The organism is Nitrincola sp., assembly GCF_048264025.1.
Lineage (GTDB): Bacteria > Pseudomonadota > Gammaproteobacteria > Pseudomonadales > Balneatricaceae > Nitrincola.
On sequence record NZ_JBLXDN010000010.1, the window covers coordinates 1 to 57,671 of the forward strand.

At 53.2% G+C, this 57,671-nt stretch carries 48 protein-coding genes (1 of these 48 running past the window's edge); 30 read left to right on the forward strand and 18 right to left on the reverse strand.

The features are described from left to right. Positions 1-186: 186 nt before the first annotated feature. Genes ACN0R1_RS09270 through ACN0R1_RS09295 form a run of 6 tightly spaced genes read right to left on the reverse strand, consistent with a single transcriptional unit; the run spans position 187 to position 7,608 of the window. Positions 187-1,317 carry an aminomethyltransferase family protein gene (locus ACN0R1_RS09270; protein WP_417582119.1) on the reverse strand — a complete coding sequence of 377 codons (1,131 nt, stop codon included), beginning with the start codon at positions 1,315-1,317 and terminating at the stop codon, positions 187-189. Between the two features lie 57 nt (positions 1,318-1,374). Then, on the reverse strand, positions 1,375-2,406 hold the full coding sequence (locus tag ACN0R1_RS09275; RefSeq protein ID WP_417582120.1) for a heme-dependent oxidative N-demethylase family protein: 1,032 nt from the start codon (positions 2,404-2,406) through the stop codon (positions 1,375-1,377). Positions 2,407-2,415: 9 nt separating this feature from the next. Next, positions 2,416-3,387 carry a PDR/VanB family oxidoreductase gene (locus ACN0R1_RS09280; protein ID WP_417582121.1) on the reverse strand — a complete coding sequence of 324 codons (972 nt, stop codon included), beginning with the start codon at positions 3,385-3,387 and terminating at the stop codon, positions 2,416-2,418. 1 nt (position 3,388) lies between these two features. After that, positions 3,389-3,883 carry a dimethylamine monooxygenase subunit DmmA family protein gene (locus tag ACN0R1_RS09285; RefSeq protein ID WP_417582122.1) on the reverse strand — a complete coding sequence of 165 codons (495 nt, stop codon included), beginning with the start codon at positions 3,881-3,883 and terminating at the stop codon, positions 3,389-3,391. A gap of 21 nt (positions 3,884-3,904) precedes the next feature. Beyond that, positions 3,905-6,214 carry a DUF1989 domain-containing protein gene (locus ACN0R1_RS09290; protein WP_417582123.1) on the reverse strand — a complete coding sequence of 770 codons (2,310 nt, stop codon included), beginning with the start codon at positions 6,212-6,214 and terminating at the stop codon, positions 3,905-3,907. A gap of 29 nt (positions 6,215-6,243) precedes the next feature. After that, complete coding sequence (locus ACN0R1_RS09295; protein WP_417582124.1) at positions 6,244-7,608, reverse strand: flavin-containing monooxygenase; 1,365 nt, start codon at positions 7,606-7,608, stop codon at positions 6,244-6,246. 342 nt (positions 7,609-7,950) lie between these two features. Between ACN0R1_RS09295 and ACN0R1_RS09300 the strand changes: the two genes are divergently transcribed. The 11 genes from ACN0R1_RS09300 to ACN0R1_RS09350 all read left to right on the forward strand — a co-directional run bounded on the left by ACN0R1_RS09300 (position 7,951) and on the right by ACN0R1_RS09350 (position 19,499). Next, the gene (locus ACN0R1_RS09300) at positions 7,951-9,081 is read left to right on the forward strand and encodes an ATP-binding protein (protein ID WP_417582126.1); all 1,131 of its coding nucleotides are present in this window, start codon (positions 7,951-7,953) and stop codon (positions 9,079-9,081) included. Beyond that, positions 9,078-9,749, forward strand: a complete 672-nt coding sequence (locus ACN0R1_RS09305; RefSeq protein WP_417582128.1) for a response regulator — start codon at positions 9,078-9,080, stop codon at positions 9,747-9,749. Before ACN0R1_RS09300 ends, ACN0R1_RS09305 begins: the two co-directional genes overlap by 4 nt. Next, entirely contained in the window at positions 9,746-10,546 is an 801-nt protein-coding gene (locus ACN0R1_RS09310) for a PAS domain-containing protein (RefSeq protein ID WP_417582130.1), read from the forward strand. The genes ACN0R1_RS09305 and ACN0R1_RS09310 overlap by 4 nt, the downstream gene beginning before the upstream one ends. A gap of 57 nt (positions 10,547-10,603) precedes the next feature. Then, positions 10,604-11,470, forward strand: a complete 867-nt coding sequence (purU, locus tag ACN0R1_RS09315; protein WP_417582132.1) for a formyltetrahydrofolate deformylase — start codon at positions 10,604-10,606, stop codon at positions 11,468-11,470. Beyond that, positions 11,467-12,363 carry a bifunctional methylenetetrahydrofolate dehydrogenase/methenyltetrahydrofolate cyclohydrolase FolD gene (gene folD / locus ACN0R1_RS09320; protein ID WP_417582134.1) on the forward strand — a complete coding sequence of 299 codons (897 nt, stop codon included), beginning with the start codon at positions 11,467-11,469 and terminating at the stop codon, positions 12,361-12,363. The genes purU and folD overlap by 4 nt, the downstream gene beginning before the upstream one ends. A gap of 234 nt (positions 12,364-12,597) precedes the next feature. After that, positions 12,598-13,635 (forward strand): isopenicillin N synthase family dioxygenase, encoded by a 1,038-nt coding sequence (locus ACN0R1_RS09325; protein WP_417582136.1) that lies wholly within the window; start codon positions 12,598-12,600, stop codon positions 13,633-13,635. 17 nt (positions 13,636-13,652) lie between these two features. Next, positions 13,653-14,753: a BMP family ABC transporter substrate-binding protein gene (locus ACN0R1_RS09330; protein WP_417582138.1), complete on the forward strand. Its 1,101-nt coding sequence runs from the start codon at positions 13,653-13,655 to the stop codon at positions 14,751-14,753. Continuing rightward, a complete protein-coding gene (locus ACN0R1_RS09335) occupies positions 14,753-16,267 on the forward strand; it encodes an ABC transporter ATP-binding protein (RefSeq protein WP_417582140.1) in 1,515 nt (504 codons plus the stop codon). Before ACN0R1_RS09330 ends, ACN0R1_RS09335 begins: the two co-directional genes overlap by 1 nt. Continuing rightward, positions 16,268-17,335, forward strand: a complete 1,068-nt coding sequence (locus tag ACN0R1_RS09340; protein ID WP_151058785.1) for an ABC transporter permease — start codon at positions 16,268-16,270, stop codon at positions 17,333-17,335. It abuts the gene before it with no gap. Next, a complete protein-coding gene (locus tag ACN0R1_RS09345; RefSeq protein ID WP_417582142.1) occupies positions 17,332-18,249 on the forward strand; it encodes an ABC transporter permease in 918 nt (305 codons plus the stop codon). The genes ACN0R1_RS09340 and ACN0R1_RS09345 overlap by 4 nt, the downstream gene beginning before the upstream one ends. An 11-nt stretch (positions 18,250-18,260) precedes the next feature. Continuing rightward, positions 18,261-19,499 carry a PucR family transcriptional regulator gene (locus ACN0R1_RS09350; protein WP_417582144.1) on the forward strand — a complete coding sequence of 413 codons (1,239 nt, stop codon included), beginning with the start codon at positions 18,261-18,263 and terminating at the stop codon, positions 19,497-19,499. A gap of 16 nt (positions 19,500-19,515) precedes the next feature. Here ACN0R1_RS09350 and ACN0R1_RS09355 read toward each other — a convergent pair whose 3' ends face one another. The 3 genes from ACN0R1_RS09355 to ACN0R1_RS09365 are packed head-to-tail and all read right to left on the reverse strand — an operon-like array spanning position 19,516 to position 22,619. Continuing rightward, positions 19,516-20,145, reverse strand: a complete 630-nt coding sequence (locus ACN0R1_RS09355) for a response regulator (protein ID WP_417582146.1) — start codon at positions 20,143-20,145, stop codon at positions 19,516-19,518. Positions 20,146-20,172: 27 nt separating this feature from the next. Beyond that, on the reverse strand, positions 20,173-20,886 hold the full coding sequence (locus tag ACN0R1_RS09360; RefSeq protein WP_417582148.1) for a sensor histidine kinase: 714 nt from the start codon (positions 20,884-20,886) through the stop codon (positions 20,173-20,175). Beyond that, entirely contained in the window at positions 20,883-22,619 is a 1,737-nt protein-coding gene (locus ACN0R1_RS09365; protein WP_417582150.1) for a PAS domain S-box protein, read from the reverse strand. The genes ACN0R1_RS09360 and ACN0R1_RS09365 overlap by 4 nt, the downstream gene beginning before the upstream one ends. Before the next feature lie 401 nt (positions 22,620-23,020). Between ACN0R1_RS09365 and ACN0R1_RS09370 the strand changes: the two genes are divergently transcribed. The 10 genes from ACN0R1_RS09370 (at position 23,021) to ACN0R1_RS09415 (ending at position 34,509) form a co-directional block, all read left to right on the forward strand. Beyond that, the gene (locus tag ACN0R1_RS09370; RefSeq protein ID WP_417582343.1) at positions 23,021-24,124 is read left to right on the forward strand and encodes a methyl-accepting chemotaxis protein; all 1,104 of its coding nucleotides are present in this window, start codon (positions 23,021-23,023) and stop codon (positions 24,122-24,124) included. Positions 24,125-24,139: 15 nt separating this feature from the next. Continuing rightward, positions 24,140-24,508, forward strand: coding sequence for a response regulator (locus ACN0R1_RS09375; RefSeq protein WP_417582152.1), 369 nt, complete (start codon positions 24,140-24,142; stop codon positions 24,506-24,508). Between the two features lie 9 nt (positions 24,509-24,517). Further along, positions 24,518-24,844 carry an STAS domain-containing protein gene (locus tag ACN0R1_RS09380; protein ID WP_417582154.1) on the forward strand — a complete coding sequence of 109 codons (327 nt, stop codon included), beginning with the start codon at positions 24,518-24,520 and terminating at the stop codon, positions 24,842-24,844. A 15-nt stretch (positions 24,845-24,859) separates the two neighbouring features. Continuing rightward, on the forward strand, positions 24,860-27,067 hold the full coding sequence (locus tag ACN0R1_RS09385; RefSeq protein WP_417582156.1) for a chemotaxis protein CheW: 2,208 nt from the start codon (positions 24,860-24,862) through the stop codon (positions 27,065-27,067). Between the two features lie 103 nt (positions 27,068-27,170). Continuing rightward, entirely contained in the window at positions 27,171-28,790 is a 1,620-nt protein-coding gene (locus ACN0R1_RS09390; protein WP_417582158.1) for a methyl-accepting chemotaxis protein, read from the forward strand. Positions 28,791-28,799: 9 nt separating this feature from the next. Continuing rightward, positions 28,800-29,309, forward strand: a complete 510-nt coding sequence (locus tag ACN0R1_RS09395) for a chemotaxis protein CheW (protein WP_417582160.1) — start codon at positions 28,800-28,802, stop codon at positions 29,307-29,309. Between the two features lie 49 nt (positions 29,310-29,358). After that, positions 29,359-30,159, forward strand: a complete 801-nt coding sequence (locus tag ACN0R1_RS09400; RefSeq protein ID WP_417582162.1) for a CheR family methyltransferase — start codon at positions 29,359-29,361, stop codon at positions 30,157-30,159. Beyond that, complete coding sequence (locus ACN0R1_RS09405; protein ID WP_417582164.1) at positions 30,159-30,767, forward strand: chemotaxis protein CheD; 609 nt, start codon at positions 30,159-30,161, stop codon at positions 30,765-30,767. The genes ACN0R1_RS09400 and ACN0R1_RS09405 overlap by 1 nt, the downstream gene beginning before the upstream one ends. Then, positions 30,764-33,373, forward strand: a complete 2,610-nt coding sequence (locus ACN0R1_RS09410; RefSeq protein ID WP_417582166.1) for an EAL domain-containing protein — start codon at positions 30,764-30,766, stop codon at positions 33,371-33,373. The genes ACN0R1_RS09405 and ACN0R1_RS09410 overlap by 4 nt, the downstream gene beginning before the upstream one ends. Positions 33,374-33,414: 41 nt before the next feature. Continuing rightward, the gene (locus tag ACN0R1_RS09415; RefSeq protein ID WP_417582168.1) at positions 33,415-34,509 is read left to right on the forward strand and encodes a protein-glutamate methylesterase/protein-glutamine glutaminase; all 1,095 of its coding nucleotides are present in this window, start codon (positions 33,415-33,417) and stop codon (positions 34,507-34,509) included. Between the two features lie 4 nt (positions 34,510-34,513). On the opposite strand, the gene ACN0R1_RS09420 is transcribed toward ACN0R1_RS09415, so the two are convergent. Continuing rightward, entirely contained in the window at positions 34,514-35,227 is a 714-nt protein-coding gene (locus ACN0R1_RS09420) for a haloacid dehalogenase type II (RefSeq protein ID WP_417582170.1), read from the reverse strand. A 158-nt stretch (positions 35,228-35,385) separates the two neighbouring features. Here ACN0R1_RS09420 and ACN0R1_RS09425 point away from each other — a divergent pair, with 158 nt between their 5' ends. From ACN0R1_RS09425 to ACN0R1_RS09435, 3 genes are all read left to right on the forward strand, one after another. Next, entirely contained in the window at positions 35,386-35,982 is a 597-nt protein-coding gene (locus ACN0R1_RS09425; RefSeq protein ID WP_417582172.1) for a TetR/AcrR family transcriptional regulator, read from the forward strand. Between the two features lie 232 nt (positions 35,983-36,214). After that, positions 36,215-36,892, forward strand: coding sequence for a type 1 glutamine amidotransferase domain-containing protein (locus tag ACN0R1_RS09430; RefSeq protein ID WP_417582174.1), 678 nt, complete (start codon positions 36,215-36,217; stop codon positions 36,890-36,892). A gap of 37 nt (positions 36,893-36,929) precedes the next feature. Next, positions 36,930-37,907 carry a zinc-binding dehydrogenase gene (locus ACN0R1_RS09435; protein WP_417582176.1) on the forward strand — a complete coding sequence of 326 codons (978 nt, stop codon included), beginning with the start codon at positions 36,930-36,932 and terminating at the stop codon, positions 37,905-37,907. 84 nt (positions 37,908-37,991) lie between these two features. On the opposite strand, the gene ACN0R1_RS09440 is transcribed toward ACN0R1_RS09435, so the two are convergent. Beyond that, positions 37,992-41,102 (reverse strand): multidrug efflux RND transporter permease subunit, encoded by a 3,111-nt coding sequence (locus ACN0R1_RS09440; RefSeq protein WP_417582178.1) that lies wholly within the window; start codon positions 41,100-41,102, stop codon positions 37,992-37,994. Positions 41,103-41,118: 16 nt separating this feature from the next. Further along, complete coding sequence (locus ACN0R1_RS09445) at positions 41,119-42,276, reverse strand: efflux RND transporter periplasmic adaptor subunit (protein WP_417582180.1); 1,158 nt, start codon at positions 42,274-42,276, stop codon at positions 41,119-41,121. Between the two features lie 165 nt (positions 42,277-42,441). Here ACN0R1_RS09445 and ACN0R1_RS09450 point away from each other — a divergent pair, with 165 nt between their 5' ends. Further along, positions 42,442-43,170: a response regulator gene (locus ACN0R1_RS09450; protein WP_417582182.1), complete on the forward strand. Its 729-nt coding sequence runs from the start codon at positions 42,442-42,444 to the stop codon at positions 43,168-43,170. Further along, positions 43,167-44,234 (forward strand): ATP-binding protein, encoded by a 1,068-nt coding sequence (locus tag ACN0R1_RS09455; RefSeq protein WP_417582184.1) that lies wholly within the window; start codon positions 43,167-43,169, stop codon positions 44,232-44,234. The genes ACN0R1_RS09450 and ACN0R1_RS09455 overlap by 4 nt, the downstream gene beginning before the upstream one ends. An 82-nt stretch (positions 44,235-44,316) precedes the next feature. Here the strand turns inward: ACN0R1_RS09455 and mnmE are convergent, their stop codons facing one another. From mnmE to rpmH, 4 genes are all read right to left on the reverse strand, one after another. Beyond that, positions 44,317-45,684, reverse strand: a complete 1,368-nt coding sequence (gene mnmE, locus ACN0R1_RS09460) for a tRNA uridine-5-carboxymethylaminomethyl(34) synthesis GTPase MnmE (RefSeq protein ID WP_417582186.1) — start codon at positions 45,682-45,684, stop codon at positions 44,317-44,319. 191 nt (positions 45,685-45,875) lie between these two features. Next, the gene (yidC, locus tag ACN0R1_RS09465) at positions 45,876-47,552 is read right to left on the reverse strand and encodes a membrane protein insertase YidC (RefSeq protein WP_417582188.1); all 1,677 of its coding nucleotides are present in this window, start codon (positions 47,550-47,552) and stop codon (positions 45,876-45,878) included. A gap of 12 nt (positions 47,553-47,564) precedes the next feature. Beyond that, positions 47,565-47,939 (reverse strand): ribonuclease P protein component, encoded by a 375-nt coding sequence (gene rnpA, locus ACN0R1_RS09470; RefSeq protein ID WP_417582190.1) that lies wholly within the window; start codon positions 47,937-47,939, stop codon positions 47,565-47,567. Between the two features lie 24 nt (positions 47,940-47,963). Beyond that, complete coding sequence (gene rpmH, locus ACN0R1_RS09475; RefSeq protein WP_036521017.1) at positions 47,964-48,098, reverse strand: 50S ribosomal protein L34; 135 nt, start codon at positions 48,096-48,098, stop codon at positions 47,964-47,966. Positions 48,099-48,336: 238 nt separating this feature from the next. Between rpmH and dnaA the strand changes: the two genes are divergently transcribed. Genes dnaA through gyrB form a run of 4 tightly spaced genes read left to right on the forward strand, consistent with a single transcriptional unit; the run spans position 48,337 to position 54,603 of the window. After that, a complete protein-coding gene (dnaA, locus tag ACN0R1_RS09480; RefSeq protein WP_417582192.1) occupies positions 48,337-49,908 on the forward strand; it encodes a chromosomal replication initiator protein DnaA in 1,572 nt (523 codons plus the stop codon). Positions 49,909-49,937: 29 nt separating this feature from the next. Further along, a complete protein-coding gene (gene dnaN, locus ACN0R1_RS09485) occupies positions 49,938-51,041 on the forward strand; it encodes a DNA polymerase III subunit beta (RefSeq protein ID WP_417582194.1) in 1,104 nt (367 codons plus the stop codon). Positions 51,042-51,081: 40 nt separating this feature from the next. Further along, a complete protein-coding gene (gene recF / locus ACN0R1_RS09490; protein ID WP_417582196.1) occupies positions 51,082-52,164 on the forward strand; it encodes a DNA replication/repair protein RecF in 1,083 nt (360 codons plus the stop codon). A 15-nt stretch (positions 52,165-52,179) separates the two neighbouring features. After that, positions 52,180-54,603, forward strand: a complete 2,424-nt coding sequence (gene gyrB, locus ACN0R1_RS09495) for a DNA topoisomerase (ATP-hydrolyzing) subunit B (protein WP_417582198.1) — start codon at positions 52,180-52,182, stop codon at positions 54,601-54,603. Between the two features lie 399 nt (positions 54,604-55,002). Here gyrB and glyS read toward each other — a convergent pair whose 3' ends face one another. Further along, positions 55,003-57,051: a glycine--tRNA ligase subunit beta gene (glyS, locus tag ACN0R1_RS09500; RefSeq protein ID WP_417582200.1), complete on the reverse strand. Its 2,049-nt coding sequence runs from the start codon at positions 57,049-57,051 to the stop codon at positions 55,003-55,005. Then, positions 57,051-57,671, reverse strand: partial view of a glycine--tRNA ligase subunit alpha gene (gene glyQ / locus ACN0R1_RS09505; protein ID WP_417582202.1) — the 3' portion only. 384 nt of this gene lie beyond the right edge of the window; the window shows 621 of its 1,005 coding nt (coding positions 385-1,005); its start codon lies beyond the right edge, outside the window; its stop codon occupies positions 57,051-57,053. The genes glyS and glyQ overlap by 1 nt, the downstream gene beginning before the upstream one ends.

Sequence of the window (57,671 nt, forward strand, 5' to 3'; positions counted from 1 at the left end):
GGGGAGTATCTGTTAGAGTTTTTCATAGCCTTATTCTCTCAAAGAAATAGGCCTCCACGAAAGCCGGTGTGATTCAAATTGTTTTTGGGATTATAGCAGGCAAATTTGAGGATTGGGTATCTCTGCGGTTGACCTGGGCCTCCCTTACTCAATTTCTGAATGTCGGGAGGCTTGGCCTGTCCAGGTTTAACCCTTAGCTGTACGTTTGGTCTTTTCCGGATCATCAAACGGCAGGGTGTGGGCGATGGCGGTGGTGTTGAGCTGGCCTTTCACCTCTAGTGGGGCGCCTTGTTTGGCATAAGCGGGTTCCAGGCGGGCGATGGCCATGGATTTGCCGGTAAGGCGTGAGTACATGGCGCAGGTGATGACACCAACCTGGCGGCCATCGGCCCAGAGGCTGTCGCCCTCGCCTGCGGATTCCGTGGCGTCGACAAATACGCCGAAGATGCGGAAGCGCTCTTTGCCTTGCAGGCGGGCATGTTCCAGATCGCCGCGGAACTCGCCCTTGGTGGGTGATACGGTGAAGTCGAGGCCCAGTTCCCACAGGGTGTCGCCTGCCGCTTCGTTGTCGAAGGGATACTTTTCTGAATTGTCATAGGGGAAGAACAACAGGTAGCTTTCCACTCGGAGCCAGTCGAGGGTGGTGAAGGCACAGGGCACGATGCCCAGTTCCGCGCCCTGCTCCAGGATGCTGTCCCAGATCAGCGGTGCATCGGCGGCTTTGCAGAAGATTTCGTAACCGCGCTCGCCAGTGTAGCCGGTGCGGGAGATCATCACCGGGCAGCCGAAGAGCTTGGTCTGCAGGTGATGGAAGTAGGCCAGTTCGCGGATGCCTGGCACATGCTTTTCCAGAAAATCCACCGCTTTCGGGCCTTGCAGTGACAGGTCGTGCAGGTCGTCATCGAAGAGGACGGCGACCTGGCGACCCTGGGCCGAACGTACCAGCATTTCATAGCCGTTACCGGCGCCGTGTACCACCATGAAGGCGTTGGGTCCGGTACGGTAAATGACGCAATCGTCGACAAACTTGCCAGCTTCATTCAGAAACGTGGCATACACCGACTTGCCCGGGTAGACCTTGGAGATGTCCCGAGAGGTGGCGTAGTCGAGCAGGGATTCGGCATGCGGGCCGACATAGTGGACTTTTTTCAGTCCGGACACATCCATGAGTCCGGCGCGGGTGCGAATCGCTTCGTGGGCATCGGCCAGATCGGTGGCATAGGTCCAGGCGGTGCCCATGCCGTTCCAGTCTTCCAGATGTGAGCCCAGGGCCCGGTGACGTTCTGCCAGTGCGGTCTGGCGCCAAGAGTTTGCCATAGTCTATTCTCCTGTGGCTCCATTTGGAGCCTGTTGTGCGGGTGATAAGTGAGGATTTTATGCCGTACAGGCGGTCACTTGCGGGTCAAACTGGCGCAGCCATTCCACCACCAGCGGTCGGTATTGACTCAGGCCCTTGTAGTCGGCCAGCTCATCCGGCAGATCGCGCAGTACCCGGTGCAGGCGACAGGCCCATTCGGGTTGGGTCACCAGCTCTTCCAGACTGATCAGGTAGGTGCGAATGCTGAACATCAGTGCATTGCTGCGGGGCAGACGAGACAGAAACTGCAACTCGACGCGCAGATGGACCTGACGGGCCAGGTTTTCGGCGGTAACGCTGCTGCGTTCGTGTCCCCAGAGGTGGAAGGTTTCTGACGAGGTATCCAGTCTGGGGTTAACGGTCAGGGTCCAGTTGAGCCGTCGTACCGGACGGTCGACCTGGATGTTCATCAGGTATTTGAGTGCCCGGTCAAACACCCCCATCTGGTGCGCCATGGGAACTGGCGCATGCCATTCGGTAAAGCTCATCCCGGCATCAAATTTTATCGACCAGTCAGCCGGTCCGGTCACCATCCCGGCATCCATCCAGAGGTTATTTTCACGTTGATCCAGCAGGGCAAAGTCTCCCTGCACCTGGCGGGTGATATATTCCAGCGGTTCGTAGGGCAAACTACTGGCATCGCCGAAGGTGAAGGCTTGCTGCAGCTCCAGCACTCGGTTTATCCACAGCCATTGGTCACCGTTGCGTTGCAGGGTAAACCACTCTGGGTAGTCCTGTGACAACTGGGTCATCAGCATCTCCAGGGTATCCCAGGCGGCTTGCTGCATGTGGGGCATCACCAGGCAGCGATCCGGATCTTGTGCCAATACCTGGGCCCGCTCGGCGACTTCCGAACGGTAGTGCTCATCAATATCGAACCAGTGTTCATAGACAGACCCTGGCGACCCTTTGCTGGCCGGTTCGATATTGACCGAGTACATATACTGGTCTTCCGGGAAGGGAAAGGGAAAGCGCTTGATCGCTTCCGGGCTGTTGCGAAAACTGAAGTCGTTGCGGTAGCTTTCCACGGGTTTGAGTGTTGTCGGCATGGGTTTCTCCTAGAGGTCCAGCACCAGGGTGCTGTCACAGGCACCCCGCGATACGCAGGGCATCAGCAGGTGGGATTGATCGGATGGCGGCAGGTAGCTGTCACGGTGTTCAACCTGTCCGGACAGATAAGGGGCGGCACATTGTCCACAGACACCCCCGCGACACAGGTTGGGGTGTTCGATTCGGGCCGCTTCCAGTGCTTCCAGCAGACTTTCATCGGCACTCACGGCCAGGGTTTTATCCTGTTTGGCGAGATAGACATGAAATGGCTGTCCGGGTTCTGGTGCTGCGAAGGCCTCCCAGTGCACCCGCCCTTCACTCCACCCCAGAGCATGGGCTGTTTGTTGTACGGCCTGGAGCAGGCGTTCGGGACCACAGATATACACCTGGGCCCCCAGGGGTTGTCCGCTCAGGATTTGTTCAATATCCAGACGCTCACCGCGGGTACTGTCGTAGGTGCTGACCAGTCCGCTTGCAACCTGTAGCAGTGGTTCTACATAGGCGTGGGTCAGGCCACCGGTGTAGGCATAGTGCAGTTCGTGGGAGATTCCCTGGCGCTGCATTTCAGCACGGTATGCCATAAAGGGGGTAATCCCGATGCCGCCGGCGATAAGAATATGGTGCTGTGCCATCGAACTGGGCGCAAACAGGTTGGCTGGCGGTGTGATATGTAAGGTATCACCTTCTTTGACCGCCTCATGCAGATAGCGTGAACCGCCCCGTGAGCCTTCCTGTAAGCGCACTGCAATTCGGTAGCACGACAGGTCGGCGGGATCGCTCAACAGCGAGTAGGCGTTTTTCAGTGTCCGGGTTGGCGTTGGCAGTTCGATCTGAATATGACTACCGGGCGAGAAGCCGGGTAAGGTTGTGCCGGTTGGTGTTCCAGTGGTCAATCCTATTGGCGTCAGGGTAAATTCCTTGATCACCGGGGTCAGTGACGCTATCCGGCTGACGGTGACCTGAATGGCAGATGATTTCATCTCAGCGCGCTCCATAGGGTTGGTCGGCATCCAGACAGACGCCCATATAAGCGCCCAGGCGTTTTGAGAAATGCTCACGTATGGTGAGATGGACACCACAGTGCTGGCAGGTCACTTCATCGTCGTTGGATACCGGTTGCAATTGACTGCAATGCACGCAGTAGACCTGGCGTCCTTCAGCTGTTTTCAGCAGGGTCATCTCGGCATCCAGTAGTCCGGCGGCTCTGGCCTGATTACGGCAATGCCAGATAAAGGTTTCATCACCACTAATGCACAGATGGGTACCGGGATGGCAGGCCTGCAACAGGCTGTTCAAGGCACTGAAATCCGGGCTGTCAGCGGTTGGCTGCCACAGCTGTGTTGCGGATGGCAACGCCTGTAGCAACGCAGTGCTGGCTGTTTCATGGCCAGGCTGTAGCGCCAGCAAATAGTGCCTAGCCTGGGGAATCTCTGTGGATGTTGTGTAGCGCGGTGCGCTGGGTATTGGATCACTCATCATGACGTCTCCTGATTCAATTCAAGCCCGCACACGGGTCTTTTGCGGATCGTAAAAAATCGGTGCACAGACTTCGGCATCGATGCGTTTTTGCTGGCCATCCAGTTTGCCGACCTGCACTGTCTGACCTGGGTCGGCATAACGGACATCCAGGCGGCACAGGGCAATACAGCGTCCCAACAGCGGTGATCGGGTGGCACTGGTGATCACCCCGACCTGCGCCCTGCCCTGATAGACCGGATCGCCATGCTGTGCTGACTCGTTACCCTGCAGCTGTAGCCCTACCAGCTTCTGCTGGGGATGGGCGCTGCGTTCAAGCAGGGCTTCGCGGCCGATAAAGTCACCCGGCTTGGTGTTTAGCGGGACGCAAAAGCCGATACCGGCGGTGAAAGGGTCGGTCTGATCACAGAACTCGTAGCCGGCAAAAATCAGCCCGGCTTCAATACGTAGCGTATCCAGCGCATCCAGACCCAGCGGCGTCAGTCCCATCGGCTGACCGATTTCCCACAGGCGTTTCCAGAGCTTCGCGGCGTCATCTGGATGGCACCAGATCTCATAGCCCAGCTCACCGGTATAGCCGGTGCGGGACACCATCAGCGGGCAGCCCTGGTAATCATCCAGTCGGCCCTGGGTAAAGCGAAACCAGCCGAGTGTTTCCAGGCTGGGCTGATCCGCTGGTGTCCAGATGAGTTGCTTGAGCAGTTCGCGACTCAAGGGGCCCTGTACCGCCAGATTGTGGATCTGCTCGGAGGCGGATTTGATCCACACCTTCATGCCCAGGCGCTCGGCTTGTTCGCGTAGCCAGATACCGGCGTAGTCTTCACCCCCTATCCAGCGGAAGTTGTCCGGCCCCAGGCGTAACAGCGTGCCATCATCGAGCATGCCGCCGTGCGGATAGCAGAGCGCACTGTAGACCACCTGCCCTACGGCCAGCTTGCGAATATCGCGCGTCAGGCAGTAGTCCAACAGCGCTTCGGCATCCGGGCCTATCACCTCGAACTTGCGCAGTGCGCTCAGGTCCATCACCGCGACTTTTTCACGGCAGGCCAGGTATTCCTGGGTGTATCCCGTCTGATTAAATTGTGTCGGCAGCCACCAACCGCGATAGTCGGTGAACTGCTGTGTCATTTGAGAAAAGATCGGATAAAAGCCGCTCTGGCGGGTCAGCACAGCTTCGGCATCGGCAGTGATTCGTGTGGTCATGGCGTGACTGAAATGCTCCTTGGCTGAGTAGAGGCGGATATGAATGTCGGTGGGCTGCCAGCCATTGGCCGGGTCGATATCATCCGGACAGGAGGTGCTGACACAGACCAGATCTTGCAGGGCACGCAGCAACACATAGTCCCCAGGGCGTGACCAGGGCTCTTCAACCTGCAGGTGCTGGTGGGCATCGATGACGGTATTGAAGAAGAAATTGATCGCTGGCCAGCCTGGGCGTGCGGCGACCCCATAGGGTTGCAGTGCCCGGCTGATGTTGTCGCTGCAATTGTCGTGGCCGAAATAGCCCTGGCTTTCGTAGTAACGTGCGGTACAGGCCAGCGCAAAGGTGTCATGCCGCCCGACTGTGTCTTGCACTACTTCCAGCATCGGCTGCATCTGCTGATCATAAAATTTGCTGAACAGCCCGGGGCCTGGATAGGCGAGACTGTTAAGTGTGCGGGTAACCGTCGGGTCCAGTTCGATAGACTGCCCCTGAGCCAGCGCTGGTTGGCTGAAAGCGACAAAGTCCGAACACTGGCGGCCCTGCACATCGATTACCTGAATGTATTCACCCGCCTTGACTCTATAGGCCTTGGCCGTCCCCGGGTGCAGGGTGAATTCCTCCTGCACTTCGGCCAGTGGCTTGGGCAGTTGGGGCATTTGCACTGCCTTGGCAGGTGTATGCCAGACACAGAGTTCGCTGGCGCGCTGCTGTTGATCTACTGGGGTGTGACCGCCGGGTGCCGCGAGTAACAGGGTGATCGGCTGTTGGCAGCTCAGACGGCGGCTATGGCCTGCCGGGGTGGCGCCACTCCAAAGCCGTGCGGCGTTGGGGAAATCACTCGGATAGTGCAACTGATGGCCAATGAACACCCCTTCTGGATCACTTTGCAACTGCAGGGCCGCCAGCGCAGGCTTGCCCTCAGCATCCAGCGCCATGAGTTCGGCAGGCTGACAGCCTTCGGTATCGATCACCTGCAACTCATCCCCTGCCGCCAGTTGCAGTGTCAGTATCCTCCCCGGAGCGACCCGGTAGCGCTGGCGCGTCTGGTCACGTGCATACAGCGCCGGTTCCGCGGGTGCCGAGGCTCTTGGCATCATAGGTGCTATCTCTGTCGGCATCCTGGTCATGAGCAAACTCCTGAAGCTTCGCGGTTAAGTCACACAGCCGACTTGAGCTGCGGCATTTCCTGAAGATAGGCTTCCAGAGAGTCATCCAGCGCCTCCAGCCAGGGGGTATGGTGTGGTGTGGCCAGTGTGCCGGTCATCAGGGAGCGGTAGCATTTATTGCGGTAGCCCATAATGTCTTCATACTTGTCATGCTTCCAGGCCAGGAAGGTTTCGTTGACGGACTGGATATTGAAGCTGGGATAATCCGTGGCATCGATCAGGTGCTGGATATAACTGCCCTGAAACTCAAACATCTGCTGCGCGGTTTGCAGGGTTTCCTCCTGATCGCGCCAGGCCTGATTGTCGGCCTGCATGCTGGCCTTGTCCGGCAGAGGGATACGCCTCAGTATCACATCTCGGGCATACCAGGCCTGGGCATCGAACATGTTGAAGGAGTACCACTGATCCTGCATGCCCAGATAAATAAATTTGGGATTGTCTTCCCAGAAAATGCCCTTGTAGAGTTGCAGTGGCCAGAGGCGGTTGCCCGTGATCAGGCGCAGTTCGTCAGGCAAGAAGGGAAAGTGATGCTGGTAGCCGGTGCAGAGAATAATGGCATCGATGCGCTTCTGGCTGCCGTCAGCAAACCAGGCGGTATCGCCTTCAACCCGTTGCAACAGTGGCTTCTCTTCCCAGTTATCCGGCCATTGGTAGCCCATCGGCGCCGAGCGGTAACAACTGGTGATGGAGCGGGCGCCGTATTTGTAGCATTGTGAGCCAATATCCTCAGCGGAATAGCTGCTGCCGACCACCAGAATATCCTTGTCTTTGAATTCCAGGGCATCGCGGAAGTCGTGGGCATGCAATACCCGGCCGCCAAAACGCTCAAACCCGTCAAAGTAAGGGATGTTGGGCGTGGAGAAGTGGCCGCAGGCATTGACGACATAGTCAAAGGTTTCGGAATACACCCGATCGTCACTATGGTCATGCACCGTCACAGTAAACAGGCCGGTGCTGTCATCGAAGCTGACCTGACGTACCGCGGTGTTGAAGCGGATATAGTCACGCACTCCGGCTTTCTCGACTCGGCCTTTAATGTAGTCCCACAGCACTTCGCGGGGTGGGTAAGAACCAATTGGGCGGCCGAAGTGCTCATCAAAGGTGTAGTCGGCAAACTCCAGACACTCTTTGGGTCCATTGGACCAGAGGTAACGGTACATGCTGCCGTGTACTGGTTCGCCATGCGCATCCATGCCAGTGCGCCAGGTGTAGTTCCACATGCCGCCCCAGTCATCCTGTTTTTCAAAGCAGACCAGTTCTGGAATCTTGGCACCCTTGGCCGCCGCTGACTGGAAGGCTCGCAGTTGCGCCAGGCCACAGGGCCCCGCCCCAATGATTGCTACACGTGTATTCATGTGCCTCTCCCCTATTCGTGTATCCATCGGACAATTCAGTGATGACCCGATGCTAGCGCAGTGATCCCTGGCTGAAACTCTCCTGTTGTGGGTACCCCATTGGAGATATACCTGGATGGATTAGGGCTGTGGCACTATCAAGCAGCAGTCAGACACCAGGGTGCATTCAAATGGTGCAGTTGGTTGAAAGCCTGGCGCTGCCCTGATTGTAATTTACTGTAGGGAAATATATATTCTTAAAGGTTTTGTTGTTGTTAGTATGACCTTGCAGAGAATAACAGCGGAAAAGGCACAGAAATTGCTGAGTTGAGTCTATTGATCGACTAACAGGATGAGGTTCGAATGCCATTTCAGATGCTTGCAAAAGGGGGCCTTCAGCTCTGGCGATGGGTGGGTTGGTCCCGCCCTGCTGAAGAACCAGCGCAACAGCAATGGCTGGTTGAACTGCCGTTGGTGCTGCTGAGGCAGTCCAATCTGGAGGATGCCTTGAGCGACTGGCTGAGACGCCTGGAGGAGCAACTCTTCTCCAGTGGTGCGACCTTGATTCTGCATACCCCAAAGGGATTGCACAAGGTGGGTCGTGAAGGGCTGTGTTCCCGGCATGAAAGCTGTCCCTGGGTTGCCTGCGCGGAGCGTTGCCCGGCACTGGGTAGTTTGAACACCTGTATTCAGTGTTTGAGAGTGGGTCGGCATCGGGTGGTGTGTGGTGTGGATGATGGACATGGCAGCGTGGGCATCTTGATGCTGGAGTTCGCCCGACCGCCCCGCCCACACCAGAAGCAACAACTGATTGAAGTGGCCAAGGTATTAAGTGAAACCCTGGCGCTGGTGCTGGATGAGCGCCAGCGTCGGCAACGGGACCTGGCGGCGGAGCGCGCGGTGTTGTCGCGCGAACTGCATGATTCAGTTGCCCAGGAGCTGAGTTATCTGCAAATACGTGTCAGCCGCATGGCGATGGTCCTGGATAACCCGGAGCACCCGGGAGAAGCCGCGCTGATGCTGCAGGATTTGAAAACTAATGTGCAACGTGCCCATCGTCAGGTGCGTGAGCTGATCTCCTTGTCACGTCTGACCATGGAGGGACGCAGCCTGAATGCAGCGATCAGGGCGTCTGTGGATGAGTTCTCACGGCGCAGCAGTTGTGTATTTGAGCTGGATAACCGTGTGCCTGAGCCCTGTATGGGTGCCGAAACCGAGTTGCAGGTGTTGCACATTGTCCGTGAAGCGCTGGCTAATGTGGTCCGTCACTCACATGCGCAGCAGGTACTGGTGTGTGTACGGGCGCTTCCAGACCAGGGGGTAGAAGTCAGTGTCGAGGATGATGGTATCGGGCTTCCCCAGCAGGTGGACCCGAGCGGTCACTACGGTTTGCAGATGATGCAGGAACGGGCCCGGAGTATTTCCGCCAGTTTGACAGTGGCAGCGCGTCGTCCCAGAGGGACTCGGGTGAGTCTGGTTTGGAGAGACACGTGAAGAGCCCATTGAAGCTGCTGCTGGTCGATGACCATGCATTGCTGCGTCAGGGATTGGCGGAGCTGCTCGGTGCGGTGCCTGAATTCCATATTCTGGGGACAGCGGCAAGCGCGGATGAAGGCTTACAGCTGGCCCTGGCCGATCCACCGGATATCGTGTTGCTGGACTGGCACCTGCCCGGTATTCAGGGGAGTGAAGCCTTGCAGCGTTACAAGCACGCTTTGCCGCAGAGTTTGGTGATCATCCTCACTGCTTCGGATGATCAGGCCGATCTGCGCCAGGCGCTGGCATCAGGGGCCGATGGGTATGTGCTCAAGTATACCGAGCCGGAACAGTTGATAACCCAGTTGCGTGGCTGTCACAAGGGTAGCCTGACGCTGGACCCGCTGATGCTACAAGGTCTGCACCAGGCCCCAGTGGCTGAGGCACCTGATTCGAACCAGGTTGCACTGACAGATCGGGAGCAACAAACCCTGTTGCTGATCGCCGAGGGCCTAAGCAACAAACTGATTGCTCGTGAGTTGGGTATCAGTGATGGAACAGTCAAGATCCATGTGAAGCACCTGCTGACAAAGTTGCAGCTGCATTCGCGGCTGGAGCTGGCAGCCTGGGCGCACCTGGGTGGTTTTTTGCACAGGATGCAGCAGGCATCCAGGAGACAGGAATGAAGTCATTGTTGACACCTCAGAAAACTTTGAGTAGCTGGTGGTACGGCCTGTTGGCAGGTCTTCGTCGCGAGCAGGGCCAGGAGTTTGAAAGCCTGCCATTGGCTCTGGCACGCCTGGATCATCAGGGTGCTATCCAGCAACTGAACAAAGGTTGGGAGGAACTGACCGGCTACTCGGCCCAGGAGTGTCTTTATCGTGCGCAGGCCAGCTTTGTGCATCCTGAGGACCAACCGCTGTGGAAGCAGACGCTGGTGCGATTGGCCAAGGCACCACTGGGTGCCTGGGAGCAGATGCAGTTGCGTTTTCTGACGCCTGGCGGCGAACGGCGCTGGGTTGAAGTACGGATCAGGCATTACAGTCGAGGCTTTATCGTCAGCCTCGGTGATACCACTTTGCAGGTGCAGGAACAACAGGCGCTGGCAGCCAGCCATCGCAGCCTGTGTAATTTGCTCGATAGCCTGCCCGCGATGGTATACCGCTGTCGTAATAACCGCCACTGGACCATGGAGTATGTCAGCCAAGGCTGCGTTGATCTGACCGGTTATCGGCCGGATCAGTTGATTAATAGCCAGGTTGTCACCTTCAACAGCCTGATCCATCCAGAGGATCGGGACAGAGTCTGGACCGAGGTGCAGCAGAGCTTGCAGGCTAGTCGCCCGGTCTATCTGGACTACCGACTGATTACGGCTCAGGGCACTATTCGCACTGTCCATGAACGCGCCAGCGGTATCTTCTCGGACAATGGCGATGTGCTTGGGGTTGAGGGCATTATATTTGTTTCACCTGCGCCGCGCTGATGGCTACTTATAGCTACCAACAGTAAAACTCCAATAACAAACTACAGAGGACTTAACATGCAACACGATACTCACCACTTTATTCTTAAAGTCAGCTGCCCGGCTACCTCGGGCATCGTCGCCACGGTGGCGTCTTATCTGTCTGATAACAGCTGTTACATCAGCGAAATGTCTCAGTTCGATGATGAGTTCAGTGGTCGGTTTTTCATGCGCGCGGTGTTTCGTTTCAATGCTGGCCATGTAGGTGATATCAAGGCGATCCAGGCTGGGTTTGTTGAAGTGGCTGGCCGTTTCGACATGACCTGGGAGCTGCACAGCAGTGATGGTCCGATGCGGGTGCTGCTTATGGTGAGCAAGTTTGACCACTGTCTGACCGATCTGTTGTATCGTTACCACAAGGGCGAAATGGATATGCAGATTACTGCTATCGTCTCCAACCATCTGGATCTGCGCCCAATGGCTGAACGTGAGGGTATCCGCTTTGTGTATTTGCCAGTGACCAAAGAAAATAAGCTTCAGCAAGAACAGCAGCTGATGCAGCTCGTCGAGGAAACGGGCACCGAACTGGTAGTGCTGGCGCGTTATATGCAAATACTGTCTGATGACTTATGTAAGCAGTTGGCCGGTCGGGCGATCAATATCCACCACTCCTTCCTGCCCGGCTTTAAAGGTGCAAAACCTTACCACCAGGCGTTTGACCGAGGGGTAAAACTGATCGGTGCCACGGCACATTATGTGACCTCTGATCTTGATGAAGGTCCGATCATTGAGCAGGAAGTGCAGCGGGTGGATCATGGCTACAAACCCGAAGATCTGGTCAATATAGGTCGTGATACCGAAACAGTGGCACTGTCGAAAGCGGTAAAATACCATCTTGAGCATCGCGTATTTCTCAATCAGGACAAAACGGTGATTTTCCGATGAATATACAGCTAGCATTGCAGGATGCTCCCTTTAAGCGTATCGATGGTAAACGCGCCTCAGCTCGGGTGCTATCCGAAGTGGCTGAGCAGGTAAAGCAACTGCAACAACAGGGTGTCCAGCCAGGTCTGGCGGTGGTGCTGATTGGCGAAGATCCGGCCAGCCAGGTGTATGTGCGCAATAAAGTGCTGCGTGCCGCCGAGGTGGGTATTTACTCCCTGGAGCACAAGCTTGCCGACGATACCACGCAAGCCGACTTGTTGGCGCTGATCGAATCGCTGAATAACGACCCACAAATTCATGGCATTCTGGTACAGCTGCCCTTGCCTGAAGGCATGGATGAAACCCGAGTGTTGGAATCAATCAACCCATTGAAAGATGTGGATGGTTTTCACAGTAGCAATGTCGGTGGGCTGAGCCAGGGGCGTAAGGTACTGACTCCCTGTACACCAGCAGGCTGCATGCGCTTGCTGCATGACACCTGCGGTGACCTGTCTGGCATGCATGCGGTGGTGGTAGGACGCTCCAATATTGTCGGCAAACCCATGGCCGCCCTGCTGCTACAAGCCAACTGCAGCGTGACCCTGGTGCATTCGCGCTCGCGGGATATAGAACGCCTGTGCCGTGACGCCGATATTCTGGTTGCGGCGGTTGGTCGTCCGAAGATGATCAAGCGCGACTGGCTCAAGTCCGGTGCGGTAGTGATCGATGTCGGTATTAATCGCATTGCATCAGACAGTGGCACCCGGCTGGTGGGTGATGTCGACTACGAGGATGTCTACGATCAAGTAGCCGCGATTACGCCGGTTCCCGGTGGTGTTGGCCCGATGACCATTGCCATGCTGATGCAGAATACCCTGGACGCGGCGCGGATGCAGTTGAGCAACGGCGAGTAGCAAATTCCCGGTTATGTTTTCTGCCCTCACATAGGGCGCGCAGCGCCCTATGTGAGGGCAGTTTTACTTAGCGCCCCTTCCTAACTGTGCATGATGCACAATTTATGCTTCGCAATCAGACCTGTTTTTTGTAGAAAGCCTTCCTTCATGCCATGGCACACCTCTTGCTTTAACAACTAATACAGAAAGTTGCTATGTGCCCAGTGCACAGTCTTTTCAACGGGAGATGCTTGCATGAACACGGTTATTACAGGGTTGGGGCCTCGCGCGGTTACCGCCTCTGGCCTGGACGCCAGAAGTCTCGATTTTTCAGAAATACCCCAAATTGATATTTCACCCTTGTATGGCTCTGACCAACAGGCCCGCTTGCGCGTGGGCGAAGAAGTTCGTACGGCGTGTACGCAGGTAGGATTTTTTTATGTCACCGGCCATCAGGTACCTCAAGGTGTTATTGATGCGACTTTCTCGGCGGCCAAAAGCTTCTTTGCCCTCCCCCTGAGTGACAAAATCAAACTGGACATTAATCGCTCAATGAATATGCGGGGCTATACCCCGTTATTGCATGAAAATACCAATGTTGAAGGTAAAGGAGATCTGCACGAAGGGTTTGATATCGCTTTGGATGTGCCGCTGGATGATGCGGATGTCCGTGCCGGTGTGTTTGGCTATGGACCGAATCAGTGGCCGGAGAATCTGCCAAGCTTTCGTGAAGCGCTGCAGGCTTACCATCAGGCGATGCTGGATTTGGGCAGCATGATCTTTCGCGCCTTTGCGCTGGCGTTGGAGTTAGATGAGCAGTATTTCCTGCCTTATATTACCAAGCCGATGGCGCATATGCGGGTACTTTCGTATCCCTCCCAGGAGGGACAGGTCGATGAGCAGCAGATTGGCATAGGCCCTCATTCCGATTATGAATGTTTCACCATTTTGCGTACTGATGAAGTGCCGGCGCTGCAGGTTCTGAATAGTCAGGGGGACTGGATACAAGCACCACCGATTCCGGGGGCTTTTGTAGTCAATGTCGGCGATCTGATGGCGCGTTGGACCAATAATTATTTTGCCTCCACCCTGCATCGCGTCATTAATGCCTCAGGACGTGAAAGATTTTCTATTCCGTTTTTCTTTGGGCCTAACTCTCAAAGCCTTATCGAGGTACTGCCGACCTGCCAGAATCCAGATTGGCCGGCGCAATACCCGCCAATCATATCCGGGGACTATATCCGTTCCCGGTTTGATCAAACCTACCAGCTTCGTCAACCCACAACTCTCTAAATTGAATGAGGTGACTTATGCACCGCTTATCTGTTCCTGCTGTATCACGTTTTGCTGCTGGCTTACTGTTGTTTTCCGCGGCGTGTTTCAGCCAGGCTGAGCCTTTTACTTTGGAAGGTGAACCTGTTGTTGCCTTTATTTATGCCTCGCCTGCCAAGGATGGGGGCTGGAATGAGGCTATTGATAACGCCCGCCAGAAAGTTGCAGATCAACTGGATGTGAAGGTAATGGTGGCTGAAAGCATTCCTGAAGAAGCTTCCGCACTGGTGAATGCAATCGACCTGTTTGTTCGTCGTGGTGCCAATATTATCGTTGCCACCACCTATGGTTATTCTGAAGGGGTTAAGCAGGCGGCGGAAAAGTATCCGCATGTCGCCTTTCTTTCAGCATCCGGCATTTACAACTCAGAGAATCTGGAGAGCTTCTACGCCAGAACCTACGAGGCCTGGTACCTGGCTGGCATGGCAGCGGCGTCAGTTAGTGAAACCAATAAACTGGGCATGCTCGGTGGTTTCCCGGTGTCGGTAGTTAACTGGGATATTAATGGCTTTGCATTGGGGGTTCAGTCCAGCCATCCGCAAACAACCGTTAATGCCATCTATACCAATTCCTGGTGGGACCCGGTTCGTGAAGGACAAGCCGCACAGTCGCTGATTGAAATGGGTGCCGATGTCATTGCCAACAACCTCTCCTCTTCAGCTCCCTTTTCGGCCGCTGAACGCAATGGCCATTACAGCGTTGGTTTTCAATTGGATATGAGCGGTGCGGCCCCTAATGGCCACCTGACATCGGTGGTATTCAACTGGGACAAACACCTGATACCGACCATCCAGAAAATCATTGATGGTAGCTGGGAGCCTAATCCCTATGGCGCTTTTCCTGGATTGGCTGAGGGCGTAGTGGATATCACCCCGCTGCATGCTGATGTACCTGCTGAAGCGCTGGCTCAAATTGAAGCTGCCAAAGCCGAAATGATAAGCGGTCAATTCTCACCCTTCACCGGGCCGCTGTTCAAACAGGATGGCACTGAAGTGCTGGCCGAAGGCGCTGAACTTGATGCGGGAGACGTATGGGGTATGGATTACCTGGTTAAGGGTGTGATCGGGTCAACGCGCTGATGAGCCAGGCCAACTTTCAGACACTGCATCTTCGCGGTTTGTGCAAACGCTTTGGTGAACGCACTGTGTTGGAGAATGCTGGCTTTGAACTCAACTCAGGTGAGGTGCATGCACTGCTGGGTGAAAACGGTGCCGGTAAATCGACACTGATGAATCTGCTCACCGGCGTGTATGTGCCAGATCAAGGCGAGATAGTCCTGGATGGACAGCCCTGCTCGATCCGCAAGCCTGCCGATGCTACCGCATATGGAATCGGTATGGTGCATCAGCATTATCGGCTGGTGGAGCGCTTCAGTGTTGCCGAGAACCTGATTCTGGCGGCTGATCGCGCCCCTGAACTGCAACGCTTATCGGTCGCGGCCAAAACCTTGCAGACAACGGCGGAGCAGCTAGGGCTAACCCTTGATCCTTATGCACGCGTTGCTGATCTTTCTGTGGCTGAGCGGCAGCGTGCGGAAATCTGCAAGGTGCTGGCTTTGGGGGCACGCATTCTGATTCTGGATGAGCCTACCGCTGTACTCACCGATGCTGAATCAGCAAGCCTGCTGGCGGCTATTCAGCGGATGGCTAATGCCGGTAAAGGGGTCATTCTGATTACCCATAAGCTCAGGGAAGTGGTGGGTCACAGTGACCGGGTGACCATCTTGCGCCAGGGGCGTACGGTAGCTTCCAACTTATCCACAGGGTCTCTCACCCAGGCACAAATTGCCCATCTGATGATGGGAGATGTGGCTGCGCCGCAGCGGCAACCCTCCAATCTGCAACCCCATGGCGCTGACTTATTGGTTGCGGTTGGCTTGAATGCTTCACGCAATGATGGCTCCACGGCTGTTTCTGATGTGGCTATCAGGTTACGTCGAGGGGAGATTGTCGGTGTGGCGGGTGTTGGTGGACATGGTCAGGCACAGCTCTGCGAGGCATTAATGGGGCTCCTGCCAGTCGATAGCGGATCATTACAGCTGGATGGCTTTTCCATCTCGAACAGTTCAGTTTCGCAGCGCCGCGCCTACGGATTGCGTTATATACCCGCCGACCGTGCCGCTAATGCGCTGGCTCTGGAGTTGCCGGTCAGCGATAACCTGGCGTTGACGAAAGTGGCCTCAGGGCGCACAGGACGACTTTGGATTTCACCTAAAGGCCTGTCTCAGGATGCGCAAAAAGCCATTACAGAGCATCGGATTACCGGTGCAAGCCCTCAGGGCGTGACTCGGCTGCTCTCAGGAGGCAATGCACAAAAACTGGTGCTGGCCCGAGAGCTGGATCAGGATTGTGTTGTAGCCATTGCCCACTCACCCACCCGTGGGCTGGATGTGAAGTCCTGCGGCACGGTACATGCCGCCTTACGTGAACTGACTTCCCGAGGCGGTGCTGTCTTGCTGATTAGTGAAGACCTGGAGGAAATCATGACCTTATCTGACCGTATTCTGGTGATGAATGCTGGACGCATCACCGGAGAGTTGCCTGGTACGGCCAGTGCCAACGAAATCGGTGCGCTGATGATAGGAGGCCACTGAATGGCGGTGCAGTTTGCTCTCCAGCGTCGGCTAGACATATCCTTTTTAAGAAGCTCCCTGACCTTTGCCGCTGGGCTGTTGTTGGGTGGGGTGCTCTGTGTAGCGCTACTCGTTCAGGCAGGTGTGCCTGCCGACATGCTGTTTGAAGATTTGGTCTGGCAGGTGTTCTTTCAAACGGATGGACTGGCTCAGACCTTAACCCTGTCGATACCCCTGATTCTGGCTGGTTTGTCTGCGGCCTTGGCACTGCGCGTAAAGTTCTGGAATATCGGTATTGAAGGGCAGCTTTGGTTAGGTGCGATTGCCGCCATGGCGGTATCGATCAACGGGATTGGCGGTGAGAGCTATCGCTGGGTACTGATGCTACTGGCGGCGATGGCGGGCGGTGCGGTATGGATCGCTATCCCCTTGTGGTTGAAAGAGCGTTTTCACGCCAGTGAACTGGTTGTGACCTTGCTGTTAACCAACGTGGCCTATCAGTTGTTGCAGCATCTGCTGTTTGGAGTCTGGCGAGATCCTACGCAAAGCTTTCCAATTTCACCCGCTATTACCGCATCAGAACGCTTAACTAAGCTTGGCTTTGGCAATTTGCACACCGGGTTATTTGTCTCTATCGGCATGGTGTTGCTGGTTATGTGGATCATGGAGCGCAGTCGTTTTGGCTTCCAGTCGCGTGTTTTGGGTGCTAACAGACGGGTTGCCGAAGCCAGTGGTATCGCTGTGGGAACGACCCTGGTGGTGATGGTCTTGCTGTCAGGCGCTATGGCTGGTTTGGCCGGAGGTCTGCTGGTGGCGGGTACCGAATACCGTTTGACGCAGCATCTGGGTTGGAACATGACCTTTTCTGGAATCGTGATTGCCTTTATTGCCCGCTTCCGACCGTTTTGGGTGTTACCTGTGGCGGTGGTTTTGGCGGGTGTCTATAACGCTGGAGCCTCGCTCAAGGTGTTTTACGGTTTGACCGAAGCCACGGTGTTGCTGATGCAAGGCATCGTGCTGCTTTCGCTATTGTGGTGTCAGTTTATGGCGGCATTTCGCATCGACCGACGCAAAGAGGTGACTGTATGAGTTTTGTCGCATTCTGGTTGGCCAGTATCCCCGTCTCTGCCTTACCGCTGTTGCTCGCTTGCCTGGGGCTGATTTTGTCTGAACGGACTGGCGTGGTGAACCTGGGGGCTGAAGGTTATATGGCCGTCGGGGCCATGACCGGTGCGGTGGTGACCCTGCTATCCGGATCGCCCTGGTTGGGCGCAGGCGCAGGGTTGCTGGCCGGTGGCGGTCTTGGATTGCTGTTCGCGCTTTCAGTGGCGGTGCTTAAAGCCGATCAGATACTCAGTGGCTTGGCGGTGATGGCCATCGGGCTGGGCCTCTCTGGCTTTGTTGGCCGCCATTGGGTGCATCAGCCGTTTAATGGCATGAATGCGCCCGATCTGCCTGGACTACAGCAGCTTCCTGTGTTGGGTGGATTGCTGTTTAAGCAGCCGTTGCTGGCCTGGGTGTCTATTTTGCTGGTGATACTGATCGCCTGGGTGCTGCATAAAACACGCTTTGGCCTGCGCTTCACTGCTGTTGGCGAAGATCCTGCCGCGGCAGATAATGCCGGTGTCTCTGTCCCCGGCATGCAGGTGTTGGCAGGTATGCTATGTGGTGCTTTGTGTGGACTGGGTGGTGCCTATCTCTCGGTAGCCAGTGCCCATGTCTGGGTTGACAATATGGTAGCTGGACGAGGCTGGATAGCCCTGGCACTGGTGGTATTTGCCCGTTGGCGGCCTGGTCGAGCATTGATAGGTGCGTTGCTGTTTGGCGCTGTCGACATGTTATTGCCGAGGTTGCAGGCACAAGGGCTACCGGTACCGGTGTATTTGATGGGCATGCTCCCTTATCTGCTGACCATAGTGGTGTTGGTGCTGGCGGCACGTTCACGTTATCGCGATGAACCGGCGGCACTGGGCGTAACCTATTTACGCCAGGACCGTCATTAGGGGTTGCCGTTATGGCTCTGACTATTGCCGATGTATTTGATTTACCCGGGCTGGATTCCATGGTGCTGCGCGCAGGCGTTGCCGGGGTTCACTCTCAGGTGCGCTGGCCCTATGTAGCCGAGAATGAGTCTATCGCTGAATGGGTGATGGGCGGTGAGCTAGTCTTTGTCACCGGGATCAACCATGTGCGTGATGAAGCCAATTTACTGCAACTGGTGGAGCAAGGGCATCAGCGTCATATTGCTGGCTTAGTGATTCTGACCGGACAGGAATACATTCGCGCTATTCCAGACAGGGTGATTCGCCGTGCCGACCAATTAGGCTTACCTCTGATTGAACAACCCTATCAGTTAAAAATGGTGGTGGTGACCCAGGCTGTTGGGGTTGCACTGGTGGAAGCACAGATGCGTGGACGCTCACGCTTGCAGGTGCTGGAACAGTTGCTCGAAGGTGATCCAGTAGCCATGGATACCCTGTGCCTGAGAGCGCAGCGCCTGGGTATACCGATAGACTCCCCACGCCAAGTGTTGGTCGCTCGTCTGGATGGCAGCGATGCTCTGATCGAGCGTTATGGCAGTGCCGACGCCGAGCGGCAGTTGCAGTCCAGCCAGGCACAAGTGACCCGGGCACTGGCCGCCTGGCAAGCCAGCCTTGATCCAGTGCTGCCGGTATTACAGCAAGGTGATCAGTGGATCCTGTTACTGCCAGAGGCGCAGGAAAATCCAGAATTACGTCGCGAGCACTTGGCGCAGTGGTTAGCGGAACATAATCAGACCTTGGCCCCATTACGCCTATGCCTGGGCTTGGGGAGTCCGGGTAAAGATGTATCCGAATGGGCGCTCGGGCTTTACCAGGCCCGTCAGGCATTGGTTGCCGCACAGGCCTTTCCTGATCGTCTGGGGCTGTGTAGCTTTGACGAGATGGGCACGCTGGCGCTACTGGCGGGTATTCGTGATCGCAGCATTCTGGATCGCTTTGTCAGCGAAAACCTGGGCGCCGTATTGAATGCTGATAAAGGCCCTGAACCGGTATTGATTCCCACCCTTGAAGCCTGGTTTCAGGTTAACGGCAACCTGGTGTTGGCTGCTGCCCGGTTAGGGGTGCATCGCAATACCATGACTGCTCGCCTGCAGCGTATAGAGTCTATGCTGGGTGGCAGTCTTGATGATCCCAATCATCGCTTGAGCCTGGCAATGGCACTGCAAATCTGGCGGCTGTCTCCCACCCGAAGGATACGCTCAACGCGCTGATTGTTGTGGTGGCACACTACGCCAGACCGTTGGTTATGGCGTAACGGACCAGGTCGGTGTTGTTAGTAAAGCCCATCTTATCCATCATCCGTGCTTTGTGAGTACTCACTGTTTTGTTGCTGATATGAAGTTCATCAGCGATAGCATTGATACTTTTTCCTTTTGCCAATAGGCGTAACACTTGTAACTCACGGTCTGACAGAATTTCATGATGAGGAGTGATGTCGACGCCAGCGGCTTCAAAAGCCATTTTTTCGGCTATTACCGGCTCTAGATAGCGCCCTCCTGCAGCCACCTTGCGGATTGCTTCTAGCAGGGCGTCGGAAGAACTGTCTTTGCATGCAAAACCGTTCGCACCTGCTTTAATCGCACGTTTAGCTACTTGAGGTTCATTGTGCATGCTGAGGACCAGAATGCGCAGTTGCGGGTAATGGATTCTGATACGTTTGATAAGGGCTTCGCCACTCATACCGGGCATACTTAGGTCGAGCAGGACCAGGTCTATGCCGCCTTTGCGAAGGCATTCCAAAGCCTGAGCTCCGTTGGTGGCATCAGCCACCACATAGATGCCCTCAACCAGTGCAAATAATTGCTTTAACCCCTCGCGCATTAAGGTGTGGTCATCGACGATTAGTAACCGAATCATAGCGCATACATCTCCATGTCACCCATATCAGGGATACGCATGCAGATGCAGATTCAGTTCTGGGATACACATGCGGATGCAGGTGCCAGCACCTGGCGTGCTGTCTATCACCAGTGTGCCGCCAAGGCTGTTGATGCGCTCACGCATGCCGATCAAACCGAAATGATGGGTCGTTGCCGTTGTCGGGTCAAACCCCTTGCCATTATCACGTATAGTGAGCGAGTAGGTACCATCAGCTTGCTTGTTAAGATCTATCTCGACTCGGCTGGCTTCAGCATGACGGGTAGCGTTCGTCAGTGCTTCTTGTACGGTGCGAAATAGCGTCATGGCACGCAATTCATCGATTTCATACAAGGAATCTGGCAGTTTTAGCTGGCAAGCCACTCCGCTATGCTGCTGAAACTCATCTACCAACCACTGCAGGGCTGGAATGGTACCCATGTCGAGCGCTGCTGGACGCAGGCTGGTGGATACTGTACGTACTGAGCGGATGGCTTGGTTGGTGAGTTCGAGCAGGCTATCCACTTTGGTCTCAAGTGCTGGATGGTCAGCGCCAAACTGCATATTCAGTGTCGATATGCCGAGTTTAAGTGCCGTCAGTAGTTGGCCTAGTTCGTCGTGCATTTCGCGGGCTATGCGGCGTCGCTCGTGATCCAGGTCAGCTTCACGTCGAGCCAGTAATTCACGCAAGCTGGCGTGAGATTTTTCCAGCCGACGCTCAGTCATAACCTGTTTTGTCACGTCACGTCACGGCCAATGGCCAAGGCCCCAAGTATAAGGCCGTCCAGGCCCCGTTCAGCGACCAGAATAACCTGATGAGTTTGTTTCTCGCCATCGAGGCTGAGTACCTCGATCTCAACCTGCTCGGGTTGTCCGCTCGCGATCACCTGTTGCATCGTTGCCTGGTAGGTCTTGGTCTCGTCGATATCTGGAAAAATCTCCGTGGGCGTCTTTCCCAATACGTCTTCGACGGGTCGGCAAAGTACGCGTAGGCTATTGGGGTTGCAATACACTATTTGGCAAGCCGCGTTGTAACGGATGACATTGTCGGGCAGATTCTCGACCAGTGAGCGGTATTCGAGCTCACTGATACGCAGCTCATTGTTTGCCACCTCGAGTTGCGCGGTGCGACTGCGCACCCGCTGATCCAGCTCAATGTTCATTCGGCAGATCTCTTCTTCTGCTCGGATGCGCTCACTGATATCACGCGATAACACTAAAAAGTGGGGTTTATCAGTTACACCACCAGGGCATCTGGATACGGAGAGTTCGAACCAGCTTGGTCCAGTGGGCAGATCAATCAAGATCCTCTTGCCGAAAGAGATGGCGCTTGTGCTCGCCTCGGCTAGTGCTTCCATAACTGTTGTTGTCGCTTCAGGTGACAGGACTTCAGCTACAGTCTTTCCTAACATATCCTCCCTAAGGGAAACTAGAAGTTCCGGGAAGCAGGTCCAGACATTCAGGTGTCGTCCCTCTTTATCTAGCTCAAACAACAGATCAGGGATAGCGTTAATCACCCCTTCTGTAAACTCCAGTGCCCGGTTAAGGGCTACTGTACGTTTGGACACTAATTGTTCCAGGTGCTCCCGGTATTGGCGTAGTTCAGCCTCGGTGCGTTTACGCTCGGTTATATCGCGCGCTAAGCCCAGCAGGTAAGCGTTATCGCCGTATTCAAAGTAGTTGGCAGTGACCTCTACCGGAAACACTTCCCCTGAGCGGGTAAGGTGCTGGGTCTCGAAAGTCATCCCGCCCTCCTTTCGCATCTCAGCCCAGTGTTTCTCCCAGTCATTTGCTTGAAATCCCTTCATCCAGCTTGGGTCGATAACTCTCAGGTTAAGGCCGAGTAACTCCTCTTGCGTATAGCCGAGCCGGTTACAGACGGCTTGATTGACGTAGTGAAGTTGTCCGGTTTCATCAATCAGGAACGCGGCCTCATGAATCCGAGCCAGCGCGAATCGCTTCAATGCAAGCAGTGCCTTAGCATCGCTGAGCAGACCCACTTGGCTGTGTAATTGCCGCTTGTCGGTGTTGAATGCTAGTCCGTGGTTTTGCGGTTGGCTGTTTCGAGTTCTCAGTTCGCGTCGGGCAGTGGCTAGTTCTAGATGGGTGGTTACACGAAAGGAAACTTCTTCAAGATACAAGGGATTGGCAATGTAATCAATGCAACCCGCAGCGAAACACTTAGCTTTGTATTCGATGGTCGCTTCAGGAACCATGCATATGATCGGGATATCACAGGTTTGCGTATTCGCCTTGAAGCATCGACAGATCTCGAAACCGTCTTCACCGGAAAGGATGGCATTGAGCAGTATCAGGTCTGGGTGTATTTGATTCGCGTAAGCTAATGCCTCTTTGCCACTCTGCGCAATGAATACTCGGTAACCACACGCTTTAATAGCCTCAACAGCCAACTCAAGACGGGTTGGGGTGTTGTCGACGATTAAAAGCATTGCGTTGTAAGATTTTGAATTCATTTGCATATAACTCTACAAGGGCGTCCATCACCTGGCACTTGTACTCTCGAACAATGTTAGATGCAAACGCTTTGGCCCGGCAAGTTACGTTTCGATCCCTCTACTTAATCACCATGTCAGGATAGGACTACGGTGGCTTCATTTATCCCTAAATTCAAATCAGATTGTTCCGATTCACAGCATCTGTGCTGATCATTGATCCTAGTTATACGAAATGAGCAGTGATCCTGTTAACTGCCTCATATGGCTGATGCAGTGGAAGTGTGAAGGAACATGTGGCTGAGATGATTGATGAGCAGGCTTTGAAAACAACGGGTAGTACAAAGACCCAAGCGCAGATCATCCGGTGGATAGTCGTTGCAACCCTGTCAATAACAACCTTGGGTGCTGTAGCTGTACTGATGGCGGGTGGTTTAGGTCTGTTACAGGTGGTGTATGCAGCGGTTGTACTGGGAATTGGTGGGGGAATAACGGCCTGGTCACGGCATCAGTGCACTCAGGTATTTAATAATTATCGGTGCGAAATATACCGTCTGATTGATCAGGAGCGTGAGCAGACCCAGTTAGATTGTGAAAATGGTCTGAGCCAGTTGTGCATTGGCGTACTGCCCGTCTGGTCGGGTCAGGTTGAACTTGCGCGCGCCCATACCGAAGAATCGGTTACGGATCTTACCCATCGCTTTGTCGAACTGTCGCAACGGATCGAAGAAACCACATCGGCATCGCAGGCTTCCGATAGGACTGGGCTGGTTGCACTACTCAATGATAGTCAGGTTGAGCTTAATTCAATAATCCGCTCACTGCGTGCAACACTGGATGAAAAAGAAACGCTCCTGGCCGAGATAGCTGAGTTAGCCAGCAAAACGGATGAACTGAAGAAAATGGCTGACAGCGTTGCTGTCATCGCTGGACAAACCAATCTGCTTGCCCTCAACGCCGCTATCGAGGCTGCACGCGCTGGTGAGGCGGGTCGCGGTTTCGCGGTGGTGGCAGATGAGGTACGTACGCTGTCCGTGTTATCGGGAAATACGGGCAAGAGCATCGGCAACACGGTTGCCGCCGTCAATACCGCCATTGCCAACACGCTAAAAATGTCTCAGCAGTCCGCTGAACGCGATAGTGCCATGTTGGCCGAATCCGAAGACCTGATCGGCTCCATTCTGGAGCGTTTCCATAGGGTCACCGATGAACTGGCTGATTCGACTGAAGTGCTCTACTCCGAGAGCAAAGCGGTTGGTTCACAGATAAGCCATGTGCTTGTCTCCCTGCAATTCCAGGACCGTGTCAGTCAGATCATGAACCATGTCAGCCAGGATATGGGCAAGCTTCAGCTCGAACTCAGTGCACGTAGAGAGCAAATGAGCACTGGTGAACGTCCGGAGCCCATGAATGTTGATAACTGGTTGATCGAGCTCGGCCGCACCTACACCACCCCAGAGCAACATGCGTTGCATGATGACACCCATCAGAGTCGCTCCGACGATGCTGAAATTACCTTCTTTTGATAACAGGAATGACTCATGGCAAAAACCATATTAATCGTTGATGACTCCGCCTCTATCCGTCAGGTCGTGGCCATTACCCTCAAAGGCGCAGGCTACGATGTGGTGGAAGCCTGCGATGGTAAGGACGCACTGTCCAAGCTGGATGGCCGCAAGATTCATCTGATTATCAGCGACGTGAATATGCCCAACATGGACGGTATCACCTTCGTTAAGCAGATGAAGACCCTGCCTGCCTACAAGTTCACGCCGGTGATTATGCTTACCACAGAAGCGGGTGATGCCAAGAAAGCTGAAGGTCAATCCGCTGGAGCTAAAGCTTGGGTAGTCAAGCCCTTCCAACCAGCCCAGATGCTCACGGCGGTTTCAAAGCTGATACTGCCCTAAGGAGAGCCGATGGATATCCAAAGTCAAACCGATGATAAGGGGAGCTGCCAGGCGTTTTTGAGCGGCGAACTCAATATTTACCATGCTGCTGACATGAAACCACAATTACTTGAGACGCTCGGTCACTGCACCGAGATGGAACTGCACCTGGCTGATGTGAGCGAGATCGATACGTCGGGTCTGCAGCTTCTGCTGATGATGGCGCAAGAAGCACGGCGTACCGGCAAACGCCTGCGCCTGACTGAGCATAGCCCAGCGGTAGTAGATATTATGCAGCTGTTTGATCTCGCTGGCTATTTTGGTGATCCAGTGCTGCTCCAATCCAAGACCTCCTGACCCAAGGAAATCGCCATGAATATGGATGAAGTGCTGCAGACTTTCATTGCAGAAAGCCGTGAACTACTGCAACAGATGGAAGATGCGTTGCTGCAGTTGGAACAGTGTGATGACGACCCGGAAATCATCAATGCGATCTTCCGTGCGGCACACACGATTAAAGGTTCTGCTGGCCTGTTTGGGCTGGATCATCTGGTTGCTTTCACCCATGTAGCGGAGAGCGTACTTGACCGAGTGCGTGATGGCGAACTCTCTATTCATGATGACTTATCAGCGCTGATGTTGCAGGTTTGTGATCATGTCGGCGTGCTGATCGAACTGATTGCCGCTGATGAATCCATGGATGATGCTACTGAGAAAAATGGCACGCGCCTAGTCGAGCAGTTGCAAGGTTATCTTGGTTCAGCGACAGCACAGGACACTGAAGAGACTGACAAGCGGCACATCTCACTGCACGCAAGTAGGGGTGATGATGCGGATGCTCTGATGCGTTTTGTTGATGACACCGCTGAAACGGATAACTGGCATATCTCGTTGCGCTTTGGTGCGGATGTGCTCCGTAATGGCATGGACCCCGCCTCCTTCATTCGCTACCTCGGCACCTTTGGTCGCATAGTCCGCATAGTCACGTTGCTTGATCGCTTACCGGATGCGGATGAGATGGACCCAGAGTCCAATTATCTCGGATTCGAAATTGCCTTTAACAGCGATACTGACAAGGCCGAAATTGAGGGCGTATTCGATTTCGTCCGCGATGATTGTGAGATACGTATCCTGCCACCACATAGCAAAATTATTGAATACCAGGGCCTTATTCGCGACCTGCCCGAAGAAGAGATGCGGCTGGGTGAAATTTTGATTCGCTGTGGCACCCTCACCCAAGTTGAACTGGATAGCGTACTTGCAACACAGTCGAAGCTCGAAGGCCCAGCGACGCGGCCTATCGGCGAAGTACTGGTCGAGGAGCATCTGGTTCGTCCGGCGGTGATCGAAGCAGCACTGGAAAAGCAAAAGCAGGTGAAGGAAAGCCGTGGTGGTGATGCCGGATTGATCCGTGTCGATGCGGCCAAGCTAGACCAGCTTATCAACCTGATTGGTGAGCTCATTATTGCTGGCGCCGGAGCCAGTCTGATTGCTGAAAAGGCCGGTATGGCTGAACTGAACGAAGCCAACGAGACCATGACGCGCCTGGTTGAAGAGGTACGTGATTCTGCGCTCACACTACGGATGGTACAGATCGGTGGCACTTTCAACCGCTTTCAGCGCGTGGTGCGCGACGTATCCAAGGAACTGGGCAAGGATATATACCTGGAAATCAGCGGTGGTGAGACTGAGTTGGACAAGACCGTGGTGGAACGCATTGGTGATCCGCTGACCCATTTGGTGCGCAACTCTATGGATCACGGCATTGAATCCGCTGAGGTTCGACAGGCGAATGGCAAGTCGCCGCAGGGAAAGGTGCGTCTTAATGCCTATCATGATGCTGGCAGCATCGTTATAGAGGTATCCGATGATGGTGCCGGTCTTGATCGTGACCGTATTTATACCAAGGCGGTTGATAAGGGCCTGATTGCAGCCGATGCCGTGCTCTCTGACAAGGAAATCTACAACCTCATTTTCGAGCCGGGTTTCTCTACGGCTGACCAGGTCAGCAACTTGTCTGGTCGTGGTGTTGGCATGGATGTGGTACGTCGCAACATTCAGGCGTTGCGCGGTACCGTCGACCTGGATAGTGAACCAGGTAAAGGCTCGATGGTCCGCATCCGCCTGCCCCTCACCCTGGCTATTATCGATGGTTTTCTGATCGGAGTCGGCGACGCCTCCTATGTCGTGCCACTGGACATGGTGGTTGAGTGTATCGAACTCGATCAGGCGCAGCAGGACACCCGTTCTGGTCATTATATCAACCTGCGTGGTGAGGTGTTGCCCTACGTCCGTCTGCGCGATCAGTTCGACATTCAAGGCGAACCCAGTCGGCGCGAGAACATTGTTGTTGTTAACTATGCGGGGCATAAGGCGGGTTTGGTGGTCGATCGCTTGATGGGCGAGTTTCAGACCGTGATCAAACCTCTCGGCAAGGTGTTTTCCGTGGTGCGTGGCATTGGTGGATTCACAATTCTGGGCAGTGGTGAAGTGGCGCTGATTCTTGATGTTGCTGGGCTGATCCGGCAGGTGACGAGTGGTGAAGAGCGCGGCGCAGGGCAATTGGCGACAATGGAATGACGGCATTCCGACGAAATGATTGCTTAGTTTAGGTTTTAACTGGTAGTGGCGTTAGCCGCATTAATTCAAAGCTGATGTGAATTCTCTCAAGGGGAAAGTTGAAATGTTCAAGAATATGAAAATCGGTACGCGCCTGGGCCTGGGGTTCGGCCTGGTACTGCTGTTGCTGTCGATCATTGCCTTTATTGGAATCACCCGGTTGTCGGCGGTACAACACAACTTTGACGTGGTTGTTAATGAAAACAACGTCAAGATTGATGCGGTTAACGATATGCGCGGCAGTGTGAACATCGTCGCGCGAGCAGTTCGCAACATGATCATATACAACAATGCGGAGGATATGAAAGTGCAGCATGAGCGTGTCGTTGTGGCACGTAATAACTATAACAATTCCAGAGAAACACTTTCTAGTCTACTTTCCACGGATAATTCCAGAGCGGTCATGGCAAACATTGACGCTGGAATGACAAATACCCGTATTCTAATGAATAGAGTCGTTGAACTTGCTCAGGCTGGTCAAGAGGATGAAGCTAGAATAGTCCTGCATGACGAGGTTCAAGGCGAACAGGATAAAGTGTTTGCGGCGATCGATAGCATGGTTGAGCTTCTGGAAGTACAGAATGCGGATCTCGTTAGGTCGGCAAAACAGGACTACGAGACTGCATTTACTCTAATGCTGACGTTGGCTATCGCAGCAGCGCTGCTCTCTATCGGCGTTGCTTTCTGGGTCACTCGCAGCATTACAAGACCGATTGGTTCTGCAGTTAGCGTAGCCGAAAAACTAGCTGAGGGTGACCTGACGGTAGCAATTGACGTGGACTCTAAGGACGAGACAGGGCAATTGCTGGCTGCAATGCAGCGGATGGTGGGTAAGTTGTCGCAGATTATCGGCGAAGTCCGTAGCTCAGGCGATGCTTTGTCATCTGCCTCAGAAGAAGTCAGCGCAACGGCGCAGAGTATGTCACAGGCATCCAGCGAACAGGCCGCTTCGGTGGAAGAAACCTCTGCTTCGGTGGAGCAGATGGGCGCTTCGATTAACCAGAATACAGATAGTGCCAAGGTCACTGAAGGTATTGCGTCTAAAGCCGCACAGGAAGCGAATGAGGGTGGTGAGGCAGTTAAAGAAACCGTGACGGCGATGAAGACCATTGCTGACAAGATCAGCATTATCGATGACATCGCTTACCAAACCAACCTGTTGGCCCTGAACGCGGCCATCGAAGCGGCGCGTGCCGGTGAGCATGGTAAAGGCTTTGCGGTGGTTGCGGCGGAAGTGCGGAAGTTGGCTGAGCGCAGCCAGGTAGCCGCGCAGGAAATCGGCGAAGTAGCGAAGAGCTCAGTGGGGCTGGCTGAAAAGGCCGGTAAACTGCTGGAAGAGATCGTACCGGGAATTAACCGTACCTCTGACCTGGTGCAGGAAATTACCGCGGCATCGCAGGAGCAGTCCGTCGGTGTGAATCAGATTAATACCGCGATGGACCAGTTGAACCAGATCACCCAGCAGAATGCCAGCTCATCGGAAGAACTGGCAGCGACAGCGGAAGAAATGAGCGGCCAGGCCGAGCAGTTGCAGCAGTTGATGGCGTTTTTCAAGGTCAATGAAGGCGGTGCTGAAAAATCTCATACCGCTGTGCGCAAACCTAAGAATGCCATGGGGTATTCGGCTGTTAAGTCTTCATCCAAGTTCACTGGCAAGTCCGAAGACGAATTTGTCAGTTTCTAGGAGCAATATATGAATACTTTGACTAGAGCCGAAGAAGCCGTCTCTCAAATTGATACAAGTGAAATGCAGCAATACCTCACCTTTATGTTGACGGGTGAAACCTATGCCATAGGTATTCTCGGTATTAAGGAGATTATTGAGTACGGTCAGTTGACCGAAGTACCGAATATGCCGTCGTTCATTCGCGGGGTGATTAATCTGCGCGGAGCGGTGGTACCGGTGGTGGACCTGGCGGCGCGCTTCAATAAGGGAACGACGGCACTGACTCGGCGTACCTGCATTGTCATCATCGAAGTGATCAGCGCCAATGAACAGCAAGTAATCGGTGTCATGGTCGATGCGGTGAACGAGGTGCTGGAAATATCACCCAGTGAAATCGAACCCCCGCCAAGCTTCGGTGCGAAAATACGCGCCGACTTTATAGCGGGTATGGGTAAGGTGAATGGCCGTTTCATTATTATGCTCGATGTTGACAAGGTGCTGTCTGTTGATGAACTCGCACAGTTGCCGTCCTCGTGATGTCTCAGCCGTTAGTCATAATCAGCTTTCTGTTGAGTGAGTAAGGCGAATGAACCACGCCGTACTTACTGATCATGAATTTAAGCAGTTCAGGGAACTGATCTACAACATCGCCGGTATTAACCTGTCGGATGCCAAGAAACCATTGGTGACGGGTCGGCTGTCTAAACGCGTACGACAGCATGGGCATAAGAATTTCAGTGGCTATTTTGAATCCCTGATGCAGGATAAGGATGAATTGCAGATCGCGGTCAATTTGTTGACCACCAATGAAACCTATTTTTTTCGTGAACCGAAACACATGGACTTTCTAGCCGAGAAACTGCTGCAGGCACGTCCACTCGGTCGTCCTTTTCGAATCTGGAGCGCGGCCAGTTCGTCGGGTGAGGAAGCCTATTCATTGGCGATGATACTGGCTGACAAACTCGGCGATGGACCTTGGGAGATCGTTGGTTCGGATATCAGTACGAATATGCTGGAGAAGGCTCGCGGAGGGCACTACTCACTGGAGCGGACTAACGGTATTCCGCGTTCTTATCTGAAGCGATTTTGTCTGAAGGGCATCGGCTCGCAGACAGGGACGTTCAAGGTTAGCTCTGAGTTGCGAGATAGGGTCAGCTTTCATCAGGTGAACCTGGTCGAGCCTTTACCGCAATTGGGTGATTTCGATGCAATTTTCCTGCGTAACGTGATGATTTATTTCGATGTGGATACCAAGCGTCAGGTGGTGAACCGCCTGTTACCGCGGCTGCGGTCTGGTGGTTATTTTTTTGTCAGTCATTCGGAGAGTCTGAATGGGGTCAGTGATGCGCTCAAGTTGGTGTCGCCTTCGATCTACAGGAAACCCTGATGCTCGAACCCGAACACTTTATAGAGATTTTCCTGCAACCGGGCGATCTATATTTTGGCGGACAGGACACGCGTATCCGGACTCTTCTGGGTTCTTGTGTATCTCTGGTGATTTGGCATCCTCACCTGCGTGTCGGTGGTATGTGTCATTTTATGCTGCCTGGCCGGGTGCGTTCACCGCAGACTGTGCTGGATGGCCGTTATGCTGACGAGGCGATGGAGTTGCTGCTGCGGGATATCGGCAAGATGGGAGCTCGGCCAAGCGAGTATCAACTGAAAATATTCGGTGGCGGTAATATGTTTCCCGGCATCATGCGCACCGATGCCAGTCACATTGGCTTCAAAAACGTGCAAACAGCCCGTGAACTGAGTGCGCGTTACGGCTTTACCTGCGTATCCGAGCACGTGCAGGGTTGCGGTCACCGTTACCTGATTTTTGATATATGGAGTGGTTTTGTATCACTACGGCACACGGCGCTGAAAGCGAGTTGGGAGCCTGTTCAACTGAACACGGCATTGCTTACGCCATTGGATTATATGGGGCTTGAGCCTGCCAACGAATTGCCGAAGCGGGATCCTGTGACCCAGTCGACTAGGAGGAAGCGATGAGTCTATCTCGGTATTCTCGACCTACGGACGCGAATTTGTGCCGTGCTGTGGTCGACTCGGTGGTTGATGTGGTGATCATGGTCCATGATATGGCCAACGAGGCGCGTGTGATATATGCCAACGAGGCCGCGTGCCAGCACTTCGGCGTAGATTTGGAGACCTTGTTGACTTGGACACCGGCGCGCTGGGACCCCTGTCATGACCCCGATTTGGCTATTTCCATGGCCTTAGCTGATGGTCGGCCACGTAGTTATGAGACTGAGCATCTGGTCGCCTTGGGCGATAAAATCCCTGTCGAAGTCACCTTGAATCGACTCGATCTGCCTGGGTGTAATTACCTACTCAGTAGTATCCGAGACTTACGACCACGTCAATTAAGGGAACCTTGTGCTGATTGGTTGGAGAGGCGGGCACTGGAAATGTGCCTGGAACGCAGTGATAAAACCATCTATGACAATCTGCTGGACAGCCTGTTTCTATTCGATGTCGACGCGGATGGCGAGCTCATTGTGGCCGGTTATAATCGTCGAGCGGAGGGACTGATCGGCCTGCGCGAGGCGGAAAGTATCGGACGACGCAAACAGGATGTTCTTCCATCTGTAACCTTGATGGGGGCGGAGTCACCCGAGCGTGCTTGTGTGGCAAATGCAGCCCCTGTGTGCTTTCGTGACACGCTGGGGTTACCTGATGGCCGTCGTCAGGTCGAAAACACCTTGATTCCACTGTTCGATGCAGAGGACCGCGTACAACGGGTGATATATATCGTTCACGACATCACCCAACGCCTAAGGCGGGAGTCTCAGGAAGTTGTGCGTACCGAAGTATTTGATCTGCTCTCGGCTGGAGCGGACTTACGTGAGGTGTTGGCCAGAGTCGTGGTGTTTGCCGAGATTTCGCGCCCAGACCTGTTGAGCGCCATCCTGTTGCCTGATGCTGAGCGCATCTGCTTAGAGTCGTGTATTGCGCCCAGTCTGCCGGAAGTGTTTGTGCAAGCCGTTGAGGGTGGCGCTATTTCTGAATCCGCCGATGTGTTCGGAAGATCAGCTTATTTGAAGATGCCAGAAACGGTGGCTAATCTTCTTGATCACTACCTGGATTCGGCCTGTCATGTGTTAGCGCTGGCCTCTGGATTGGTCAGCTGTTGGGTGACCCCTATTCTTGATAGTAGTGATGAACTGCTGGGTATCTTTGCCTTTTTTCGGGATCGTGCAGGCCAACCAGACGCGCAGGATCAAGCTACAATGGATCAGGCATGCCAGATGGCTCGACTGGTGATGGAACGTCGTCGTACTGAGGCGCACATCCGCTACCAGGCAAACTACGATGCCTTGACCGGTCTACCAAATCGTACACTGTTGAATGTACGTCTGGCCGATAGGCTGCGTAAGAGTAAGCAGTTGGCACTCTTGTACATAGATATCGACAATTTTAAAGAGATAAACGATACCCTGGGACACCATCAAGGTGACCAAATGCTGGAGCTGGTGGCACGCCGTCTACGCTTTTTGGTATCCGAAGAGGATCTGGTCGCTCGCATGAGCGGCGATGAATTTATTGCCGTACTGTCGAATGTAACGCATGCCGAGTCCACAGCAGAAGCTCTGCGTACGGCACTGGCCGGCGACTATGAGATAGGTCATAGCAACGTGTGGGCATCGGTTAGTATAGGTATTGCGCTCTATCCAGAGCAGGCACGGGATATGGATGAGCTGCTTAGTTATGCGGATCAGGCGTTGTTCGCTGCCAAGGCCGCGGGGCGTAATTGCCTGCGTATCTTTGACGAGGCGATGCGCGAAAAGATTCAGTTACGGGTGCGCCTCGCCAGTGATTTGCGAACTGCGCTGAAAGCCGAACAGTTATCTGTGCACTATCAGCCGATCATCGACATGGTCAGTGGTCGAGTGATCAAGGCTGAGGCGTTGTTACGCTGGGAACACCCCGAACTCGGGCAGGTGTCACCTGAGGTTTTTATTCCTATCGCTGAAGAAACCGGTGCTATTCACGAAATCGGTAATTGGGTTTTTCGGGAGGCTGCACGGGTGGCGATGCAATGGAACCACCAGGCATGGACGGGAGACTGTGTGTTGCGCCGTATCAGTGTCAACCGTTCGCCGCGGCAGTTCTTTACCCGTGAGGGTTGCGATGATTGGCTCGCTCATCTACACAACCAAGGGATTCCGGGGGAAGCGCTGGGTGTTGAGATTACCGAAGGGCTGCTATTGGATGATCGCCCCGACGTGATGCGACAGTTGACGGCCTTCCGTAGCGCGGGTATAGCCATATCGCTAGACGATTTTGGTACCGGCTATTCGGCACTGTCGTACCTAAAAAAATTCGACATAGACTACCTGAAAATTGATCGTTCGTTCGTACAGGATATAGTTTCCATGGAGGGCAGTCGTGCAATTGTTGAATCTATTGCCAGCATGGCGGTTCGACTTGGCATGCAGGTGATTGCCGAGGGTGTAGAGGAACCAGCACAGGCGGAAGTTCTGGCTGCTATAGGTTGCAGGTTGGCACAAGGGTATCTTTACGCCCGGCCTATGCCAGAGCAGGCATTTATGGCGTTTGCCGCCGCTGAAATCGAAACCCCAACTCTGCGTTGACCGTGGGGCTACTTAAAAATCTGCATAGGAGTGGACCTTTCTTGTCTGCCATTAAAGTATTTATCGTCGATGATTCTGCTGTGGTGCGTCAGGTGCTTTCCGCTACGCTGTCGGAAGATCCTGGTATTGAGGTAATCGGTGCGGCGTCTGATCCCCTCTTTGCCATTGAGCGGATGGCGAAAGCCTGGCCGGATGTGATTGTGCTTGACGTGGAGATGCCGCGCATGGACGGCATCACCTTTTTGCGTAAAATCATGGCGGAACATCCAACGCCGGTGGTGATCTGCTCGACCCTAACCGAGAAAGGTGCTGAAACCACTATGCTGGCGTTATCGGCGGGTGCCGTGGGCATTGTCACTAAACCCAAGATTGGCTTGAAGCAATATTTACAGGATGCATCCTGTGACCTTATTGGAGCGGTGAAAGCCGCGGCGCGTGCCAATCCGCGGCGATTGGCTGGAACTACTACCTTGTCGAAAGTTCAACCTAAGTTGTCTGCTGATGCCATTATTCAAGCTGGAACTGGCACTCTGTCTCAGACCACTGATACAGTAGTTGCCATAGGCACCTCGACCGGGGGTACCCAGGCGTTGGAGGTGGTTTTGACCGCCCTGCCCCGTGTTTGCCCCGGCATTATCGTGGTCCAACATATGCCAGAAAAATTTACTGAAGCCTTTGCCCGGCGTCTTGATGGCCTGTGTCAGATGGAAGTACGCGAGGCCGTCAGTGGTGATCGCGTCAGGCCTGGGCGGGTACTGATAGCACCTGGCGGACGACACATGTTACTTAAGCGCAGTGGTGCGCAGTACCACGTCGATATCGTTGATGGCCCACCGGTAAGCCGTCACCGGCCCTCTGTAGATGTTTTGTTCCGCTCAGTGGCAAAATTTGCAGGTCGCAACGCGCTCGGGATCATCATGACCGGGATGGGTGATGATGGCGCTCGAGGCCTCAAGGAGATGCGCGATGCCGGTGCCTGGACCTTGGCTCAGGATGAGGAGACTTGTGTCGTCTATGGTATGCCCAAGGAAGCCGTTAAGCTCGATGCAGTGGATCGATCCCTGCCGCTCGATGAGATTCCAGCAGCGATCATGCACATCCCGACTAGTGCTGAGCAACGTCGACGTAAATCATAGATAATCATAGCTTTTCTTTAGTAAGCAGGGAGTCAGCCAAAGCATTGAAATCCTCGCAAATAAGATCAGGAGCTGGCATTAATGGCGACAGGCTCTGACCTTTGCGGGCGATAAAGGCTGTGTGCATACCTGCACGCTTTGCTCCGCCAACATCCCAGCTGTGGGCTGCAATCATCAGGCTGTTTTCACGTGAAACATGCATTTGCTCAGCGGCCCAGCAATATACTTTTAAATCAGGCTTATAGGTCTTGATGCTCTCGACGCTCAGTACCCTATCAAAAAAGTGAATAATGCCGGCGTGATTCAACTGCTTGTCAGCCAACGCTTGCGATGAATTAGTCAATGCAACCAGCTTGAAGCCCTTCTGCTGGAGTACCGAAAGCGCTGCAATAACATCGGCATGAGGTGGTAACTGCGACAGCGCTTCAGCAAGCGATGGCGCATCATCACTAAGCTGGATATTATGCTGCGCTGCCAGCATAGTGAGTACGGCGTTGCCGATTTCGGCAAAGGAATGCCAACCCCCACTGGCGGTATCAATCAGTGAATGGTGCAGTAGTGAAATAAACCACAGATCCGCAAGCTCCTTTCGATTGTCTAACGTCTTGCTAATCACGTCTTTCAGCGGCTGTATGTCTAACAGCGTTTCGTTAACATCAAAAAACAGTGTGGTAATATTGCTTAGGTTGGATGATTTTTTGTCGGCAGCATCAGTCATTTAATTTATCCTTCGGGTGCGTAATGGTGTTCATGAAAGATCATCATCTAGCTCGAAAAGTCTAGCACATAGGTTGTATGTCCGAGTTAACAGTATTTAGCTAGGTTTCCTGATTAAGTTTCTAGACAACTGGTCTAATGAAAATATAATATAGGCCCATGAAATCAGCTACTACTACCGACGTTCGCAAACACATCCTGGACACGGCTAAGCCTATCATTAGTGGTAAGGGCTTTGTTGCTGTTGGCCTCAACGAAATTCTTCTCGCAGCCAGCGTACCTAAAGGCTCCTTCTATCACTATTTCAAATCGAAAGAAGGCTTTGGTGAAGCCTTGTTGGAAACCTATTTTGCTGAATACTCCGTTCAGCTTGAAGCTGTATTGACTCAACCTGGTCAATCCGCTGCGCAGCGGTTGATGCGGTATTGGCAATACTGGGTCGATATTGAGGCCGATAGTGACCCTAAGGGCAAATGCCTGGCGGTCAAACTGGCCGCTGAGGTTAGCGACTTGTCTGAAGGTATGCGCAAGGTGCTTGAACAGGGAACGGATCGCATCATTGCGCGTATTGCACATACCCTGGAGGAAGGTATTACCGATGGCTCTTTGCAGCCCTGGACTGAAAGCCGCGAAGCGGCAGTCATTCTGTATCAGTTGTGGATGGGAGCAAGCTTACGCGCCAAAATCACCCGCGATCGTAAACCTCTTGAGTCTGCCTTGGTCGCTACTAAGCGCATGCTGGGTTTGATTGATTAATTCTTAACTCTTCCAAGACATCCAGCCGCGTTGGTTAAAAACAGATATCTAACTGCAAGCCTTTTCGGGGTAAGCTCAGAGCGCCTAAGCTGGGGTTAAGCGCAGCGTGTGATTTAATAAATTTCCCATTTTGCTAGACGACCGGTCTAATTTTTACTAGACTGCTTTGCAAGGTTGCTTCTACACGGCGACTTCATTTCAACTCAGAAAAGAAAATGCAAAGGAGTAATCCATGAATATACTGATGGTTTTGACCTCACACGACCGCCTTGGCGATACGGGCCAAAAAACCGGTTTTTGGCTGGAAGAATTCGCGGCACCTTACTACGTATTTAAAGAGGCCGGTGCGAAGATCACCCTGGCTTCACCCGCTGGCGGTCAACCGCCGCTCGATCCAAAGAGTGATGAACCTACAGCACAAACTCCAGCCACTGAACGCTTTTACCAAGATAATGAAGCTAAGCAACAGCTGGCTGCCACCCTGCCGCTGACGCAGGTTGACGCTGCTGATTTCGATGCGGTGTTCTACCCAGGAGGCCATGGCCCCTTGTGGGATCTTGCCAATGACGTGACGTCCATTGCACTGATCGAGGCTTTCGCACGTGCCGATAAGCCGGTTGGGCTGGTCTGTCATGCGCCTGGTGCACTTATCAAAGCGCGCAATGACGCCGGTCAACCACTAATATCTGGACGCAAAGTTACCGGCTTCTCTAATAGCGAAGAAGAGGCTGTAGGCCTTACTGAAGTGGTGCCATTCCTGATCGAAGATGAATTCAAGCGTTTGGGTGGGTTGTATGAAAAAGGAGCCGATTGGCAGCCGCTGACTGTGACTGATGGTCACCTGGTGACTGGCCAGAATCCTGCCAGCTCTGAGGTCACAGCTGAGGCGTTACTCAAGCTGCTGTCGTGAATCGACTAGCTTAATTCATTTATTCAAGGAGCTTATTATGCGCAGTGCTATTCATGCCAGTTTCGGCGAACCTGCTGATGTGCTTACTCTGGGCGACAGCCCGATCCCGCAACCGGGTCCCGGCAAGGTGCGAGTTAAGACTATCCTGGCTGCTATCCACCACCATGACCTCTGGACCATACGTGGCCAATACGGCTATAAACCTCAATTGCCTGCCATAGGCGGCAGTGAAGCCGTCGGCATTGTCGATGCGCTTGGCGAAGGCGTAACGGGTTTCTCTATCGGTCAGCGCGTTGCCGTTGCCAGTGCGCACGGCACTTGGGCCGAATTTTTCACCTCCCCGGCTGGCATGACCATTCCGGTACCTGAGGCAATCAGCGATGAAACGGCAGCGCAGTTAATTGCCATGCCTCTGAGTGCGTTGATGCTGCTGGAGTTTCTGCAAGTAGAGTCTGGGCAATGGGTTTTGCAAAACACCGCCAATGGCACGGTTGGCAAGACACTGGCCATGCTCGCAGCGGCCCGTGGCGTGCATACGATCAATCTGGTGCGCCGTGATGAAGGTGTGGACGAACTGGCTGCGTTAGGTATTCGCAATGCGGTTTCCACTGCCCAGGCGGATTGGCAGGACCAGGTTCGTGCTATTGTCGGTGATACACCGATCAGTGCGGCGGTTGACTCTGTGGGTGGCAAGGCCAGCGGTGAACTCATGACGCTTCTGGGCGAAGGAGGCACCCTGGTATCCTTCGGCTCCATGACGGGCGAGCCGATGAACATAGGTTCCGGCGACGTGATTTTTAAGCAGGCTACGGTTAAGGGGTTTTGGGGTAGCAAGGTCAGTCAGGAGATGAGCCAGGAAGACAAGCAGCGGCTGGTCGGCGAGCTCTTCCAGCGCATTGGCGGTGGAGAACTGCAGCTGCCTGTCGATGCGATTTATGACCTGGCTGAAGCGGCTGAGGCCGTGCGTGCCACGCTCCAGCCGGGTCGCAAAGGAAAGGTTTTACTTAAGCCCTGATCACTTTCCGATACAGAAACAAAAATGTAAAACCACTCAGCGCGTTAGAAGGCTGTCGGTGCACATGTAGAGTGCAGCCCTTCGTCAGGTTTTGTCATGGACGTTTCTATTCAAGCGCTCCTGTGTGCCAATGACAAAAACGAAAAAGGCTGGAACGAAGAATATCGCCAGCAAGGTGCCGCTGAGCATGCCACCGAATACGCCAGTACCTATGGCATGTTGAGTTTCCGCGCTGGCACCGCTGGCGAGCATCAGCGGCACCACGCCGAGGGTGAAGGCAAGTGATGTCATCAGGATTGGACGCAGACGCAGGCGTGCGGCGGTCACTGCTGCATCAATTAGCGTATGGCCCTCAGCGTGCAACTGACGGGCGAACTCGACAATGAGGATGGCGTTTTTTGCCGATAGACCAATGATGGTGATCATCCCCACCTTGAAGAACACGTCATTGGGCATACCACGCAGCATGACCGCCGCCACCGCGCCGAGTAGGCCTAGCGGCACCACCAACATGACCGACAGCGGAATCGACCAGCTCTCGTACAGCGCCGCGAGCACCAAGAATACCACTAGCGCGGACAGCAACATCAGCAGCGGCGCCTGTGCCGCAGACTGACGCTCCTGCAATGATGCCCCAGTCCAAGCTACCGCAAAGCCTTGCGGCAACTGCGCCACCAGGCGTTCCATCTCGGCCATCGCTGCGCCGCTGGATACGCCAGGAGCGGCACCCCCGGAAATACGCACCGCCGGAAAGCCCTGGTAGCGCATCATTTGCTGCGGCGATTCACTCCATTTCAGCGTCACCACTTCGCGTAGTGGCACCATGCCACCGCTGGCATTGCGCACGCGCAGGCCGAGCACGTCGTCTAGTTGCATGCGCGCAGACGCCTCGGCTTGCAGAATGACTTGCTGCATACGTCCGGTATTAGGGAAGTCATTGACATACAGTGAGCCCATGGCCGCCGAAAGTGTGCTGCTTATCGCCGCGAAGGACAGCCCCATAGCCTCGGCTTTTGGCCGATCGATCTCCAGGCTAATGCTCTCGCCGGGAGGCAGACCGTCCTGGTAGACATCGCTGACCACCTCGCTCTGTGCGGCCAGTGCCAGCAAATGTGTCTGTGCTGCCAATAATGCTGCTTCGCTCCGGTTGCCCCGATCCTGCAGGAATAGAGTGAAACCGGAGGAAGTGCCCAGTTCGTCAATGGCTGGCGGCATCAGGCTCATCACTGTGCCTTCAACGTTATCTGCCATAGCTTGTTGTGCGAGTGCCGCTTCTTCGGCAGTCGTGGCGCCATTGCGCTGATCCCAGTCCTTGAGCATGGTGAAGGCCATGGCGGCATTGGACCCCGAGCCAGCAAAGCTGAAGCCCAGTACTACCATGTTGGTTTCCAACGCCGGGCGCGAGGCGACGTGCGATTCGTAGGCTTTGACCACATCCAGTGTGCGCTCGCTAGTAGCACCTGTTGGTAATTGGATGGAGGTCATGAAGTAGCCTTGGTCTTCTTCGGGCAGGAAAGACGACGGTAATTGTCCGGCAGCGATGATCAGCACCGCGCAGAGCACGGCGAATGCCGCCATCATCTGCCCACTGCGCCCTGCCAGGCGTGCCACGCGTGTGCTGTAGGCCGCCGTTAGGTATTCAAAACCACGGTTGAAGGCACCGAAGAAACCGCCTTTGTGGTGATGATCTGCACTGACCGGACGCAACAGTGTGGCGCATAGGGCTGGAGTCAATGTCAGGGCCAGGAAGGCCGAGAAAAGGATCGACACCGCCATTGACAAAGTAAATTGCTGGTAAATTACCCCCACCGAGCCGCTGCCGAAGGCCATGGGGATGAACACCGCTGTCAGCACCAGGGTTATACCGATCACCGCGCCGGTAATTTCCTTCATTGCCCGTGCGGTCGCCTCCTTCGGCGATAATCCCTGGGTGGCCATTAGCCGTTCGACGTTTTCCACCACCACAATAGCGTCGTCAACAATAATGCCAATCGCCAGTACCATGCCGAACATGGTCAGCGAGTTTATCGAGAAGCCAGCCAGCAACATCACCGCGAAGGTACCGAGCAGTGCTATGGGGGCGACGATAGCCGGGATCAGTGTATAGCGCAGGTTCTGTAGGAACAGGAACATCACCATAAAAACCAGTGCCATAGCTTCAAACAGAGTATAGATCACCTTCTCGATAGACACCTTGACGAAGGGTGCGGTATCGAATGGCACCGAGTAGCTCATGCCGGTGGGCATGCTTGGCACCAGTTCGGCCAAACGCGCACGTACCGCCGAGGCGGTGCGTACAGCATTGGCACCAGGCGAGAGCTGGATAGCTGCACTGGTAGCCGCTACACCATTCTCACGGTTAGAAAAACCGTAGGACTGAGCACCCAGCTCGACCCGCGCTACGTCACTGAGTACCAATTTGGCGCCATCGGCACCAGCGCGCAGGACAACAGCTGCAAACTCCTCGGGGGTTGTCAATTGTCCCTGCACCGTCAGTGGCACGGTCAGGCGCTGACCCTGTAGTGCTGGTTCGTCGCCTATCCGTCCAGGAGCTATCTGTGTGTTCTGCTGCTCGATAGCCAGAGCAAGGTCGTTCATTGTCAGGCCGTAGGCGGTGAGTTTGTTCGGGTCGACCCAGACGCGCATGGCCTGCTCGGCGCCAAATAATTGTACACGTCCGACACCGTCGATTCGGCGCAACTCTTCGACAATATTGCGCGCCAAATAGTCGTTTAGCGCGATTTCGTCGAACTGGCCATTAGGCGAGGTCATGCTGACCATCATCAGAAAGCTTGAGGCAGCTGACTCAACCTGAAGGCCGCTCTGTCGCACGACCTGAGGCAAGCGTGGTTCGACAGCCTTAATGCGGTTTTGCACGTCGACTTGAGCCATCTCCGCATCTGTGCCCGGTTTGAAGGTAGCTATGATTTGTGCACTGCCCGAGCTGTCTACAGATGACTCGAAGTACAGTAGGTTCTTTACTCCCGATAGTTCGCGCTCGACTAGGCTTACCACAGAATCGTTGAGTGTCTGTGGAGTGGCTCCCGGATAAGAAGCGTAAATAGTTACCGACACGGGTGCCACTGAAGGGTAGCGAGAGATCGGCAATTGAGGAATGGCGATGACACCAATCAGCACGATAAATAAGGCGATCACCCAGGCAAATACTGGGCGGTTGATAAAAAACTGGGGCATGGCAACTTCTCCAAATTCAGCGCACGTCGGCACTAAGTTGCTGAGTGGGTACAGCGGGTTGCCAGGTTTGAGCGATGACTTGTGTACCTGGGCTCAGGCGCTCGATGCCTTCAATGACTACCTGCTGGCTGGCGCTTAGCCCGGACACTACGCGGTAGCGGCGTGCCACTAGCTCATCGACCTTAACTGCCACTCGTTGTGCCAGGCCTTGGGCATCCAGCACCCAGACGTTGGCCTGTCCTGCCTTGCGGGTGACAGCCTGCTGAGGCAGGCTCAGCGTGGAGGGATAGTAAGCTTGAGGGATCCGAGCCTTTACGAAAAGACCTGGTAACAGACGATGCTGCGGGTTATCGACCAGTACGCGCAGCAGCACATCGCCGGTACCTGCATCTACCTCAATCCCGGAAAATAAGATATGCCCCTGCATGCCAAGAGGCTTGCCATCACTGCTTAGGATCTCAACTGCTAACTCCGGGACTCCGGAACTTGCCTGCTGACGCATCGCCTCCAACATTGATGCTGGCAGACGTACATCGACGTACACTTGGTCGACTTGTTGGATCCTCGCCATGGGTGTGGTATCGGTCGGTGAGACCAATACACCTTCGCTCACTAAGGCCTGATCTATACGTCCTGAGATCGGAGCATCGACGCTGGCGAACTGTAGATCCAGCTGACGCCGCGCCAGCACCGCTCTGGTTTGGGCTACATCTGCGGCAGCCTGATCACGCAGGGAAATAGCATCGTCATACATTTGTAAGCTGACAGCCTTGGTTTGTATCAAAGAGGACAAACGTTCAGCCTCTTGACGAGCCCGAAACAATACCGCTTCGGCACGCTGTAAAGCTGCCGCAGCAATATCAACATCAGCTTGAAATGGCGCAGGATTTATTTGGAACAGTACTGTGCCAGATTTTATATCGGTGCCCTGTTCGAATAGACGATTTTGAACTATGCCGCTAATTTGCGCGCGGATCTCAGCGCTGCGAACAGCAGCTACGCGACCGACTAGGTCTTCAGTAACCAGTAATTCTTCGTTTTCTAGTGTCATCACCGACACATGAACCGGAGCAGATGTATCTTCATCCTGCTCCGCTGAATCACAACCTACCAATCCTAACACGGCAATTCCTAACACTAACACAAAGCTTAAGTGCCGCTGTTTGATGAACATAACCTATACTCCTCAATGTACCGTGCTGTCCCTAATGGCGTTTTATCAAGCGTTAGAGAACCAAGACTGAATTTTAACCAGTCGCTATTGCGAATTATTCGAGGCTTTATGGAGAATGTATGGAGGGAGTGATAATGTTCAACAATTTTAGCGTTGGAGCGATTCATGTCCAATTTCAATACACCCGTAAGCTCTATGACTTCGGCACTCGTATTGATTGCCGAGGATGAAGCCGAGATTGCCGAGATCCTCATTGCCTATTTGCAGCGCAGCGGGTTGCGAACCCAACATGCTACGGATGGTCTCCAAGCGTTAGCCATGCATCAAACATTTAAGCCAGATCTACTGCTACTCGATGTACAGATGCCGAATATAGATGGCTGGAATGTACTGAATGAAATTCGCTCCCGTGGTGACACGCCAGTGATAATGCTCACCGCGCTTGATCAGGATATCGATAAATTAATGGGGTTACGCCTCGGTGCAGACGACTACGTGGTTAAACCATTCAACCCGGCCGAAGTGGTGGCCAGGGTACAGGCGGTACTGCGACGCGCCCGGACTAACACGCCCACTACTACCCAAATGTTGCGCGTCAGCCAGCTCCAAATCGACTTAGACAGCCACGAGGCCAGTGTAATCTGTAATGGTCAGCAGCAGATACTAGATCTGACTCTGACTGAGTTTAAACTGCTCGCCTGCCTGATGCGTGCGCCTAAACGTGCTTTCAGTCGTGAGGAGCTGTTAATTAATTGCTTGCCTGAGGGTGATACTCAGGAACGTACCGTTGACAGTCATATCAGTAAGCTGCGTAAAAAACTTGAATCCCTTGATATTCAAGGAGTGCCTCTCAGTGTCTGGGGGGTTGGCTATCGCTTTGGTGGTGAGGTATGAGGCAAGCACCGGGTATACGCAGACAAATTGTCCAGTCCGTAGCGGTAATGGCTTTAGGTATTATTTTCTTGTCGGTGTTCGGCTCCTATGTATTCTATGCCATCGCGGTGGCCTACCTGCCAGACAGTATATCCGAAACCTGGATACCCTCACGGGTGGAGATGATCTGGATTTTTTGCACTATCATAGCCGCACTGGGGATGGCGTTATTTGTCGCCATTCGTCTGTCACGGCGAATTCTTACACCTCTGAACTCTGTGGCGTATAGCCTGCGCGAAGTGGCTCAGGGTAAGCTCAACGCTCGCGCGCGAATGGACCAGCATGCGATGGGGGAGACGGCACAACTGGTGTCTGACTTTAATGCTATGGCCGAGCGTTTAGAGTATATGACCCGCGAGCGGGAATTTTGGAACGCCGCAATCGCTCACGAACTCCGTACCCCGGTAACCATTCTGCGTGGTCGTTTGCAAGGCTTGGCTGAAGGTGTTTTTAGTCCCAGCAGTGAGCTCTTCGAGGGACTGCTACGGCAGGTCGAAGGACTCAATCGTCTGATCGAAGACTTGCGTGTGCTGAGCCTCAATGACAGTGGCCACTTAGAGTTACAGCGGGTTGAGGTCTGTTTAGCCGAGGAAATCCGTGCGGTGATTGAGACTTTCGCTACGGCTTTAAATGCGAGAGGAATCATCCTGAAACAGGAACTCGATACAACACTTCAAGTCTACTGTGATGCTATACGAATACGTCAAGCGCTGATGGCGCTGCTGGAAAATGCTCGCCAGCATGCCGATCCTGGAGCTTTGACTGTACGCCTCTACAGTTCTGGCACAAGTTGTTATCTAAGTGTGGAAGATGAAGGCCCTGGCATCCCTGCTGAAGCTGCAAACTACGTATTTGAGGCATTTCGCCGAGTAGATCCGTCTCGCTCTCGAACCAGTGGCGGCAGTGGGCTAGGTCTCGCCGTCGTTAAAGCTGTTGTTGAAGCTCACGGCGGTTATGTGGTCTGCCAACCCTCAGGCCGTGGAGGAACAATATTCGTTCTTTCTTGGCCGATTAGGCAAGTTTAGGGCGTCTCCCCCAAACTGATTCCCACCAAGTAAAATTAAATTATTTTAAAATCATAATGTTGATTTGATGCGTTTTACTATTTTACTTCCCGATACAAAAGCTCGAAAAGATCCGACCGAGCAGATTATCTGGAGTGAATTCTCCGGTGATCTCTCCCAGGCTTTGCTGAGCCATGCGCAGATCTTCCGCTAGCAGTTCACCTGCGCTATAGCCCTGAAGTTGCTCCAGTCCATTATCGAGTTGTTGATGGCAGTGCTCCAGCGCATCCAGATGGCGTCTACGTGCCATAAAGCCGCCTTCGGTGGTGTTGCTGAAGCCAATAGAGGCTTTCAGGTGGTTACGTAGTATTTCTATTCCCTGCCCTTGTTTGGCGGACAGAGAGATAAGTGAGTAATCACTTCCCTGGATAAGTTGGGGTTCTTCAGCTCGTAGATCTATCTTGTTGCGGATAACGGTGACTTTACTGGCATCGGCTAGTTGGGCGACAAATTCAGGCCAGATCTGTTCGGGAGTAGTAGCGTTGGTTTCGCTGCTGTCGACCACCATAAGGATGCGATCCGCTTTGTGTATTTCCTGCCAGGCACGGTCGATGCCGATTTTTTCAACCTGGTCTGGAGCGTCACGTAAACCGGCTGTGTCGATAATGTGCAAGGGCATGCCATCGATGTGAATATGCTCTCTGAGCACATCACGTGTCGTGCCAGCAATATCGGTGACGATGGCCGTTTCACGCCCTGCCAGTGCATTCAACAGGCTGGATTTGCCTGCATTGGGCTTTCCGGCAATCACTACATGCATGCCTTCGCGCATTAAGCTGCCCTGATGCGCTTCGCGCTGCACCGCTTCAAGGTCGGTAATGATAGCGAGTAAATCCTGCTCTACTTTGCCATCAGCAAGAAAGTCGATCTCTTCTTCCGGGAAGTCTATGGCGGCTTCTACATAGATCCGCAACTGGATGAGTCGTTCCACCAGAGCATGGATACGTGCTGAAAACGCGCCTTGCAGTGAACGCAGGGCGCAGCGTGCGGCTTGTTCCGAGGTGCTGTTGATCAGGTCAGCTATGGCTTCGGCCTGCGCCAGGTCCAGCTTGTCATTCAGAAAGGCGCGCTCGGAAAATTCTCCGGGTCGTGCCGGTCGTGCGCCCAGGCTGATCACGCGCTGCAGTATGAAATCCATTACTACCGGGCCACCATGCGCCTGGAGTTCCAGCACCTCCTCACCGGTGAAGGAATTGGGGCCGGGGAAATACAGGCCAATGCCTTGATCTATGCTCTGGCCATCGGCGGCATAAAAGTCACCGTAGTGGGCGTAGCGTGGGCTAGGCTCACGCTGCAACACTTCTCTGGCAATAGCCAGAGCCAGTGGGCCTGATACACGGATGATACCAACGCCGCCACGACCGGGAGCCGTGGCTTGTGCCGCGATAGTGTCTTGGTGTTGGCTGAGCATCGATCTTCCTCATGGTGCTGGGTGGTTTGTGCGTCACTATAACGAAAAAAGACCCCTTACGGAGCCTTTTTATGTACAGGATGTACTGGCAGAAAACCGCTCCTGCGTAGTCTGCATACGCGCCGTCCATGGCGCTATATGCCGCGGGTGCACGGTTGCGCAGGAGCGGCGAATCTATCGCCGGTTGGTTATCAGGTGCCTTCTTTTTCAATCTGGCGAGTGATGTACCACTGCTGTGCGATCGACAGAATGTTGTTGACCAGCCAGTAAAGTACCAGACCTGCCGGGAACCACAGGAAGAAGAAGGTGAAAATAATAGGTAGCATTTTCATGATCTTTGCCTGCATTGGATCGGGCGGTGTCGGGTTCAGCTTCTGCTGCAGGAACATGGTGATACCCATCAGGATCGGCAGGATGAAATAAGGATCCATCACTGACAAGTCCTGAATGTACAAGAAGAACGGTGCATGACGCAGCTCAACCGATTCCATTAGTACCCAGTACAGAGCAATGAACACTGGCATCTGTGCCACGATAGGCAAACAGCCACCCAGGGGATTGATTTTCTCTTTTTTGTAGAGCTTCATCATCTCCTGAGACATCTTCTGGCGGTCGTCACCATAGAGCTCTTTCATACGCATCATTTCAGGGCCAAACTTGCGCATTTTTGCCATGGAACGGAAGGCTTTAGCGTTAAGCTTGAACAAGGCCGCTTTGACGACAACAGTGATGCCGATAATGGCCAGCCCCCAATTGCCTACAAAACCCTGAATAGTGGTCAGCAGCCAGTAAAGTGGATAAGCAATCCACCAGAGCCAGCCGTAATCTACTGTGAGTTTCAGGTTAGGTGCCGTGGCTTCCAATTGCTCCTGATCCTTGGGACCAATATACAGATGGGCGCTGACTTCACTGCTGCTACCCGGTAGAACTTCAACCGCTGGAGACAGGAAGCCTGCGATAAAATCATTATTTACCTGGCGGGTCTGGAAGGTGTGTGTTTCATCCGGGCTTGGTACCCAGGCGCTGACGAAATAATGCTGACTGAACGCCACCCAACCAGCCTGACTGGTTTGATTGAAGTTGGCTTTGCCCATGTCTTTGAACGTCACTTTTTCGTACTTGTTTTCATCCGTAGAGAAAACAGCTCCCAGATAGGACTTCATACCAACGGAAGTTCCGCTGGTAGGGTCTGCGCTCTGATCACGCTTTAACTGTCCAAACAGGGTCGAGCGAAACGACTCTTCACTCTGGTTATCAATCAGATAATTCAGACCAATTCGGTAGCTGCCGCGATCGAAGGTGTAACGTTTGATGATGTTAACGCCAGCATCGGTGGTGTATTCCAGGTCGACCGTTAGCGATTCATCGTCATCGATTGAATAGCTGGTAGACGCTGAATTAAATACTGGCCGTCCTTCTGCACTGGCATCGGGACCATCACGCCCTACAAGTCCACTTTGGGCCACATAGGTACGGTTGGCATTTTGTTCCAGCAGAACAAAGGGATCATAGGCGGTAATTCGGTCTTTGTGATCCAGCAAAGCGGCGTAGATAATATCACCGCCACGACTGTCGATAACAAGATCCAGTACATCGGTTTGTACACGAATCTGATCGCCAGTCGTAACTGCCTCTTGAGTGCCGGTGACTGGAACACTGGCACTGTCATCAGTGGCAGCGGGGACATCGCCGGTAGTTGAGGTGCTTTGAGGAAGGTCGGCAGAGGTTGTGCTGCCGTTAATCACAGCCGGTGCTGTAACCACCTGAGGCGCAGAGGCCGGTTGGTTATAGTCCTGGTTCCACTGCAGAAAGCCCAGATAGGTAATCAGGGCCAGTGCGGAAAGTAATATGACTCGCTGTACATCCATCGGGATAAACCATCAGTTGTCTTTTTGGGCGTTAGAAGATTTTCGTTCCAGCCGTGTCCAGCTACGCTCAATCAGAGTGCGCAGTTGACTGCTGTCAAGGGTATCGAGACCCTTGCGAGCGAGAATAATAATATCAACGCTCGGCAGTTGGTGCTGACGTAAACGAAAAGATTCGCGAATGATACGTCGAATGTGACTACGTTTGACAGCCCGACGGACATTTTTTTTGGAAATAACAAAACCGAGTCGGGGATGACCAAGTTCGTTTGTTCGAGCGAGAATCAACAGAGAGGGATCTGAAACTTTAAAGCTGGCTCTGTCGAATACGCATTTGAAGTCCCCGGGCGTCAAAAGTCTTGATGCCCGGGGGTATCCGAATTCGGCCATTCAGTCGGTAGCGGCTAAGACTGCTTAAACAGCAAGTCTTTTGCGACCTTTGGCACGACGACGGTTCAGTACCTGACTACCATTTTTGGTTGCCATGCGTGCACGGAAACCGTGCGTACGAGCGCGTTTCAGTACGCTTGGTTGAAATGTTCTTTTCATTGCCCAGTCCTGCTTACGTTGTGTGGTGCGTGCGTGGCAAGTATCCACGATGTATGTAAAAATCAGACGCGAAATTATAGTTGTAGGCGCCTTGGCTTGCAAACCTTTTCTGGTCTTTTTGTTGATTTATAGCGCTTGGCCGCATTGGTAGGGTTGTGGATAACTCCCTGTGAAAAGGATAGAATGGTGCTTATTGTTAGTTATTCACCAGTAAGAACAATCGGCTCGGGGTTAGTGCATGTCAGAAGCGTTATGGGAGCGGTGTTTATCCGGTCTCAGGGAGGAGTTCCCGTCGCAGCAGTTCAACACATGGATACGTCCGCTGCGTCTGGCTGATTGTACTGTTGAGCACTTGATTTTGACCGCACCCAATCGCTTTGTTAAAGACTGGGTTACCGATAAGTACCTTAATCATATACGTCAAACATTTATTAATGTCAGTGGTAACCTCAGTGCTGATGTCAGCATTGATATTGCCGGTAAGCCAATGGCAGCCAATGGCGAAACAGGCTTTTTGTCTGCCCGAGCGACGACGCCCGCTACTCAGCCTGAGTTTGAGCCGCGCCAAGTTGAGCAGACAGTGCGCTTACAGCCGGATGTACAACCCGTTACTCCGGCGGTTGAGTCAGTAACTGGCGAGGCTAACTATCTTCCTGCGCTGGATTCTGTTCCGCCTCAGCAGGTAGGTCTGGCGTTACAGGACACCCGTAGAGAGCCTTCTTTGCCTACAGATGAACCGCCGCGCCGACGTTCTTCGCGTAAGGTGGATGTTGAAGGCGGGGTTAAGCACCAGTCGAATTTGAACCCGGCATTTACCTTCCAGGCTTTTGTCCAGGGTAAGTCTAACCAGTTAGCCCTGGCTGCGGCGCAGCAGGTGGCCGACAATCCTGGTGGTGGTTATAACCCTCTGTTTATCTATGGTGGCGTTGGCCTGGGTAAAACGCACTTGATGCATGCCGTAGGTTGCGAGATGCTCAAGCGCAATCCCAATGCACGGATTGTCTATCTGCACTCAGAACGCTTTGTGGCCGATATGGTGAAGGCGCTGCAGTTAAATGCCATTAATGACTTCAAGCGCTACTACCGTTCAGTTGATGCCTTGCTGATTGATGATATTCAGTTTTTTGCTGGCAAGGAGCGTTCTCAGGAAGAATTCTTTCATACCTTTAATGCCTTGCTTGAAGGTGGGCAGCAGCTTATCTTGACCAGTGACCGTTATCCCAAAGAAATATCCGGTGTGGAAGAGCGTCTGAAGTCGCGTTTTGGCTGGGGTTTGACGGTGCCAATTGAGCCGCCAGAACTGGAAACCCGTGTAGCTATATTGATGAAAAAAGCCGAGGAGGCGCGCATCCAGTTACCGGATGATTCCGCCTTCTTCCTGGCGCAAAAAATTCGTTCCAACGTACGTGAACTTGAAGGTGCGCTGAAGCGCGTGATAGCGAATGCTCACTTCACTGGTAGCGAGATCAATACACCTTTTATTAAAGAGTCGCTGAAAGATCTGCTTGCTCTGCAGGATAAGCAGGTTAGTATTGATAATATTCAGCGAGTTGTCGCAGATTACTATAAAATTAAGATCAATGATCTCCTTTCGAAGCGTCGTAGTCGTTCTGTCGCTCGACCACGACAAATGGCTATGTCATTATCGAAGGAGCTGACCAACCATAGCTTGCCTGAAATTGGCAGTGCGTTTGGTGGTCGAGATCATACGACGGTTCTTCATGCGTGTCGTAAAATTAAGGAGCTTCGTGAAAGCAACAACGACATTAGTGAAGATTATAAAAACCTGCTGCGTCATCTGACGGCGTAGCGCTCAGATCCTGACCAAGGAATGAAGCCATGAGATTCGTCATTTCCAGAGAAGCACTGATCAGACCCCTGCAGTTGGTGGCTGGTGTAGTTGAACGCCGTCAGACCATGCCGGTTCTCTCCAATATTCTTCTGGTTGCTGAGGAGGGTATGTTGTCCCTGACCGGTACCGATCTTGAAGTCGAACTGGTAGCGCGGATTCCGCTACAGGAGCTATCTGAGCCTGGCTCGGTAACTGTGCCAGCCCGTAAGCTGATGGACATCTGTAAATCACTGTCAGATGATGCGTTGGTCGAAATCACTGTCACTGACGAAAAAGCACGTATCAAAGCTGGCCGTAGCCGCTTTTCATTGGCAACACTGCCCGCCGCTGATTTCCCTAATGTCGAAGACAGTCCTGAGGCGATGACCATCTCCTTGCCTCAGTCCGCGTTACGTCAGCTGATCGAGAAAACCGGCTTTTCTATGGCGCAGCAGGATGTGCGCTACTACCTCAACGGTATGCTACTGGAAGTGCGCGATGCGAATCTGCGTGCTGTGTCGACGGATGGCCATCGTTTAGCCACCTGTTTGACGCCAGTTGAGGCTGAATCGGGTCTTGAGCACCAGATTATTGTGCCGCGTAAAGGTATTCTGGAGTTGGCTCGCTTGCTTCAAGGTGGGGATGCGCCGGTCACACTGGTCATAGGATCGAGTCACATTCGTGCGGTTGTAGGTGATTTCACCTTTACCTCAAAGCTGGTTGATGGCAAGTTTCCTGATTACAACCGTGTGATTCCGCGTAACGGCGACAAGGTTCTGTTGGGTGACCGGCAGGAATTACGCCAGGTGTTTACGCGTATTGCCATTCTGTCGAATGAAAAATACCGTGGTGTGCGCTTGAACCTGTCCAATGGCTTATTGAAAGTGACTGCCAATAATCCAGAACAGGAAGAAGCCGAAGAGACCTTGGCAATTGATTATGAAGGTCAGGATTTGGAGATAGGCTTTAACGTCAATTATTTGTTGGACGTGCTTTCTATCCTCAACTCCGATGTTGTGCGCCTGATCCTGTCGGATGCTAACTCCAGTGCATTAGTGCAGGGCTACGATGAAAATGACGCTGTCTATGTCGTCATGCCGATGCGTATGTAATCTGGTTGGAGGGAGCTAGGCTCTCTCCTGCTTTTAATTCATGTCTATCTCTGAGCTGCAGATTTCCAGAATTCGCAATCTTCAGACCCTGAGTTTTTCTCCGGCGTCACGGATCAATATTATCTCCGGCCAGAATGGCAGTGGTAAAACCAGCATTCTGGAAGCAATTCATTTTTTATCCACAACCCGCTCCTTCCGTACCAATGAGCTGCGTCATCTGGTTGCTCAGGGGGAGTCATCTGCCTTGGTATTTTCCAGGGTGCAATCATCTACCCACCTCCTGCCGCTCGGCGTAGAACGCACGCTTGAGGGCGATGTCAGGGTGCGTTTTGATGGCCATTCGCTGGATTCTGCTGAACTCGCCAGTCTTCTGCCCGTTCAGGTCCTCTACAGTGGGACCTTCGAATTACTGGATGGCTCCCCTTCAATTAGGCGCCAGTTTGTTGATTGGGGTGGTTTTCATGCTGACCCAGTGTTTATAACGCTGTGGCGTGGTTTTAAGCGTGCACTGAAACAAAGAAATTCTTTATTGAAATATGGTAAAATCGACAGGTTCCAGATGCAGGTCTGGGATCGTGAGTTTGTAAGCTACGGCGAACAGTTAACCCGCCATCGACAGGCTTACATCGCCACATTGCTACCGGAGTTCAAACGTATTCTTTCGGTGCTCTTGGGTGATGTTGACGTTGATCTGAAGTTTTATCCTGGCTGGGATAGTAAGCGGGAACTGATGGCTGTTTTAGCTGATCAATATGACAGGGAGGCGGCACAAGGGTTTACGCTTTCCGGGCCTCAGCGTGCCGATCTTCGCTTTCGCTGCGGAGGTGTTAATGCCGCAGATCGTCTTTCACGTGGTCAGAAGAAACTGGTCGTCAGTGCATTACGTCTGGCGCAAGGGCAGGTGTTTCGGCAAAAAGCTGAACGCCCTTGTATCTATCTGATCGATGACCTGCCCTCTGAACTTGATGAGCCGCATGCCCGGTTGTTCTGTGAATTTCTTGAGCAGAGCCAGGATCAATGCTTCATCACCTGTGTCGACCCAGACACATTAACCGAATTTTGGTCGCCGGATACGGATCTGGCGCTCTTTCATCTGGATGCCGGCCGCTTAATCAGTCGGTAACGCTAGGAGTGTAAAATGAGTGGTGAAAACCATAGTTACGATTCATCGAGTATCAAAGTTCTGAAAGGACTCGATGCCGTCAGAAAACGTCCTGGTATGTACATAGGTGACACCGACGATGGCAGTGGTCTGCATCATATGGTGTTTGAACTTGTAGATAACGGTATAGACGAAGCGCTGGCCGGCTATTGCTCGGAAGTGGCTGTTACTATTCATCCGGATGAAAGCGTCACTGTGTTTGATAACGGCCGTGGTGTTCCTACGGATATTCATGAAGAAGAAGGCGTTTCGGCGGCTGAAGTCATCATGACAGTATTGCATGCCGGTGGTAAGTTTGACGATAACACCTACAAGGTTTCCGGTGGTCTGCATGGTGTGGGTGTATCGGTTGTTAACGCCCTCTCCAGTGAGCTGACTCTGACCATTCGCCGTGATGGCAAAGTACATGAGCAGGAGTATCGTCACGGTGTTCCTGTTGCGCCTTTGCGGGTCGTGGGTGAAACCGATTCAACTGGTACCATTGTGCGCTTCAAGCCGTCTGAAGATACCTTCACCAACATTCATTTCCATTTTGACCTGCTGGCTAAGCGCTTGCGCGAACTCTCCTTCCTTAACTCCGGCGTGCGTATCCGCCTGAAGGATGAGCGTGCGGGTCGTGAAGAAGTTTTTGAGTATGAAGGTGGCTTGGCTTCATTTGTGGCTTATCTGAACCAGAGTAAAACTACGGTTAACTCGATCTTCCACTTTAATGCCATGCATGAGAATGGAGTTGGTGTTGAAGTTGCGATGCAGTGGAACGATAGCTATCAGGAAAGTATTCATTGTTTCGCCAATAATATTCCACAGCGCGACGGCGGTACCCACCTTTCAGGTTTTCGTGCCTCTCTCACCCGCTGCCTGAATAACTACATAGATAATGAGCAGCTGAACAAAAATGGTAAGGTGGCTACCACTGGTGATGATTCACGTGAAGGCCTTAACGCCATCATTTCTGTCAAGGTTCCTGATCCTAAGTTCTCCTCTCAGACCAAAGACAAGCTGGTCTCATCCGAGGTTAAAATTGCGGTTGAGCAGATGATGGCACAAAACCTGTCGGACTATCTTCTAGAGAATCCTCAGGATGCCAAAGCTATTGTCTCCAAGATGATCGATGCCGCCCGTGCACGTGAAGCGGCGCGTAAAGCACGTGAGATGACCCGTCGTAAAGGAGCATTGGATGTTGCTGGCCTCCCCGGCAAGCTTGCTGATTGCCAGGAAAAGGATCCTGCGCTATCAGAAATCTACCTGGTGGAGGGCGACTCGGCGGGTGGCTCTGCCAAGCAGGGTCGTGATCGTCGTACTCAGGCTATCTTGCCGCTTAAAGGTAAGATACTGAACGTCGAAAAAGCCCGGTTTGATAAAATGCTTACCTCCGCCGAGGTCGGCACCCTGATTACGGCATTAGGTTGTGGTATCGGTCGGGATGAATTTAATCCAGATAAGCTACGCTACCACTCCATCATCATCATGACCGATGCTGACGTGGATGGATCGCACATCCGTACACTGTTGCTGACCTTCTTCTATCGGCAAATGCCTGAGTTGATTGAGCGTGGTCATATCTATATCGCTCAGCCGCCACTGTACAAGGTACGTAAGGGTAAGCAAGAGCAGTACCTTAAAGATGAGGCTGCGCTTGAACAATACCTGTTACAAGGCGCGCTTGATGGTGCTCAGCTGTTCCCTTCAGCTGATGCACCTGCAATCTCTGGTGAAGCGCTGGAAAAACTCATTTCACGGTATCGCCATGTTGAATCCCTGATTGATCGTATCAGTCGTGTTTATCCCCGATCTGTACTCGGGCAGCTGATGTACTTGAAAAAACTAGAAGTTGAAAATCTCTACGACAAAGAGGCTGTGTCAGCTTGGGTTGAGTTGCTGTCCGGCTATCTTTCCGATCATGTGAGTTCCTCCTCTTCGTGGTACAGCTGTTCCGTAGTTGAAGATCGCGAGCATAGTCAGTTTATCCCGGTTGTTATGTTTACCCAGCATGGTAATGATGTGACCTATCGCTTTGATCAGGAGTTTTTCCGTTCGCGCGATTATCAATCCATTGCAGAACTGGGTGAAGAGTTGCAGGGACTGCTGGAGGAAGGTGCTTACCTTCAGCGTGGTGAACGAGTTTATCCGTTACGTAACCTGGGTGATGGTATTACCTGGCTGCTGGATATCTCCCGTCGCGGTAATAATGTACAGCGCTATAAAGGTCTGGGGGAAATGAACCCGGATCAGCTATGGGAAACTACTATGGACCCTGATGCTCGCCGTATGCTGCAGGTTACCATCGATGATGTGATTGGTGCCGACAAGCTCTTCTCTACCCTGATGGGTGATGATGTTGAGCCGCGCCGTGCGTTCATTGAATTGAATGCGTTGAACGTATCTAACCTTGATGTTTGATCGTTAGCAGCGCAAAACACCAGGAGGCTTCGGCCTCCTTTTTTATGTACAGGATGTACGGGCAGAAAACCGCTCCTGCGTTTTCTGCATAGGTGCCGTCCATGGCGCTATATTCCACGGGTGCATGTACAGGATGTATGGGCAGAAAACTGCTCCTGCGTTCTGCATAGGTGCCGTCCATGGCACTATATGCCGCGGGCGCATGGATAGCATGCTCTGTTAGATAATACCCCTCCCTCTGATTTTGTTTCACGTGAAACAAGTTGCCTATACTTTCTCTGACTGTATTTCGTGTGACCCAAGCTACTCATGCTTCCTTTGCTCGTCGTGTTCCACGTGAAACATCCAGGCAATAAAAAACCCTGCAAGCAGGGTTTTTATGAATCGCTGGATCGATGGCTATAGTAGCGAAATATCCGCAGTACCAAGAAACAGTTCGCGAAGCTGTGCAAGCAATGCTAAACGGTTGTGTCTGGTAGCATCATCCTCAGCCATAACCATCACCTCATCAAAGAAACGGTTTACTTGCGGATTCAATGCCGCAAGCAAAGTCATGGCTTCCGGGTACTTGCCTTGAGCAAACAAGGGTTGTGTCTGCTTGCTTAGTACTGAAACCGCTGCAGCCAAATCTTTTTCAGCATCTTCAGTGAGAAGTGTCGAGTCCACAACACTAGAAGAATCAGCAGTGATCTGCTTTGCCAGAATGTTGGCAACGCGCTTGTTGGCCGCTGCAAGTTCATTAGCTTCTGGTAGTTGCGCAAAATCGGATACAGCGATGACACGCTTATTGAAGTCAAGTGGGCGTGTGGGTCTCAGCGCGTGGACAGCCTGGTAAACAGAAACAGACACGCCCTTCTCTTCATACCAGGCACGTAAGCGCTCCAGCATAAAGTCGATGACACGCTCAGTGACATTGGCACTGCCAGGAAGGTCCGGGTAGTTGGACGCAGCAAGTTGAACCAGCTGAGCTAGGTCCAGATCCAGCGAGTGCTCAATGATAATGCGCAGTACACCAAGAGATTGGCGGCGTAGTGCAAAAGGATCTTTGGAGCCTGTGGGTGGCTGGTTAATAGCGAAAAGACCGGTGATGGTATCTATGCGATCCGCTAATGCCAGTGCCATGCCGGTCTTGGTACTGGGAAGTTCATCGCCAGAAAACCGTGGCATATACTGCTCGTTGAGCGCCAGAGCAACCTCATTATCTTCACCGTCATGCTTAGCATAGTAGTAACCCATCAGGCCTTGAAGCTCGGTGAATTCAAATACCATGTTGGTCATCAGGTCGCACTTTGACAGCGACGCTGCGCGGTCTGCAAACTCTGCGTTACCATCAATCAGGCGAGCAATGCTGCTGGCGAGTTTGCTGACACGCTCAGTTTTGTCATGCAGGGTGCCTAGATCATGCTGGAACACAATGCTTTTGAGTTTCTCAATACGAGAAGCCAGAGTGGATTGGCGGTCCTGTTCAAAGAAAAAGGCTGCATCCGCTAAGCGTGGTCGAATAACCTTTTCGTTACCTGATATGATCTGTGCTGGATCAAGAGACTCAATGTTGGCAACCGTAATAAAATAAGGCAGTAGCTTGCCCTGAGTGTTAATCAGGTGAAAGTATTTTTGGTTACTCTTCATTGAAGAGATCAGAGCTTCAGATGGCACCTCAAGAAAACGTTCTTCAAAGCGTCCGGTCAAGGCAACAGGCCATTCGTTTAGGGCACAAACCTCATCAAGCAACTCTTCGTCAATAACGACTTCTGCGTTAACTTTCAGAGCTTCGGCTAATATCTGCTCGCGAATTTTTTCTTTACGTTGATTAAAATCAACGATCACTTTTCCAGGCGATAGAAGTTTTGGAAGATAGTCGCTGGGAGATAACAGCTCAATATCATGCGGATAATGAAAGCGATGACCGCGAGTTTTACGCCCAGACTTGAGACCTAAAATTTCACAGGGGATGACGCTTTCGCCCAGCAGCATTACAAGCCAATGAACCGGTCGTACGAACTCCGTACGGCTACTACCCCAGCGCATGCGTTTTGGAATAGGTAAGTTGTTGAGAGATTCAGATACTATATCCGCGAGTAACTCTTCAGATGCTTTTCCCGCCTCAATGCCGCGGTAAACGAAGTAACTGCCCTTGCCTACTTCGGTTTGAATCAATGCCTCAACGCTAACACCGCAAGAGCGGGCAAAGCCTTCAACCGCCTGCGCAGGTGCTTGTGTGGCAGGACCGCGTTTTTCAAATTCACGATCTGGTTGGCGTTCATCTAATGCGCAAACCTTAACGGCTAAGCGGCGCGGTGCGGCAAAATAACAGGCGCTGGCATAGTTTAACCCTGCTTGCTGTAAGCCTGACTCAATGCCGCTTAGAAATGCGCTGGCAAGAGCCTTTAAGGAGGTTGGCGGTAGTTCTTCAGTTCCGATCTCTACCAGAAAATCCCGTGCAGACATTAGTGTTTCTCCTCGCTGGCAGCTAAAACTTCTTGGCGAATAGGTTCCGGTGCAAGTGGGAATCCCAGGGCTTTGCGCTTGTCGAAATAAGCATGGGCTACCAGTCGTGCAAGGGTTCTTACTCTAAGAATGAAACGCTGACGCTCTGTTACTGAAATCGCGTGCCGCGAGTCCAGCAGGTTGAACGTATGCGATGCTTTAAGCACCATTTCATAAGCCGGCAGGGGTAAGGATGCTTCAAGTAGCTTGTTACACTCCCGCTCGTAATGATCGAAATTGCTGAAGAGTGTTGGCACGTCGGCATGTTCGAAGTTATAGGTCGACATCTCAACTTCGTTCTGATGAAACACGTCGCCATAGGTCACCACGCTGCCATCTGGTTGTTTTGCCCATACCAGATCATAGACGCTATCTACGCCTTGCAGGTACATGGCGATGCGCTCAAGACCATAAGTCAGCTCACCGGTAACAGGATAGCATTCCAGGCCGCCCGCCTGCTGGAAATAGGTGAACTGAGTTACTTCCATACCGTTTAGCCAAATTTCCCATCCGAGCCCCCAGGCTCCCAGTGTCGGAGATTCCCAGTTATCTTCGACAAAGCGGATATCATGGATCAGTGG

Coding starts and splice junctions, on each gene's coding strand:
- ACN0R1_RS09275 (WP_417582120.1), bottom strand. CDS start 2,406: ATGCCGACAACACTCAAACCCGTGGAAAGCTACCGCAACGACTTCAGT.
- ACN0R1_RS09325 (WP_417582136.1), top strand. CDS start 12,598: ATGAACACGGTTATTACAGGGTTGGGGCCTCGCGCGGTTACCGCCTCT.
- ACN0R1_RS09300 (WP_417582126.1), top strand. CDS start 7,951: ATGCCATTTCAGATGCTTGCAAAAGGGGGCCTTCAGCTCTGGCGATGG.
- ACN0R1_RS09335 (WP_417582140.1), top strand. CDS start 14,753: ATGAGCCAGGCCAACTTTCAGACACTGCATCTTCGCGGTTTGTGCAAA.
- ACN0R1_RS09425 (WP_417582172.1), top strand. CDS start 35,386: ATGAAATCAGCTACTACTACCGACGTTCGCAAACACATCCTGGACACG.
- ACN0R1_RS09345 (WP_417582142.1), top strand. CDS start 17,332: ATGAGTTTTGTCGCATTCTGGTTGGCCAGTATCCCCGTCTCTGCCTTA.
- dnaA (WP_417582192.1), top strand. CDS start 48,337: ATGTCAGAAGCGTTATGGGAGCGGTGTTTATCCGGTCTCAGGGAGGAG.
- ACN0R1_RS09380 (WP_417582154.1), top strand. CDS start 24,518: ATGGATATCCAAAGTCAAACCGATGATAAGGGGAGCTGCCAGGCGTTT.
- ACN0R1_RS09350 (WP_417582144.1), top strand. CDS start 18,261: ATGGCTCTGACTATTGCCGATGTATTTGATTTACCCGGGCTGGATTCC.
- ACN0R1_RS09405 (WP_417582164.1), top strand. CDS start 30,159: ATGCTCGAACCCGAACACTTTATAGAGATTTTCCTGCAACCGGGCGAT.
- ACN0R1_RS09285 (WP_417582122.1), bottom strand. CDS start 3,883: ATGAGTGATCCAATACCCAGCGCACCGCGCTACACAACATCCACAGAG.
- ACN0R1_RS09440 (WP_417582178.1), bottom strand. CDS start 41,102: ATGCCCCAGTTTTTTATCAACCGCCCAGTATTTGCCTGGGTGATCGCC.
- ACN0R1_RS09340 (WP_151058785.1), top strand. CDS start 16,268: ATGGCGGTGCAGTTTGCTCTCCAGCGTCGGCTAGACATATCCTTTTTA.
- ACN0R1_RS09295 (WP_417582124.1), bottom strand. CDS start 7,608: ATGAATACACGTGTAGCAATCATTGGGGCGGGGCCCTGTGGCCTGGCG.
- ACN0R1_RS09420 (WP_417582170.1), bottom strand. CDS start 35,227: ATGACTGATGCTGCCGACAAAAAATCATCCAACCTAAGCAATATTACC.
- ACN0R1_RS09310 (WP_417582130.1), top strand. CDS start 9,746: ATGAAGTCATTGTTGACACCTCAGAAAACTTTGAGTAGCTGGTGGTAC.
- ACN0R1_RS09290 (WP_417582123.1), bottom strand. CDS start 6,214: ATGACCAGGATGCCGACAGAGATAGCACCTATGATGCCAAGAGCCTCG.
- glyS (WP_417582200.1), bottom strand. CDS start 57,051: ATGTCTGCACGGGATTTTCTGGTAGAGATCGGAACTGAAGAACTACCG.
- rpmH (WP_036521017.1), bottom strand. CDS start 48,098: ATGAAAAGAACATTTCAACCAAGCGTACTGAAACGCGCTCGTACGCAC.
- purU (WP_417582132.1), top strand. CDS start 10,604: ATGCAACACGATACTCACCACTTTATTCTTAAAGTCAGCTGCCCGGCT.
- ACN0R1_RS09450 (WP_417582182.1), top strand. CDS start 42,442: ATGTCCAATTTCAATACACCCGTAAGCTCTATGACTTCGGCACTCGTA.
- ACN0R1_RS09330 (WP_417582138.1), top strand. CDS start 13,653: ATGCACCGCTTATCTGTTCCTGCTGTATCACGTTTTGCTGCTGGCTTA.
- ACN0R1_RS09410 (WP_417582166.1), top strand. CDS start 30,764: ATGAGTCTATCTCGGTATTCTCGACCTACGGACGCGAATTTGTGCCGT.
- yidC (WP_417582188.1), bottom strand. CDS start 47,552: ATGGATGTACAGCGAGTCATATTACTTTCCGCACTGGCCCTGATTACC.
- ACN0R1_RS09375 (WP_417582152.1), top strand. CDS start 24,140: ATGGCAAAAACCATATTAATCGTTGATGACTCCGCCTCTATCCGTCAG.
- folD (WP_417582134.1), top strand. CDS start 11,467: ATGAATATACAGCTAGCATTGCAGGATGCTCCCTTTAAGCGTATCGAT.
- ACN0R1_RS09455 (WP_417582184.1), top strand. CDS start 43,167: ATGAGGCAAGCACCGGGTATACGCAGACAAATTGTCCAGTCCGTAGCG.
- ACN0R1_RS09435 (WP_417582176.1), top strand. CDS start 36,930: ATGCGCAGTGCTATTCATGCCAGTTTCGGCGAACCTGCTGATGTGCTT.
- mnmE (WP_417582186.1), bottom strand. CDS start 45,684: ATGCTCAGCCAACACCAAGACACTATCGCGGCACAAGCCACGGCTCCC.
- recF (WP_417582196.1), top strand. CDS start 51,082: ATGTCTATCTCTGAGCTGCAGATTTCCAGAATTCGCAATCTTCAGACC.
- ACN0R1_RS09385 (WP_417582156.1), top strand. CDS start 24,860: ATGAATATGGATGAAGTGCTGCAGACTTTCATTGCAGAAAGCCGTGAA.
- ACN0R1_RS09430 (WP_417582174.1), top strand. CDS start 36,215: ATGAATATACTGATGGTTTTGACCTCACACGACCGCCTTGGCGATACG.
- ACN0R1_RS09445 (WP_417582180.1), bottom strand. CDS start 42,276: ATGTTCATCAAACAGCGGCACTTAAGCTTTGTGTTAGTGTTAGGAATT.
- dnaN (WP_417582194.1), top strand. CDS start 49,938: ATGAGATTCGTCATTTCCAGAGAAGCACTGATCAGACCCCTGCAGTTG.
- ACN0R1_RS09280 (WP_417582121.1), bottom strand. CDS start 3,387: ATGAAATCATCTGCCATTCAGGTCACCGTCAGCCGGATAGCGTCACTG.
- rnpA (WP_417582190.1), bottom strand. CDS start 47,939: ATGGCCGAATTCGGATACCCCCGGGCATCAAGACTTTTGACGCCCGGG.
- gyrB (WP_417582198.1), top strand. CDS start 52,180: ATGAGTGGTGAAAACCATAGTTACGATTCATCGAGTATCAAAGTTCTG.
- ACN0R1_RS09390 (WP_417582158.1), top strand. CDS start 27,171: ATGTTCAAGAATATGAAAATCGGTACGCGCCTGGGCCTGGGGTTCGGC.
- ACN0R1_RS09395 (WP_417582160.1), top strand. CDS start 28,800: ATGAATACTTTGACTAGAGCCGAAGAAGCCGTCTCTCAAATTGATACA.
- ACN0R1_RS09270 (WP_417582119.1), bottom strand. CDS start 1,317: ATGGCAAACTCTTGGCGCCAGACCGCACTGGCAGAACGTCACCGGGCC.
- ACN0R1_RS09355 (WP_417582146.1), bottom strand. CDS start 20,145: ATGATTCGGTTACTAATCGTCGATGACCACACCTTAATGCGCGAGGGG.
- ACN0R1_RS09365 (WP_417582150.1), bottom strand. CDS start 22,619: ATGAATTCAAAATCTTACAACGCAATGCTTTTAATCGTCGACAACACC.
- ACN0R1_RS09370 (WP_417582343.1), top strand. CDS start 23,021: ATGGCGGGTGGTTTAGGTCTGTTACAGGTGGTGTATGCAGCGGTTGTA.
- ACN0R1_RS09400 (WP_417582162.1), top strand. CDS start 29,359: ATGAACCACGCCGTACTTACTGATCATGAATTTAAGCAGTTCAGGGAA.